Source organism: Sphingomonas sp., from assembly GCF_035910975.1.
Classification (GTDB): domain Bacteria; phylum Pseudomonadota; class Alphaproteobacteria; order Sphingomonadales; family Sphingomonadaceae; genus Sphingomonas.
Genome location: NZ_JAMHWM010000039.1, coordinates 1 through 54,734 on the forward strand (window position 1 = coordinate 1; position 54,734 = coordinate 54,734).

The 54,734-nt window shown below is 68.7% G+C and carries 59 protein-coding genes, 1 tRNA gene and 1 riboswitch (1 of these 61 running past the window's edge); of the genes, 44 read left to right on the top strand and 16 right to left on the bottom strand.

Annotated elements, in window-relative coordinates; translation table 11 throughout:
* The 3 genes from VYI76_RS13275 to VYI76_RS13285 form a co-directional block, all read left to right on the top strand.
* Positions 1-934 (top strand): NAD(P)(+) transhydrogenase (Re/Si-specific) subunit beta (locus VYI76_RS13275; protein ID WP_326525280.1); only part of this gene is annotated, 934 nt, incomplete at its 5' end.
* Between the two features lie 144 nt (positions 935-1,078).
* Complete coding sequence (locus tag VYI76_RS13280; protein WP_326525281.1) at positions 1,079-2,020, top strand: MarR family winged helix-turn-helix transcriptional regulator; 942 nt, start codon at positions 1,079-1,081, stop codon at positions 2,018-2,020.
* Between the two features lie 136 nt (positions 2,021-2,156).
* Positions 2,157-2,232, top strand: a tRNA-Val gene (locus VYI76_RS13285).
* A 3-nt stretch (positions 2,233-2,235) separates the two neighbouring features.
* Here VYI76_RS13285 and VYI76_RS13290 read toward each other — a convergent pair.
* Positions 2,236-2,799 carry a helix-turn-helix domain-containing protein gene (locus VYI76_RS13290; RefSeq protein ID WP_326525282.1) on the bottom strand — a complete coding sequence of 188 codons (564 nt, stop codon included), beginning with the start codon at positions 2,797-2,799 and terminating at the stop codon, positions 2,236-2,238.
* Positions 2,800-2,891: 92 nt separating this feature from the next.
* Between VYI76_RS13290 and VYI76_RS13295 the strand changes: the two genes are divergently transcribed.
* Positions 2,892-3,368 carry a DUF6456 domain-containing protein gene (locus tag VYI76_RS13295; protein WP_326525283.1) on the top strand — a complete coding sequence of 159 codons (477 nt, stop codon included), beginning with the start codon at positions 2,892-2,894 and terminating at the stop codon, positions 3,366-3,368.
* Here VYI76_RS13295 and VYI76_RS13300 read toward each other — a convergent pair.
* Positions 3,353-5,839 (bottom strand): DUF2339 domain-containing protein, encoded by a 2,487-nt coding sequence (locus VYI76_RS13300; RefSeq protein WP_326525284.1) that lies wholly within the window; start codon positions 5,837-5,839, stop codon positions 3,353-3,355. The two genes, VYI76_RS13295 and VYI76_RS13300, sit on opposite strands and share 16 nt — an antisense overlap.
* Positions 5,840-5,986: 147 nt before the next feature.
* Between VYI76_RS13300 and VYI76_RS13305 the strand changes: the two genes are divergently transcribed.
* The 5 genes from VYI76_RS13305 (at position 5,987) to VYI76_RS13325 (ending at position 10,756) form a co-directional block, all read left to right on the top strand.
* Positions 5,987-6,586, top strand: coding sequence for a glutathione S-transferase family protein (locus tag VYI76_RS13305; RefSeq protein WP_443018962.1), 600 nt, complete (start codon positions 5,987-5,989; stop codon positions 6,584-6,586).
* The gene (dapF, locus tag VYI76_RS13310) at positions 6,586-7,530 is read left to right on the top strand and encodes a diaminopimelate epimerase (protein ID WP_326525716.1); all 945 of its coding nucleotides are present in this window, start codon (positions 6,586-6,588) and stop codon (positions 7,528-7,530) included. The genes VYI76_RS13305 and dapF overlap by 1 nt, the downstream gene beginning before the upstream one ends.
* Before the next feature lie 55 nt (positions 7,531-7,585).
* Positions 7,586-9,166 (top strand): amidohydrolase, encoded by a 1,581-nt coding sequence (locus VYI76_RS13315; RefSeq protein ID WP_326525286.1) that lies wholly within the window; start codon positions 7,586-7,588, stop codon positions 9,164-9,166.
* Positions 9,167-9,351: 185 nt separating this feature from the next.
* On the top strand, positions 9,352-9,498 hold the full coding sequence (locus VYI76_RS13320; protein WP_326525287.1) for a hypothetical protein: 147 nt from the start codon (positions 9,352-9,354) through the stop codon (positions 9,496-9,498).
* 73 nt (positions 9,499-9,571) lie between these two features.
* Complete coding sequence (locus tag VYI76_RS13325; protein ID WP_326525288.1) at positions 9,572-10,756, top strand: DNA cytosine methyltransferase; 1,185 nt, start codon at positions 9,572-9,574, stop codon at positions 10,754-10,756.
* Here VYI76_RS13325 and VYI76_RS13330 read toward each other — a convergent pair.
* Complete coding sequence (locus tag VYI76_RS13330) at positions 10,698-11,399, bottom strand: hypothetical protein (protein ID WP_326525289.1); 702 nt, start codon at positions 11,397-11,399, stop codon at positions 10,698-10,700. The genes VYI76_RS13325 and VYI76_RS13330 overlap by 59 nt on opposite strands.
* Before the next feature lie 382 nt (positions 11,400-11,781).
* On the opposite strand from VYI76_RS13330, the gene VYI76_RS13335 reads away from it, so the two are divergent.
* The 21 genes from VYI76_RS13335 (at position 11,782) to VYI76_RS13435 (ending at position 28,161) form a co-directional block, all read left to right on the top strand.
* Positions 11,782-12,357: a hypothetical protein gene (locus tag VYI76_RS13335; RefSeq protein ID WP_326525290.1), complete on the top strand. Its 576-nt coding sequence runs from the start codon at positions 11,782-11,784 to the stop codon at positions 12,355-12,357.
* Positions 12,354-13,688, top strand: coding sequence for a DNA-packaging protein (locus tag VYI76_RS13340; RefSeq protein WP_443018963.1), 1,335 nt, complete (start codon positions 12,354-12,356; stop codon positions 13,686-13,688). Before VYI76_RS13335 ends, VYI76_RS13340 begins: the two co-directional genes overlap by 4 nt.
* Before the next feature lie 48 nt (positions 13,689-13,736).
* Positions 13,737-14,852 (top strand): phage portal protein, encoded by a 1,116-nt coding sequence (locus VYI76_RS13345; RefSeq protein ID WP_326525291.1) that lies wholly within the window; start codon positions 13,737-13,739, stop codon positions 14,850-14,852.
* Entirely contained in the window at positions 14,849-15,148 is a 300-nt protein-coding gene (locus tag VYI76_RS13350) for a DUF6127 family protein (protein ID WP_443018964.1), read from the top strand. Before VYI76_RS13345 ends, VYI76_RS13350 begins: the two co-directional genes overlap by 4 nt.
* Positions 15,148-15,516, top strand: a complete 369-nt coding sequence (locus tag VYI76_RS13355) for an HK97 family phage prohead protease (RefSeq protein WP_326525719.1) — start codon at positions 15,148-15,150, stop codon at positions 15,514-15,516. The genes VYI76_RS13350 and VYI76_RS13355 overlap by 1 nt, the downstream gene beginning before the upstream one ends.
* 173 nt (positions 15,517-15,689) lie before the next feature.
* Positions 15,690-16,721 carry a phage major capsid protein gene (locus VYI76_RS13360; protein WP_326525292.1) on the top strand — a complete coding sequence of 344 codons (1,032 nt, stop codon included), beginning with the start codon at positions 15,690-15,692 and terminating at the stop codon, positions 16,719-16,721.
* A 218-nt stretch (positions 16,722-16,939) separates the two neighbouring features.
* The gene (locus tag VYI76_RS13365; RefSeq protein WP_326525293.1) at positions 16,940-17,206 is read left to right on the top strand and encodes a spike base protein, RCAP_Rcc01079 family; all 267 of its coding nucleotides are present in this window, start codon (positions 16,940-16,942) and stop codon (positions 17,204-17,206) included.
* A 1-nt stretch (position 17,207) separates the two neighbouring features.
* A complete protein-coding gene (locus tag VYI76_RS13370) occupies positions 17,208-18,131 on the top strand; it encodes a phage head spike fiber domain-containing protein (RefSeq protein ID WP_326525294.1) in 924 nt (307 codons plus the stop codon).
* 25 nt (positions 18,132-18,156) lie between these two features.
* Positions 18,157-18,663, top strand: a complete 507-nt coding sequence (locus VYI76_RS13375; protein ID WP_326525295.1) for a head-tail connector protein — start codon at positions 18,157-18,159, stop codon at positions 18,661-18,663.
* Complete coding sequence (locus tag VYI76_RS13380) at positions 18,660-18,863, top strand: hypothetical protein (RefSeq protein WP_326525296.1); 204 nt, start codon at positions 18,660-18,662, stop codon at positions 18,861-18,863. Before VYI76_RS13375 ends, VYI76_RS13380 begins: the two co-directional genes overlap by 4 nt.
* On the top strand, positions 18,860-19,267 hold the full coding sequence (gene gp17 / locus VYI76_RS13385; protein ID WP_326525297.1) for a tail completion protein gp17: 408 nt from the start codon (positions 18,860-18,862) through the stop codon (positions 19,265-19,267). Before VYI76_RS13380 ends, gp17 begins: the two co-directional genes overlap by 4 nt.
* A gap of 30 nt (positions 19,268-19,297) precedes the next feature.
* On the top strand, positions 19,298-19,705 hold the full coding sequence (locus tag VYI76_RS13390) for a phage major tail protein, TP901-1 family (protein WP_326525298.1): 408 nt from the start codon (positions 19,298-19,300) through the stop codon (positions 19,703-19,705).
* Positions 19,702-20,016 (top strand): gene transfer agent family protein, encoded by a 315-nt coding sequence (locus VYI76_RS13395; RefSeq protein WP_326525299.1) that lies wholly within the window; start codon positions 19,702-19,704, stop codon positions 20,014-20,016. The genes VYI76_RS13390 and VYI76_RS13395 overlap by 4 nt, the downstream gene beginning before the upstream one ends.
* A complete protein-coding gene (locus VYI76_RS13400) occupies positions 20,013-20,207 on the top strand; it encodes a phage tail assembly chaperone (RefSeq protein WP_326525300.1) in 195 nt (64 codons plus the stop codon). Before VYI76_RS13395 ends, VYI76_RS13400 begins: the two co-directional genes overlap by 4 nt.
* Entirely contained in the window at positions 20,200-20,775 is a 576-nt protein-coding gene (locus VYI76_RS13405; protein ID WP_326525301.1) for a tail tape measure protein, read from the top strand. Before VYI76_RS13400 ends, VYI76_RS13405 begins: the two co-directional genes overlap by 8 nt.
* A complete protein-coding gene (locus VYI76_RS13410) occupies positions 20,775-23,054 on the top strand; it encodes a DUF2460 domain-containing protein (protein ID WP_326525302.1) in 2,280 nt (759 codons plus the stop codon). The genes VYI76_RS13405 and VYI76_RS13410 overlap by 1 nt, the downstream gene beginning before the upstream one ends.
* Positions 23,051-23,860, top strand: a complete 810-nt coding sequence (locus tag VYI76_RS13415) for a DUF2163 domain-containing protein (protein ID WP_326525303.1) — start codon at positions 23,051-23,053, stop codon at positions 23,858-23,860. Before VYI76_RS13410 ends, VYI76_RS13415 begins: the two co-directional genes overlap by 4 nt.
* Entirely contained in the window at positions 23,857-24,237 is a 381-nt protein-coding gene (locus VYI76_RS13420; RefSeq protein ID WP_326525304.1) for a peptidoglycan endopeptidase, read from the top strand. Before VYI76_RS13415 ends, VYI76_RS13420 begins: the two co-directional genes overlap by 4 nt.
* Position 24,238: 1 nt before the next feature.
* The gene (locus tag VYI76_RS13425) at positions 24,239-26,383 is read left to right on the top strand and encodes a phage tail protein (protein ID WP_326525305.1); all 2,145 of its coding nucleotides are present in this window, start codon (positions 24,239-24,241) and stop codon (positions 26,381-26,383) included.
* Between the two features lie 13 nt (positions 26,384-26,396).
* A complete protein-coding gene (locus VYI76_RS13430) occupies positions 26,397-26,900 on the top strand; it encodes a DUF2793 domain-containing protein (RefSeq protein ID WP_326525306.1) in 504 nt (167 codons plus the stop codon).
* Between the two features lie 109 nt (positions 26,901-27,009).
* On the top strand, positions 27,010-28,161 hold the full coding sequence (locus VYI76_RS13435) for an OmpA family protein (RefSeq protein WP_326525307.1): 1,152 nt from the start codon (positions 27,010-27,012) through the stop codon (positions 28,159-28,161).
* 294 nt (positions 28,162-28,455) lie between these two features.
* Here VYI76_RS13435 and ygfZ read toward each other — a convergent pair whose 3' ends face one another.
* Positions 28,456-29,193: a CAF17-like 4Fe-4S cluster assembly/insertion protein YgfZ gene (gene ygfZ / locus VYI76_RS13440; RefSeq protein WP_326525308.1), complete on the bottom strand. Its 738-nt coding sequence runs from the start codon at positions 29,191-29,193 to the stop codon at positions 28,456-28,458.
* Between the two features lie 49 nt (positions 29,194-29,242).
* On the opposite strand from ygfZ, the gene pyrC reads away from it, so the two are divergent.
* Positions 29,243-30,298, top strand: a complete 1,056-nt coding sequence (gene pyrC, locus VYI76_RS13445) for a dihydroorotase (RefSeq protein ID WP_326525309.1) — start codon at positions 29,243-29,245, stop codon at positions 30,296-30,298.
* A gap of 61 nt (positions 30,299-30,359) precedes the next feature.
* Here pyrC and VYI76_RS13450 read toward each other — a convergent pair whose 3' ends face one another.
* From VYI76_RS13450 to VYI76_RS13465, 4 genes are all read right to left on the bottom strand, one after another.
* Complete coding sequence (locus VYI76_RS13450; RefSeq protein ID WP_326525310.1) at positions 30,360-31,046, bottom strand: phytanoyl-CoA dioxygenase family protein; 687 nt, start codon at positions 31,044-31,046, stop codon at positions 30,360-30,362.
* Between the two features lie 91 nt (positions 31,047-31,137).
* On the bottom strand, positions 31,138-32,517 hold the full coding sequence (locus VYI76_RS13455; protein WP_326525311.1) for a UdgX family uracil-DNA binding protein: 1,380 nt from the start codon (positions 32,515-32,517) through the stop codon (positions 31,138-31,140).
* A 10-nt stretch (positions 32,518-32,527) separates the two neighbouring features.
* A complete protein-coding gene (locus VYI76_RS13460) occupies positions 32,528-33,013 on the bottom strand; it encodes a hemerythrin domain-containing protein (protein WP_326525312.1) in 486 nt (161 codons plus the stop codon).
* Between the two features lie 93 nt (positions 33,014-33,106).
* Positions 33,107-34,582, bottom strand: a complete 1,476-nt coding sequence (locus tag VYI76_RS13465) for a M23 family metallopeptidase (protein ID WP_326525313.1) — start codon at positions 34,580-34,582, stop codon at positions 33,107-33,109.
* Positions 34,583-34,802: 220 nt separating this feature from the next.
* Here VYI76_RS13465 and VYI76_RS13470 point away from each other — a divergent pair, with 220 nt between their 5' ends.
* From VYI76_RS13470 to VYI76_RS13495, 6 genes are all read left to right on the top strand, one after another.
* Positions 34,803-37,280, top strand: coding sequence for a helicase-related protein (locus VYI76_RS13470; RefSeq protein WP_326525314.1), 2,478 nt, complete (start codon positions 34,803-34,805; stop codon positions 37,278-37,280).
* Entirely contained in the window at positions 37,273-37,578 is a 306-nt protein-coding gene (locus VYI76_RS13475; protein WP_326525315.1) for an RNA-binding S4 domain-containing protein, read from the top strand. Before VYI76_RS13470 ends, VYI76_RS13475 begins: the two co-directional genes overlap by 8 nt.
* 52 nt (positions 37,579-37,630) lie before the next feature.
* Positions 37,631-37,972, top strand: a complete 342-nt coding sequence (gene fdxA, locus VYI76_RS13480) for a ferredoxin FdxA (RefSeq protein ID WP_326525316.1) — start codon at positions 37,631-37,633, stop codon at positions 37,970-37,972.
* 218 nt (positions 37,973-38,190) lie between these two features.
* Positions 38,191-38,724: a CarD family transcriptional regulator gene (locus VYI76_RS13485; RefSeq protein ID WP_326525317.1), complete on the top strand. Its 534-nt coding sequence runs from the start codon at positions 38,191-38,193 to the stop codon at positions 38,722-38,724.
* A 112-nt stretch (positions 38,725-38,836) separates the two neighbouring features.
* The gene (locus VYI76_RS13490) at positions 38,837-39,565 is read left to right on the top strand and encodes a head GIN domain-containing protein (RefSeq protein WP_326525318.1); all 729 of its coding nucleotides are present in this window, start codon (positions 38,837-38,839) and stop codon (positions 39,563-39,565) included.
* Positions 39,566-39,614: 49 nt separating this feature from the next.
* Positions 39,615-40,310: a head GIN domain-containing protein gene (locus VYI76_RS13495; RefSeq protein ID WP_326525319.1), complete on the top strand. Its 696-nt coding sequence runs from the start codon at positions 39,615-39,617 to the stop codon at positions 40,308-40,310.
* Positions 40,311-40,337: 27 nt separating this feature from the next.
* On the opposite strand, the gene VYI76_RS13500 is transcribed toward VYI76_RS13495, so the two are convergent.
* The 3 genes from VYI76_RS13500 to thiC all read right to left on the bottom strand — a co-directional run bounded on the left by VYI76_RS13500 (position 40,338) and on the right by thiC (position 43,741).
* Entirely contained in the window at positions 40,338-40,799 is a 462-nt protein-coding gene (locus VYI76_RS13500) for a hypothetical protein (RefSeq protein ID WP_326525320.1), read from the bottom strand.
* A gap of 227 nt (positions 40,800-41,026) precedes the next feature.
* Positions 41,027-41,587: a hypothetical protein gene (locus VYI76_RS13505; protein ID WP_326525321.1), complete on the bottom strand. Its 561-nt coding sequence runs from the start codon at positions 41,585-41,587 to the stop codon at positions 41,027-41,029.
* Between the two features lie 258 nt (positions 41,588-41,845).
* Complete coding sequence (thiC, locus tag VYI76_RS13510) at positions 41,846-43,741, bottom strand: phosphomethylpyrimidine synthase ThiC (protein WP_326525322.1); 1,896 nt, start codon at positions 43,739-43,741, stop codon at positions 41,846-41,848.
* Positions 43,742-43,778: 37 nt separating this feature from the next.
* A riboswitch (TPP riboswitch) is annotated at positions 43,779-43,887 on the bottom strand.
* Between the two features lie 39 nt (positions 43,888-43,926).
* Here thiC and VYI76_RS13515 point away from each other — a divergent pair.
* Genes VYI76_RS13515 through VYI76_RS13530 form a run of 4 tightly spaced genes read left to right on the top strand, consistent with a single transcriptional unit; the run spans position 43,927 to position 45,950 of the window.
* Positions 43,927-44,712, top strand: coding sequence for a sterol desaturase family protein (locus VYI76_RS13515; RefSeq protein WP_326525323.1), 786 nt, complete (start codon positions 43,927-43,929; stop codon positions 44,710-44,712).
* Positions 44,678-45,067 (top strand): DUF2141 domain-containing protein, encoded by a 390-nt coding sequence (locus VYI76_RS13520; RefSeq protein WP_326525324.1) that lies wholly within the window; start codon positions 44,678-44,680, stop codon positions 45,065-45,067. The genes VYI76_RS13515 and VYI76_RS13520 overlap by 35 nt, the downstream gene beginning before the upstream one ends.
* Positions 45,064-45,369 (top strand): alkylphosphonate utilization protein, encoded by a 306-nt coding sequence (locus VYI76_RS13525; RefSeq protein WP_326525325.1) that lies wholly within the window; start codon positions 45,064-45,066, stop codon positions 45,367-45,369. Before VYI76_RS13520 ends, VYI76_RS13525 begins: the two co-directional genes overlap by 4 nt.
* A complete protein-coding gene (locus VYI76_RS13530) occupies positions 45,369-45,950 on the top strand; it encodes a hypothetical protein (protein WP_326525326.1) in 582 nt (193 codons plus the stop codon). The genes VYI76_RS13525 and VYI76_RS13530 overlap by 1 nt, the downstream gene beginning before the upstream one ends.
* Position 45,951: 1 nt before the next feature.
* Here the strand turns inward: VYI76_RS13530 and VYI76_RS13535 are convergent, their stop codons facing one another.
* A complete protein-coding gene (locus VYI76_RS13535; protein WP_326525327.1) occupies positions 45,952-46,356 on the bottom strand; it encodes a nuclear transport factor 2 family protein in 405 nt (134 codons plus the stop codon).
* A 153-nt stretch (positions 46,357-46,509) separates the two neighbouring features.
* Here VYI76_RS13535 and VYI76_RS13540 point away from each other — a divergent pair, with 153 nt between their 5' ends.
* The 3 genes from VYI76_RS13540 (at position 46,510) to VYI76_RS13550 (ending at position 50,296) form a co-directional block, all read left to right on the top strand.
* The gene (locus VYI76_RS13540) at positions 46,510-47,796 is read left to right on the top strand and encodes a 3-methyl-2-oxobutanoate dehydrogenase (2-methylpropanoyl-transferring) subunit alpha (protein ID WP_326525328.1); all 1,287 of its coding nucleotides are present in this window, start codon (positions 46,510-46,512) and stop codon (positions 47,794-47,796) included.
* Positions 47,797-47,982: 186 nt separating this feature from the next.
* A complete protein-coding gene (locus tag VYI76_RS13545; protein ID WP_326525720.1) occupies positions 47,983-48,987 on the top strand; it encodes an alpha-ketoacid dehydrogenase subunit beta in 1,005 nt (334 codons plus the stop codon).
* Positions 48,988-48,991: 4 nt separating this feature from the next.
* Positions 48,992-50,296, top strand: coding sequence for a dihydrolipoamide acetyltransferase family protein (locus tag VYI76_RS13550; protein ID WP_326525329.1), 1,305 nt, complete (start codon positions 48,992-48,994; stop codon positions 50,294-50,296).
* A 12-nt stretch (positions 50,297-50,308) separates the two neighbouring features.
* Here VYI76_RS13550 and VYI76_RS13555 read toward each other — a convergent pair whose 3' ends face one another.
* From VYI76_RS13555 to VYI76_RS13570, 4 genes are all read right to left on the bottom strand, one after another.
* Entirely contained in the window at positions 50,309-52,165 is a 1,857-nt protein-coding gene (locus VYI76_RS13555) for an ABC-F family ATP-binding cassette domain-containing protein (RefSeq protein ID WP_326525330.1), read from the bottom strand.
* A gap of 242 nt (positions 52,166-52,407) precedes the next feature.
* Complete coding sequence (locus VYI76_RS13560) at positions 52,408-53,160, bottom strand: isocitrate lyase/PEP mutase family protein (RefSeq protein WP_326525331.1); 753 nt, start codon at positions 53,158-53,160, stop codon at positions 52,408-52,410.
* A gap of 158 nt (positions 53,161-53,318) precedes the next feature.
* A complete protein-coding gene (locus tag VYI76_RS13565) occupies positions 53,319-54,116 on the bottom strand; it encodes a LytR/AlgR family response regulator transcription factor (RefSeq protein ID WP_326525332.1) in 798 nt (265 codons plus the stop codon).
* Positions 54,117-54,177: 61 nt separating this feature from the next.
* Positions 54,178-54,734, bottom strand: partial view of a sensor histidine kinase gene (locus VYI76_RS13570; protein ID WP_326525333.1) — the 3' portion only. 538 nt of this gene lie beyond the right edge of the window; the window shows 557 of its 1,095 coding nt (coding positions 539-1,095); its start codon lies beyond the right edge, outside the window; its stop codon occupies positions 54,178-54,180.

Here is a 54,734-nt window from a genome sequence, read left to right on the forward strand (position 1 = left end):
GCCGATCATGCTGCCGGGGCGGCACGTCATCAATCTGGGCACGCTGGCGGGTATCCTCGGCCTGATCGCCTTCTACACCATCCAGATCGAGGCGCCCGAATGGGTGTTCTGGACGGTACTCGCCCTCTCCTTCCTGATCGGTTTCCTGCTGATCATCCCGATCGGCGGGGCGGACATGCCGGTCGTGGTGTCGATGCTGAACAGCTATTCGGGCTGGGCAGCCGCGGCGATGGGCTTCACGCTGGGCAACACCGCGATGATCATCACCGGCGCGCTGGTGGGAAGCTCGGGCGCGATCCTCAGCTACATCATGTGCCGCGCGATGAACCGCAGCTTCATCAGCGTGATCGCCGGCGGCTTCGGCGCGGAAGCGGCGAGCGGCGGCGGCGAGGCGAAGGAACAGCGGCCGTGGAAGCGCGGCTCGGCCGAGGACGCCGCGTTCCTGATGTCGCAGGCCGAACAGGTCATCATCGTCCCCGGCTATGGCATGGCGGTGGCGCAGGCGCAGCACGTGCTGCGCGAAATGGCCGACAAGCTGAAGGAACATGGCGTCCGCGTGAAATACGCCATCCACCCCGTCGCGGGGCGCATGCCGGGGCACATGAACGTCCTGCTCGCCGAGGCGAACGTCCCCTATGACGAGGTGTTCGAGCTGGAGGATATCAATTCCGAATTCTCGCAGACCGACGTCGCCTTCGTCATCGGCGCGAACGACGTGACCAACCCGGCGGCCAAGACCGACAAGACCTCGCCGATCTACGGCATGCCCATCCTCGACGTGGAGAAGGCCAAGACGGTGCTGTTCGTGAAGCGCAGCATGGGCGGTGTCGGCTATGCCGGCGTCGACAACGACGTCTTCTACATGGACAACACCATGATGCTGCTGGCTGACGCCAAGAAAATGGTCGAGGAAATCGTCAAGTCGCTCGACTGATGCCCGAGATGCCTCCGATCTGAACCTGTTTCTCCGCGCTTATTGCTACCGGTTTCCTTTTCCATCCGTTTCGGATCAAGTGCGACTCGTCCGAAATGGCGGCAATGCGCATGAAACGAGAGAGGAACAGGGGAGGGTCAGGCAATGAACATCGCCACGGCGACAGAGGATATCCACTACGACGACCGACAATCCGCGCTGGTCGTCAGTGACGACAGCGCAGCGGCAAGTGCGGCCCGCACCGCGGCCCGCGATGCCGGCGTCCGCGTGGTCGGAGCGGTCGCGATGGCCGAGGCGGTTGCCTGGCTGGCTGATGCCGCCGGCCCCGACATCATCGTGATCGAGACTGCCGGCGCCGATTTCGAGACCGCCGACCGCGCGCTGGAGACGATCGACGTCATCGCCCGCGAACGCGCGATCGACGTCGTGGTGGCGATGGCCGACGGCGATATCGATCCCGTCGCGGCGCAACTGTTCGGCCCGCACGCGCGGCTGCTCGACCAGCCCGACGTGGCCCAGCGCGTCGCGGCGCTGCGCTGGGCGGGGGGCATGCGCGGCGCGCGCCTGCACGACAGCTCGCGCGACGCGGACGAACGGCTGCGCCGCCTGAACGAGGAGGTGGCGCGCTTCGCGGACACGCTGGCGAGACTGGGCGCCGAGCGCGCGCCGCCGGGCTTTGGCCAGGTCCGCGACGGCGGCACCGGTTTCCGCACCGAGCCCCCTGACGAGCCGGTCGGGGCGACGGACCCGGCCGAGGTCCGCGATGTGATCCGGGCACGGCGAATGCGCGCCGGGTTCTTTGCCGACGACCTGTTCGCCGATCCGGGCTGGGACATGCTGCTCGACCTGTTCGCCGCCGACCTCGAACATCGCCGGGTCTCCGTATCCAGCCTGTGCATCGCCGCGGCGGTGCCGGGCACCACGGCGCTGCGCTGGATCGGATCGATGGTCGAGGCCGGACTGTTCGAGCGATACGCCGATCCGCACGACCGCCGCCGCGCCTTCATCACCTTGTCGGCCGAGGCGCAGGGGGGAATGCAGCGTTACTTCCACGCCGTACGTCGGGCCGGGCTGGCGCCGGCGTGAGCGGTTGCGGGCGAGGCCGGCTTGACAAGCAGGCACGTCGCGGCAAAGCCGCGTCGTCGGACGGCGCGATCGCGCCGCCGGCCGTGCTCGGCGCGGTGCGCCCCGGCTCCGCTGGGTCGTCTCCTCGCCCGCGCATGGGCGCTTAGCTCAGTTGGTAGAGCATCTCGTTTACACCGAGAGGGTCGGCGGTTCGAGCCCGTCAGCGCCCACCATCGCTAAAGTTTCCGTACCAGCGTGGCGGCGGCGGCGATCCAGGCCGGATCGGTGACGACCTGCTGCCGCCCCCCGGCGCCGAGTGGAAGCAGGTGGAGCCGGTCACCTTCGCGGCCGATCAGCCGGCCGAACATGAACCGTCCAGCCGGGCGCGGGACCAGCACGTCGCGATTGAGCGCGCGCGCGAAGTCAGCAGGGGCGAGGCGCTCGCACCAGATCTCGTCCCCGGCGCGATAATCGCCGATCCCGCCCGACACGGTCACCGCGATCATCGCGCCGTCGGGGCGCGGAGCCACCACCGTCTGCGCCCGGCGCGGTGCGGCAGCCCCGCCCGCGTCGAGTATCGCGGCGACGGCGACATCGGGCCGGTCGGGCAATGTCACCAGATCTGCGGCATCGACGCCGAGCGCGGAGGCAATGCGGTTCAGCCAGGCGACCGACACAGTCCGGGTGCCGGTTTCCAGACGTCCGATCGTCTGCGCCGTCGTCGGCGGCCGACAGGCGCGGGCGACGTCGTCGAGCGTCATACCCTTTGCGCGGCGGACTTCGCGTATCGCGGTAATCATTCGGCCTCCAGATAACCGTATCGGTTAAATCACTTTCCTACATGGCTGACGTTATGGCAAGTGCGGAGAATCGGAACAAAAGGAGAATATATATGCGCGAGCTTGTCGAGCGGAGCTTCGAGGATGGACGGCTGGTAGCGCGCAAGGCCGCATCCGGCGGGCGGACCGTGACGGTTAACCTGGCCGAATCGCCGCTGTCCTGGCTGCGCGCGCGCGGGCATATCGACGCGCGCCAGTATGAGGCGGGCGAGCGATTGCGGGCGGATTATGAAACCGCCGCACTCGGCCCCCGCGTCACGATGCGATGGGATGCCGCCCCGGCTTCGCGCGGAGCGCGCGGGGCGGATGCGCCATTTGATCCGACGCTTGCGGGGATCGCGGCCAAGCGGCGCTTCGATGCCGCGATCGCCGCCGCGGGGCCGGGGCTGAGCGACGTAATGTGGCGCGTGGTGTGCGCGGGCGAAGGGCTGGCAACCGCGGAAAAGGGGCTGGGCTGGCCGGCGCGGGCGGGCAAGCTGGTGCTTGGCCTGGCGCTCGACCGGCTCGCCGATCACTACGGGCTGGGCTGAACGGGTGCCGGGGGGCGGGCGATCAGGCGGTTGTAGGCCCAGCCGATGCCGATCAGCGCGATACCCAGGCCGAGGAACGACAGGATACGGAGCACCCCGCCGAGCGCCGCCACATCGACCAGGAAGACCTTGACCGTGACGAGCGTCAGCAGCGCCAGCGCTGCGACGCGCAGATCGCGGTGGCCGCCGACCAGCCCGCGCCACAGCCAGACGGTGGCGAGCAGCAGGAAGGCGGCCGAATAGCCCCAGGTCTCGCCGCTTTCGAGGTTTCCGGTGAGCATGGTTCCCTGCGCGAACTGACGGACGCCACCGGCCACCGCGACGACGACGAGCAGGAACGCGAACCGCCGCCAGCGCCTCTCCGGCAGGCCGTACCAGACCGCCAGCGCGAGCAGCGCGGGGAGCAGGACCGCGAGGTTGAGGATCGGAATGCTGCCGACGGCCTGGGGGATGACGACGGGGTTGAGGATCAACAGGTCCAACCAGACGAACCGAATGGCGGCAAGCGCGAGCAGCGCCTGACCGGTGCGGAGGAAGCGGCCGTGGCGGATGAGGCCCCAGCCCGCGCCGGCAAATGCCACGGTGATGGCGGCGCGTTCGGCGAGTCCAAGGCTGACGAAGGCCGGGTCGGCAGCGATGCGCAGCACCTGCTTGGCGAGTGTATAGGCGACCAGTACGCCGGCGATCGCGAGCGCGATCGTCACGGGACGGCGGGCTCCGCCATAGGCGCCGGGCAGAGCGAGCAGCGCCGCGGCGGCGAGGACGGGAGCGGCGACCATGCGCACCATGTCGGCAAGCGGGGGCAGCAGCGGCCATATGAGGCGGGTGCCGGCCAGCGATCCCAGCCCGGCGCTGATCCATGCGGCAAAGACCTCGGCGGCTAGCAGCGCGATCGCGATCAGGATGAGGGCGGGCAGGCGCAGGACATCGCGGTCGGCGATCAGGCGCCCCCAGAAGGCCATGGCGACGAGCACCGGAACCAGCGCGACCGGTGCCCAGGACCAGCCGGCGAGTGTCGCGAGGCCGGTCGCGGCGAGCAGGGTCGCCGCTGCCGATCCGCCGACCAGCGCGGGGTCTCGGGCGTCTGCTACATCGCGGTGGCGCCAGGCAAGCAGCAGGGCGGCAGCCGCTGCCGCGAGTTCGAACATGGTCCAGAGCGCGGCGGGAAGAAGGTCGTCGGCGAACAAGTGTGCCGCCAGCAGCGGCCCGGCGAGGCCGACCAGCGCGATGAACGGCCACAGCGTTGCCCGGCGCGAGAAGGCGATGCCGTTGCCCGCGAAAAGTAGCGAGGCGATGGCGGCGGCGACCGGCGTCGCGCTGCGTTCGGGTGCGACCAGGCCCGCGGCGACCAGCACGGTGACGAGGCAGGCGGCGGCGAGCGCCGCCGGCAGCAGCGCGCGATCACGCCATCCGAGCACCAGCGCGGTGGCGGCGAGGACGAGGTGGAAGATCCAGGCGATCGCGCCGAAATCAAGCGTCGGCGCGATGACCAGCAACTGGACCAGGCCGGCGATCATCGGCGCGGCGCGCAGCCAGCCGGCACCCACGCCCGTACGCGGCAGTGCCAGCGTCGCACCGATCGCCAACGCGACGACGAATGCCCCGACCGCGGCGGTATCGCGCCCGTCGAGCAACAGGATCAGGAGGTTCGCCCAGCCAAATCCGGCGACAACCGCCGCGAGTGCCAGCCACACCCAGCCGCGATGCGCCGCCAGGGCGAACAGCGCGGCGATGAACAGCGCGAGATAGGCGAGCAGCGGCCCGATCCCGGCAGCGTCGAAGCCGGCGACCATCGGTGCGGCGAACCCGCCGATCAGCGCCATGATCGCCGTCGGCGGGCCGTGGCGCAGCGCGAGAAACAGCGCTCCGGCCGTGATCACGATCATCAGCACGAAGCCGGCAAACGGGCCGACCAGATGATATTGCGCGGCGGCGACGTACAGCGTGCCATAGGCGCTGGCGGTGCCGGCACCGGCCAGCACCTGGCCGACGCGGGGATCGTCGCGGGTGGCGGGAAGCCGTCGCGCGATTTCGCTGGCGGCGATGAGCGCGACCGAGAACAGAGCGGCGAGCGCGACGCGCACACCAGGCCCGAGCAGTCCACTCTCGATCGAGTAGCGCACCAGGAAGAAGGCGGCGATGACGAGTGCGGCGCCGCCGACCCAGATCGGCAACTGGCCGCCTATCAGCGATTCTAGGTTGCGGGGGGGCGGGGCCGGTTCGGGGCTTGTCGGTTCTTCGGCCTCCACCGGTGGCGGGGCGGTGCGGGCGATCCTTGCCGGGGCGCGTACCACGGCCGCCGCCGCGCGGGGCGCGGGTTCGACCGGTTGTGGCGGTGCCGTTTCGGGGAGCGGATCGACCTGCGGCGGCCCACGCAGTGCAGCGACCTCCGTCTCCAGCCGGGCAATGCGGCGATAGCCGACCACGAAGGCGACCAGCGTCGCGATCCAGAGAAGCGCTGCGAACTCCACGCCGCAGTGATAGGTCGGACGGGGCCGAAGGGGAAACAGCTTCGCGTTGCAGTTTGCAACTTATATCGCTATTGCTCGGCGGAAACTGATCGGAGGATTGCGATGATCGTCTACGGCTCCACCTTGTCGCCTTTTGTTCGCAAGGTGATGGCTTTCCTCGCCGAGAAGGGCCTGGAGGCCGAACTCAAGCCGGCCGGCCTGGGGCGCGGCGGGCCGGATTTCGATGCGGCGAGCCCGTTCCGCAAGATGCCGGCATTCTCGGACGACGACTTCACCCTGTGCGATTCGAGCGCGATCGTCGCCTATCTGGAGGCGAAGCATCCCGATCCGAACCTGATCCCGGCAGAGCCGCGCGCGCGCGGCCGGACGATCTGGTTCGACGAATTCGCCGACACGATCGTGATGGCGGCGGGCGGAAAGATATTCTTCAACCGCTTCGTCGCGCCCAGGGTTCTGAAGCTGGGTGGAGATGAGGAGATCGCCGCGGCGGCCGAGCGCGACGAACTGCCGCCGCTGCTGGAGTATATCGAGCGTGTGATCCCGGCGTCGGGGTTTCTGGTCGAGGACCGGCTGACGCTGGCCGATATCGCGGTGGCCAGCCCGTTCGTGAATTTTCGGCATGTCGGCGTCGCGATCGACGGGGTACGGTTTCCCAAGACGCTCGCCTATGTGGAGGCGATCCTGGCTCGCCCGAGCTTCGCGGCGATGGTTGCGGCGGAGGAGCGGTTCGTTAAAGCGGCGGGGTGATGTGGATCGCCTTCACCAAATGCCATGGCAGCGGGAATGATTTCCCGCTGATCGACGCGCGCGGCCTGGATATCTCGAAGGGCGACTGGCCGGGGATCGCCCGCGCGCTCGCCGATCGCGCCGGGCCGGTGGGCGGCGACGGCATCCTGTTGCTTTGCAAAGGAACAAATGGCGCGGATTTCGGATTCAGGATGCTGAATTCGGATGGCAGCGAGGCGGAAACGTGCCTGAACGGCCTGCGCTGTGTCGGGCGGGCGGGGTTCGAGGCGCTGGGGATCGAGCGGGCCGAGGTTTCGCTGATCGGGTCGCGTGCGACCGTCGCGCATGTCGGTGACATCATGCCGGGGGTATATGGTGTCGAGACGCGTGCGGGGCCGGCATCGACCGACCCGGCGGACGTCGGCATCCGCGTCGCCGCGCCGGTGATCGACGCGGCGGTGGCCGGCCTGCCGAGTGACCGGCGCTTTACGGCCGTCGCGATGCCGAACCCGCATCTGATCGCGTTCGTCGAGCGGGTCGACGATGACGAGCTGTCGACGCTGGGTGCGTGGTGCGAGGCGCGACCCGGCCTGCTCGTCGATCGCGCCAACGTGTCTTTCGTCGAGGTGCGCGACGGCGACCTGTTCGTGCGGACGTGCGAGCGCGGAGTGGGGCTGACCAACGCCTGTGGCAGCGCGATGGCGGCGTCGGTATTCGCCGCGGGGCTGACCGGGCGGGTATCGTTCGGGGCATGGGCGACGGTGCTCAATCCCGGCGGCCGGGTCCGCGCGCGGGCGGACGCTCCGGCGGATGGCGGGATCGTGACGATCCAAGGCAATGCGACGTTCGAATGGGACGGCAGCGTCGAGGTCGATCCCGACCGCGGCACCGCCGGTAACCTGATCGTGACGCGGCGCCGCGACGACGAGGTCGCCGCCTGGGAGGCGCTGGTCGCCGCGATCTGACGTTGCCTTGTGCCCGGCGTCCGCGCATCATCGGCGCGAAAAGGGGAGCATCCGTATGATCCGATACCTACCGGCCTTCGCAATCGTGGCGGCGATCGTCGCTCCGGCCCACGCGCAGACCCCCGCCGCAAAGGCCGAGGTGGCCAAGGGCGTCGAGGCGCGGGCGAAGCTGGGGCAGGTGGTGAACGACACGCTGTTCAGCTTTGCCGAGCTGGGCTTCCAGGAGGTGGAGACCGCGCGCTACCTGACAGCTCTGCTCGAGAAGGAAGGCTTCAGCGTCGAGCGCAATGTCGCCGGGCTGCCGACCGGCTGGACCGCGCGGTGGACGAACGGCAGCGGCGGGCCGGTGATCGCGTTGGGCAGCGATATCGACGGCATTCCCAAGGCAAGCCAGACCCCCGGCATCCCATGGCGTCAGCCGATGGTGGAGGGTGGGCCCGGCCATGGGGAGGGGCACAATAGTGGTTTGGGGCTGCAGATCGTCGCGGCGCTGGCGGTGAAGGACTGGATGGTCCGCACCAAGACGCCGGGCACGCTGGTGATCTGGCCGGGCGTCGCCGAGGAACAGCTGGGCGGCAAGGCCTATTTCGTGCGCGAAGGCGTGTTCAAGGATGTCGATGCGGCGATCTTCACCCATGTCGCCAACCAGTTGGCGACGAGCTGGGGCCAGCCTTCGGGGACCGGAATGGTCAGCGTCGAATATCAGTTCAAGGGGGAGAGCGCACATTCGGCGGGGGCGCCGTGGCGCGGCAAGTCGGCACTGGACGGCGTGATCGCCATGGCGAGCGGCTGGGAAATGCGCCGCGAGCACCTGCGCCCCGAACAGAGATCGCACTATGTCATCAGCGACGGCGGCGATCAGCCCAACGTCGTCCCGTCGGAAGCGGCGATCTGGTTCTACGTGCGGGAGCAGGGGTTCGATTCGATCGCGGCCATGCTGAAGACCGCCGACGAGACGGCGGAGGGCGCCGCGAAGATGACGGGCACCACCGTCACCCGGCGCATCCTGGGATCGGCGTCGATCCAGCATTTCAACAAGCCGATGGCGGAAGCCGCGCAGGCCAATATCGTCGCGGTGGGCCTGCCCAAATGGGATGCCGACGACCAGGCGTTCGCCCGCGCGGTTCAGGCGAACGTCGGCGCGACCGTCAAGGACGGGCTGGAAACCAAGCTCGCCGCGTTCGGCCCGCCACCCGCCGAACCCAGGTCGGGCGGGTCGGACGACATCGGCGACGTCAGCTGGACGGTGCCGACGATCACCATCCGCTATCCCTCCAATATTCCAGGACTTCCCGGGCACAACTGGCGGAACGCGATCGCGATGGCGACGCCGATCGCGCACAAGGGCGTGCAGGCCGGCGCCAAGGCGGTGGCGATGACGGTGGTCGACCTGCTGACGAAGCCGAAGCTGCTGGCCGACGCCAAGGCCTATTTCGCGACCGTCCAGACCAAGGACCAGAAGTACGTCCCCGTGCTGGCAAAGGACGACGCGCCGGCGACGTGGATGAACGCCGACATCATGGCGCGGTACAAGCCCGAGCTGGCGAAACGATATTATGATTCGGAGCGGTACGGGACGTATCTGGAGCAGCTGGGGGTGAAGTGGCCGACGGTGGGGACGGGGCCGGAGAAGTAAGGCGGCGGGCGGTTCCCTGCTCCCGGTCACGGCGGTTGATGACGCGCCCATTGGGAACGACAAGTCCCGCCCCGGCGAAACCAAATGGATGCGTAACAAGGTGGGCAAGACCACTACGGTCAGCCTCTTGGTGAGCGGCGCGGATATGGGCGCCAAGCCGTCCTAGCGGACGATGATGAGGACGAATGTCGGATAGGGTGGCTACCCAACTCGACAAGTTCAAGCAGGCCGCGCGCGACCTTGAGACCGACGACGACCCCAAGCTGTTCGCAGAGAGGCTAGGGAAACTGGTGAAGCACAAGCCATCTAGGGTCGATCCGGACTCAAATTGACGTTGACAGGCTGGGCGTGGGTGCGCGATTTCTGGGGTCGAGTTTTCCCGATTTGCGCGTGGGAGTTGCAAAATTGTACAGGCAGCACGCAGGGCGCGGCACGGACTCTCCGTGGTATCAGGGTTGGGAAATTACCGAGCGTAAGCGAGCCATCTTCCGCGCCACCACGATCGCCGCGCAGGAGGCAAAGCGGGCAGCGTTGCGCGGTGAAGGGGCTGCGGCGGCGCATCCGATATACACCCCCCGGCTGAACCCGGTCGATCTCATGCCACAATACGCCCGTAACGGCCTGACCGCTTTGTCACTGTTCAGCGGTGGCGGCGGCATGGACATTGGCTTTGACCGGGCTGGCTTCGGGCACGTCGCCAATTACGAAATCATGCAGGGCGCGGCAGACGTCCTGAAAGCTGCCCATCCAGACTGGACCGTCTTTGGCGGCGAAGCCGGGGATGTGCGGCGCGTCAACTGGAAGCCGTTCAGGGACAAAATCGACGTTCTGCACGGGGGGCCGCCCTGTCAGCCGTTCAGCAATGCCGGTCGTCAAAACGGCGCGCAGGACGTGCGCGACATGATCCCTGAATTTGTCAGGGCCGTTAAGGGGATTCGTCCACGCGCTTTCGTTTGCGAGAACGTGAGCGGCCTCGCATCCAAACGGTTTGAGGATTACGTTGAGGCTACGATTCTGAGCCCGTTGCGCCGTAGTTATGTCATCCACCAGTTCATCCTCGACGCCGCCGACTACGGCGTTCCCCAGACGCGTCGCCGGGTCTTTTTCGTCGGTTTCAAAAACAAGGAGGACGGGAAGCGCTTCGAAGCGCCAGCACCAACCCATCGGCAGGAGCGATCATCGGAGTTCGCACACAATCTACCCCCGACCATGGGGGTGCGCGAAGCGTTGGGCTTGCCGCATAGTGGCGTTGATGGACTATCCCCTACTTTGCGCAGCGGGTTGACCGGGCCGCGCCATACTACGAGTGTGCTCAGCTCCGTGTCCGCTTTAAAGCTTTGGAACAAACTGGGCGTATGGCCCAACGGCGTCGCTGCGGATCGCGCCGCTGCAAGCGCCTATGTCGCCAGGGACGGTCACTACCGGCTGTCACTTCCGGACTGCCTGGTTCTTCAGGGCTTTCCGGGCGATTGGCCGGTGAAGCCGCCGGTCTATTTCGCTCTGGGTCTTATCGGCAATTCGGTGGCGCCGCCTATGGCTTATCAGTTGGCCCGGTCGGTGGCAGCGGCTTTGCAGCGCGATACTCCCTGACGAGTTGTCTTAGCTCAGAAGCATAATCCTGATCGATCTTGGGCCAAGGGGCGAGAAAGGCATCAGGAATGTGGGGATTGTTTAAGGTGGAGCCGCGCTCGATGATGTAGCGCGCGCGATCTTGGAAGATCTCCAACATATTCTCGGGACTATAGTTGTCACCATCATCCATAGCTGCCGTATACTCGGCCGCGGTCATCTGGTTTTTATGAAGCTTCTTCGCATCCGCCATCGTGTATGCGGCCTTTTTTCCTATTATCTCATACATTATTTCAAGTGTAATGTGCCCGGGCACGTGTTTCGCAAGTTCGAAATCCGCTTTGATGTAGTTCCATTTTTCTTCGATCCACGGTCGCATGGCGTCGGGTGAGCCGTAGCGACAGTAGAGCAACCTCCCGCCTTCGAAGTAGGCCATGATCCAATGCTTGTTCCGCCATTTCGCAATGTGATCTGGGCCCAGATCGCGAACGGTGCTGATGCCACCGCGCTTCGTGGTCACTGACTTCAGCTCGAACTCATATTCGTGGCCGTCGAGCTTGAGCAGGGCGTCCGTACCGTGCCGCACTCGGTCAGGGGCTTGGATCAAATTGAACAGATCGATCAGGCGATTTTCACGCGCATCATCTTGAGCAACGCCAACCACAGAACTCTCCCCTGTTCTCGCGTCGGCGAGCCAAACAGGTAAGCAAGTATGGTGGGCCCCGCAGCCGAGTCAAATTTCCACCACGAGAGCTGGGTTTGTAAAGGACATAATCGCCTAAAAGGTGCCAGATCGGTTAAATCAGCTTGACATCGTCACGCTGATCTGGCACATAACGGGAACGCTGAAGAATTGCGAGTCGGGGCGGGCGGTCATTCGGGAGGGTGATCGCGGCATGGCGAGGCCGTGCCGTTGGTCGGAGGCCAAGCCTTCGCCGGCCGACCCCGGCCGTGACGCGCGATGGGGGCTGTCGCGCGGCCTTCGGCGGATTGCGAGTCGGGAGGGGCGCCCGGCTCGTGGCGGACGGGCCGGGCATCCTTGCCGGATGCGCCGGTCCGTCCGCGTCTTGCGGGGGATGACGATGGGTGACGAGGTGATCCGGGCGAGCGGCGGGCGGGTGTTGCAGAAGCGCGACGGTCGGCTGGCGACCGAGTGGACGGACGAGCAGCGGCAAATGTTCTTCGGAACGCTGGCGCAAAGCTGTCACGCCGCGCGCGCGGCCGAGACGGCGGGGATTTCGCTCGCCCAGGCATATTACAAGCGGCGGACCGATGCGGTGTTCGCCGAGGAATGGCGGATCGCGCTGGAGAACGGCTACGAGCGGCTGGAAGAGGAACTGCTGCGCCTGGCGATCGAGGGGCTGGAAGGGGCCCGCGAGCGGGTCGCGGTGGCGGCCGCCGCGGTCGAGGCGCACCGGCCCGGCGCGGGCATGCCGCGCAAGATAGACGGATCCGCGGACGTGCAGCTGGCGCTGGCGCTGCTCAACCGGCACCGCGCGAGCGTGCAGGGCGGCGGCAAGCCATCGAAGACGGCGCGCCGCTGGACGCCGGAGGAGACAGATGCCTTCCTGCGCAAGCAGCTCGACGCGCTCGCCGCACGGCTCAAGCCGGTGAAGGCGTGAGCGGGCGCCGTGGACGCCGACCGGTCGACACACTGGGGGAATTCGCCAGACTGCCGGCCTTCCACCGCGATCGCATCCTGACCGCGATGCCAATCGCGGCGCGCCGCGAGCTGGCGGTGCGGTGGCGGCGTTGGGCCCATGATGGGCAATATGAGCCGGAAGGGGACTGGCGGGTGTGGCTGATCCGCGCGGGGCGCGGGTTCGGCAAGACGCGCGCGGGAGCCGAATGGGTGCATATGGTCGCGCGCGCCCATCCCGGCGCGCGGATCGCGCTGGTCAGCGGCACGGCGGACGACGTGCGGCGGGTGATGGTGGAGGGGGCGAGCGGGCTGCTGGCGGTGGCGCGCGACGACGAGGCGCTGAAATGGTCGGCGTCGACGGGCGAGCTGCGCTTTCCCGAGGGCGTGGTGGCGACGGTATATTCGGCGGCGGCGCCCGAAGGGCTGCGCGGGCCCGAGCATCATTTCGCCTGGTGCGACGAACTGGGCAAATGGGGTGCCGGCGGCGGCGGCGGCGAGGCGGCGTGGGACAATCTGATGATGGGCATGCGGCTGGGCGAGCGCCCCCGCGTGCTGGTGACGACGACACCGCGCAGCCATGGGCTGATGCGGCGGGTGATCGCGCTGCCCGGCCTGGCCGAGACGAGCGGGCGGACGCGCGACAACCCGCATCTGCCGACGAGCTTCGTCGAGGCGGTGACGGCGGACTATGCCGGCACCCGGCTGGGGCGGCAGGAGCTGGACGGCGAACTGATAGAGGAGGTGGCGGGTGCGCTGTGGACCCGCGCCGGGATCGAGGCGTGCCGGGTGAAGCGGCGGCCGGCGCTGGTGCGCGTGGTGGTGGCGGTCGATCCGCCGGCGAGCGCGGGGGGCGATGCGTGCGGTATCGTCGCGGTCGGGCTGGGGGCGGATGGGCTGGGCTATGTCATCGCCGACGCGAGCGTCGCCGGCCTGTCGCCCGAAGGCTGGGCGCGCGCGGTGGCGCGGTGCTTCGCCCGCGTGAAGGCCGACCGGGTGGTGGCCGAGAAGAACCAGGGCGGCGACATGGTGATGAGCGTGCTGAAGGCGGCGAACGCCGGCCTGCCGGTGACATTGGTCCACGCCAGCCGGGGCAAGGCGGTGCGCGCCGAGCCGGTGGCGGCGCTCTACGAAGCGGGACGCGTGCGGCACGTCGGCGCGTTCCCCGCTCTGGAGGACGAGATGTGCGGCATCGTCGCGGGCGGCGGCTATGAAGGGCCGGGGCGATCGCCGGACCGGGCGGATGCGCTGGTGTGGGGGCTGACCGAGCTGATGCTGCGCGGGCGCAAGAGCGCGCGGGTGCGGACGGTTTAGGCGCGCTCCCCTCCCTGGAAGGGAGGGACGTTTCTTGGGGAGATCGACATGGGTTTGTTCGGACGCAAGTCCGGGCGCGAGGTTTCGCGTCCGGCGTTGGCGCGTGGGGGAAGCATCGCGGCGCTGGGGGACTGGCCGAGCGGGTACGAGGCGCAGGTGCGCGCCGGATACGCCGGCAATCCGGTAGCGCAGCGCGCGGTGCGGCTGATCGCGCAAGGGGTGGGCGAAGTGCCGGTCGAGGCGTCGGACCCGGCGGTCGCCGCGCTGATCGGCGCGCGGCCGGGCGGCAATGCGCTGATGGAGGTGCTGGCGGTGCAGTTGCTGCTGCACGGCAACGCCTATGTGCAGGTGCTGGGCGACGGGCGCGGCGGGGTGGCCGAGCTGTTTCCGCTGCGCCCCGAGCGGGTGAGCGTCGAGGCGGACGCGGGCGGATGGCCGGCGGCCTATCGATACCGGGTGGGCGAGCGGGTCGCGCGGCTGATCGCGGACGACACCCGGCCCGAGGTGATCCACATGCGGACCGTCCATCCGCTCGACGACCACTATGGGCTGGGCTGCCTGGGCGCGGCGGCGGGGGCGATCGCGATCCACAATGCGGCGACGAAGTGGAACAAGGCGCTGCTCGACAACGCCGCGCGGCCGAGCGGGGCGCTGGTGTATGATCCCGGCGACGGATCGGCGCTGTCGGGCGAGCAGTTCCAGCGGCTGCGCGCCGAAATGGAGGCGGGGTTCGCCGGCGCGGCCAATGCCGGGCGCCCGATGCTGCTGGAGGGCGGGCTCAAGTGGCAGGCGATGAGCCTGTCGCCGGCCGATATGGATTTCGTCGGGCTGAAAGCGGCGGCGGCGCGCGAGATCGCCCTGGCGTTCGGCGTGCCCGCGATGATGCTGGGGCTGCCGGGCGACGCCGCCTATGCCAATTACCGGGAGGCCAACAAGGCGCTGTGGCGGCTGGCGATCCTGCCGATGGCGGGGACGGTGCTGAAGGGCCTGGCGCACGGGTTGCGCGGGTGGTTCCCGGACGCGACCATCGACATCGATCTGGACCGTATTTCGGTGCTGCACGACGAGCGCGAGCGGCTGTGGCGCAGCGTCACGGCGGCCGATTTCCTGAGCGTCGCGGAAAAGCGCGAGATGCTGGGCTTCGCGCGCGAGGTGGAAGCGTGAACGCCGCGGTGCTGGCGCAGCTGATGGCGCAGGGAAACAGCGACGGCGCCGACTTGGCGACGCTGCGCGCGATGGTGGAGGAAGCGGGCGACCTGGGCGCTGGCCGGGCGCTGATCCGGCTGGGGCTGGCCGACGATGCGGCACACGGCGACCTGGCCGAGTTGCGCGAGCTGCTGAGGGCATGGCGCGATGCCAAGCGATCGGCGGTGCGATCGGCGCTGGGCTGGGTGGTGCGGATGGTGCTGGCGCTGGTGCTGGTGGGGATCGCGGTGAAGACCGGGTTCGCGCTCAAGTGATCCGCTTCGCAGGCTATGCGGCGGTGTTCGACGCGCCCGACCGAGGCGGCGACGTCGTGCGCCGTGGCGCCTTTGCCGGGGCCGGGCCGGTGCCGCTGCTGTGGCAGCATCGCGGCCGCCCGGTCGGCGCGATCGAGAACATCGGCGAGGATTCGCGTGGGCTTCGAATCGTCGGGCGGATCGATGCCCCCGACCTCGCGGTGCTGGTCGCCGGTGGCGCGATCGAGGGGCTGAGCTTTGGATATCGGACGCTGGAGGTGCGGCACGGGGTGCGGCGCGAACTGCGGCGCGTGGCGCTGGTCGAGGTGAGCCTGGTCGCGCAGCCGATGCAGCCGCTGGCGCGCGTGCATGCGGTGGAGCCGTGCTGAGCTCGCGAGCAGTGGAAGCGGGTCGCGAGCGCGGCACGGCCGGCCGGCGGGTGGCGTAGCCGGCCCGTCCGACGACGTGGCTGCGCCACGTCGCCCCTCCACCACTCGCCCCGGCGAGCGGTCGCCCTCCCCGAGCAAGCTCGGGGAGGACTTTTCACACGAAGGAGAAAGACATGATCGAAGCGAGTTTTGCGGCCGTGGAAGGCCAGGGCGTGCCGGCGGCACGGCCGCTGCTGTCGGGCGCGAGCCGGGCGTCCGGCGGGTTCGAGAGCTTCGTGCGATCGGGCAGCATCGTCGAGATGAAGGCGCTGGCGGGGACCAGCGATGCGGCCGGCGGATATGCCGTGCCGCGCGAGATCGACGCGATCATCGACGCGACGCTGGCCAGCATCTCGCCGATCCGTGCGATCGCCAATGTGGTGACGGTGGGGAGCGCGGGATATCGCAAGCTGGTGACGAGCGGCGGCACGCCGTCGGGCTGGTCGAGCGAGACCGGCGCGCGAACCGAGACCGCGACGCCGACGTTCAACGAGATCGCTCCGCCAATGGGCGAGCTGTTCGCCAATCCGGCCGCCAGCCAGGCGATGCTGGACGACGTGGGCTTCGATGTCGAGGAATGGCTGGCCGGCGAGATCGCGACCGAGTTCGCGCGGGCCGAGGGCGCGGCGTTCGTCAGCGGCAACGGCACCAACCGGCCCAAGGGCTTCCTGCAGCAGGCGACCGCGGCGACCGGCGACGGCGCGCGGGCCTGGGGCACGATCCAGCACGTCGCGAGCGGCGCTTCGGGGACGTTTTCGGCAAACCCGGAGGAGAAGCTGATCGACCTGGTGCAGAGCCTGCGGGCGCCATACCGGCAGGGCGCAAGCTTCGTGATGAATTCGGCGACGCTGGCGCGCATCCGCAAGTTCAAGACGAGCGACGGCCAGTTCCTGTGGACGCCCGGGCTGACGGCCGGGCAGCCGGCGACGTTGCTGGGCTATTCGGTGGTCGAGGCGGAGGACATGCCCGACATCGCCGCGAACAGCCTGTCGATCGCGTTCGGCAATTTCCGCGCGGGATATCTGATCGCCGAGAGGAGCGAGACCCAGATCCTGCGCGACCCGTACAGCAACAAGCCGTTCGTCCACTTCTACGCGACCAAGCGCGTCGGCGGGTGCGTGAGCAACAGCGAGGCGATCAAGGTGATGAAGTTCGCCGCCAGCTGAGCCCGGGTTTGCGCAGGCAAACCCGGGACTCGGCAAGGCCGGGCAGCGGGGCCGGCACGGCCAGCTCCGTCTGACAGCCTTGCCGGCGACCACAAGGCGCGGGCGACGAGCGCCCGCGCCCGACCACGCGGCTGTGCCGCGTCGGCCTTTCCACCGCTCTGCGAGCGGTCCCCCTTCCCCCCGGCATGCCGGGGGAGGATTTTCTTCCGGAGCATCCAATGGCAGACCAGTTCCTATCCTTCGCGGACCAGCCGTCCGCGCCGGCGACGCGGTGCGTGGCGGTGACGCCGCACGACAGCAACGCGCTGACCGACATTCCCAAGGCTTTGTATGTCGGCACCGGCGGCAGCATCACGATGCGCGGCACCGGCGATGGCGGCGACCGCATATGGGCGGGCATCGCCAGCGGCAGCGTGATCCCGTTCCGCGCCAGCCATATCCGTGCGACGGGTACGACCGCGTCGAACATCCTGGCGCTGTACTGACATGGCGGCGTTCGGCTTCGGCCCCACGCTGGGGCTGCGGTGGCGGGGCGGACGGCGGGGGTTCGACTTCACCGGCGGCATGCTGTCCGCCGGAGCGACCCTGGCGCGATCGTCGGACGCGACATTCGTCGACGCCGCCGGCCGCGTGGCGATCGCGGCGAGCGACGTGGCGCGCTTCGATCATGATCCGGTGTCCGGCGGGCTGCGCGGCCTGCTGATCGAGGGCGCGGCAAGCAATGCCGTCGCACGCAGCACGAGGATCGACAGCGCCCCCTGGTCGGCAGGCGGTGTCGCGCTGGCCGGTGCGCTGGCGCCCGATGGCAGCGACGATGCCGTGATGATGACGGATGCAGGCGCCGACTACGGGCTGGTCGGCCAGGATGTCGTGCGCGACGGTCCGCTGACGGTGTCCGTCCATGTCGCCAAGGACGGGGTGGCCCCGGCCACGCGGTTCGTGATGCTGCGGCTGACGCCGGGCGGCGACCTGAGGATCGATACCGCGACTGGAGCGGTGGCGGGATCCGAGGTGACGGGATCGATCGACTTCGGCGATTTCTGGCGATGCTGGATGACCGTCCCGGTCGGCTGCCTGACGCTGAACATCTTTCCGGCGGTGGGCCAGGGCCTGTTGACCGACGGCTATTCCGACGCGGTGACGGGATCGGCGACGCTGTGGGGGGTGCAGGTGGAGGCCGGCACGGCGCCAAGCTCGCTGATCGTCACGGGCGACGGCCCCGGCACCCGTTCCGCCGACGTGCTGACGCTCGACTGGGGCAGCCGGGGCCTGGCCGATGGCGCGGCGGCGATCCGATACGGGTTCGACGACGGATCGAGCGTGGTGGCCGACATCACGATCGCGGGGGGCGTGGCAGCGGTGCCGACCGACCTGCCGCGCCGTCACCTGGCGTGGGCCGAACCGGCATGACGGGCAATCTACGAGGAGGCGGAAAATGACGCGGGAGGAGGCAAAGGCCTATCTGCGGCTGGAAACGGTGCATGAGGATGCGCTGATCGACCAGCTGGTCGCGAGCGCGCGCAGCCTGTGCGAGGCGTTCCTGGGCCGGACGCTGATCCGCCGCGAGGTGGTGGAGACGCTGGCGGCGAGCGGCGCGTGGGAGCGGCTGGGCGCCGGGCCGGTGGCGGCGGTGACCGGCGTCGCGGCGGTGGGGCCGGACGGGAGCGCAAGTGCGCTGCCGGTGGACGCCTATGCCGTCGATATCGATCCGGCCGGCGACGGCTGGGTACGGGCGCGGGGCGGCGGGCGTATCAGCGTGACCTATGTCGCCGGACTGGCGGAGGACGAGGGCGATGTGCCCGCGGCAATCGCGCAGGGGGTGGTGCGGCTGGTCGCGCACCTGCACGCGCACCGCGACGATGCGGCGGAACCGCCGGCGGCGATCGCGGCGCTGTGGCGGCCGTTCCGGCGCATCCGGCTGGGGCTGGAGACGCGGGCGTGAAGGGGCGGCTGGAAGCGCGGGCGTCCGCGATCGGCAGGGCCGCCGTGGGCCGATGGCGCGCGCGGATCGCGGCGCGGCTGGGCATCGTGCCGGGCGTGACCGTGACGGAGAGCGGCGAAGGCGTTGTGATTACGGGACGGCGGTTGCGGCGCCGGTGGCTGGCCGATGCGCGGCTGCGCTGGATCGGGGGCTGGCTGTGAGCGGCGCGGCGAGCGTGCTGCGCGCGGCGGTGGCGACGGCGCTGCGCGAGGACGCGGCACTTCTCGCGCGGCTGAACGGCGTGTTCGAGGGGCCGGCGGTGCGGGCGAGCACGCCCTATGCCGAGGTGGCCGAGGCGCTGGCGATCGATTGGGGCACCAAGGATCGCGTCGGTCGGGAAGTGCGGATCGCGGTGCTGATCCGGCATGCCGCCGAGACGAGCGGGGAACTGGTCGAACTGGCGGAGGCGGCCGAAGCGGCGGTGCTCGCCGTTCCCCGCGACCTGCCCGGCTGGGCGCTGGTCAACATGGTGTTCGTGCGCAGCCGGATCGCGGGCGAAGGGCCGGGGCGGTGGATTGCGAGCGTGGAGTTTCGCGGGCGGATGCTGGCTGCGGGCGGAGCCTGAGGTCGGGCGTAGTTCTGAAGGAGACATGGCATGGGTGCGGAAAAGGGCAGTGCGTTTCTGTTGAAGGTGGGTGACGGCGGATCGCCGCCGGCATTCGCGACGGTGGCGGGGATGCGTACGACGCAGCTTTCCATCAACGGCGAGATGGTCGCGATCACCAGCAAGGGTTCGGGTGGGTGGCGCGAGCTGCTGGGCGGCGCGGGCGTACGATCGGTCAGTGTGTCGGGCGCCGGCGTATTCACCGGCAGCGCGGCTGAAGTTCGCGTGAAAGCGTCGGCGTTGTCGGGGGTGCTCGACGATTACCGGTTGAGCTTCGAAGGGGGCGAGACGCTGACCGGGCGGTTCCTGGTGACGCGGCTGGACTATGCCGGGGATTTCAACGGCGAGCGCAGCTACACGTTGAGCCTGGAGAGTTCCGGCGCGGTGCTGTCCGCATGAGCGATGTGGCCAATTTCGCGCGGGGGGAGGCAACGCTCCGCGTGGCTGGCGAGGTGCTGGTGCTGCGGCCGAGCTTCGCCGCGCTGGTGGCGGCGGAGCAGGAGCTGGGCCCGCTGTTCGCGCTGGTCGAGCGCGCCGCCGAGGGGCGGCTGGCGCTGGGCGAGATGGTCGCGTTGTTCTGGCACTGTCTGAAGGAGCCGCCCGCCGGGCTGACGCGGGCGCGGTTCGGCGAGGGCGTGGCCGATGCCGGGCTGGCGGCGGCGACGCCCGCGCTGCGCGTGCTGATCGGGCAGATATTGAGCGGGCGATGACTTGGTTCGCCGAGGCCGCCGCGCGGCTGGCCGGGCAGGCTGGGGTCGCGTTCGGCTGGGTGCCCGAGACGTTCTGGCGCGCGACGCCGGCCGAGCTGGGCGCGCTGGTGCGCGCGGCTGAGGGCGAGGCGCCCGAGGCGCTGGCCGGCGCGGAACTGACGCGGTTGATGGAGGCATATCCCGATGGATGAGGAAATCGAGCGGCTGGTGATCGGCGTGCGCGCCGACACGCAGGGCTTCGCCCGCGACGTGGCGGCGATGCGCGGCGAACTGGACGGGCCGCTGGCGGCGGGTGCGGAGCGCGCCGGGCGGGCGATCGAGGCGGGGCTGCTGCGCGCGGTGCGGACTGGCAAGCTGGGGTTCGATGACCTCAGGCGCATGGCGGTGTCGGTGCTGGCCGAGATCGCCCAGGCGGCGGTGCGATCGGGCATCGGCGCGATCGGCATGGGCGGCGGGCGCGGCGGCGGACATGGCGGACTGCTGACCGCGATCGCCGGGCTGATCGGCGGATCGGCGGCGCGCGCGACCGGAGGACCGGTCGCTCCGGGCGTCGCCTATATGGTCGGCGAGCGCGGACCCGAACTGTTCGTGCCGACCGCGAGCGGGCGGGTCGAGGCGGGGCGTGCGGCCGGCCCGGCGCGCGAGGTGCGGGTGGCGATCACCGTCAATGCCGGGCCGGGCGAGGCGCCGGCCGCGCTGGCGCGATCGGGCCGGCAGGTGGCGCGCGCGGTGCGCCGGGCGCTGGAAGGAATCGACTGATGGCGCACTGGCTGGCCGAACGCCGCCCGGACGATGGGATCGCGGCGCATATCCACCGCTTCGATCCGCGTTTCTGGACCGTCAATTTCCCGCGACCGATGGTGGCGAGCGTGGTGACGACCGGCGCGGCGGCGCTGCGCGTCGACGCGGTCTTCTATCGCCGAGACGACCTGGCGGGGCTGATCTGGGAGAGCGAGGACCGGCACGACCACCCGCTGCTGACCTATCAGACGGCGCGCGACTATCGCGGGTGCCGGCTGTCGTTCCGCTGGCGATCGGGCGGGGTGCGGCCGCTGGACGCGACGCACGGGCCGGTGCTGACGATCGAGGGGCGCGACGCGGAAGGGACCCTGCGGGCCTGGTACGTCCGGCTGTGGAACTATGCCGTCGGCACGCCCGAGGACGCGAGGATCGCGATCGACTTCGCCGATGTGGTCGGTGGCTACCTTCTGCCTGGCGAGGCCGACCCGGTGTTCGCCGGCGACGTGGACCGCATGTTCTTCTCGCTGGTGCCGCCCGACTATGACGAGACCACCGCGTCGCTCGAAGTTCCCGCGGAAGGCTGGGTCGAACTAAGCGACATCCGCTGCGACGGCCCCGACGCGGTGCTGGCGCTGGGCGAGACGATCGTGCCGGCGCATGGGCTGGAGATCGCGAGCGGTTACGACGACAGCTATCACCTGACGCCCGAGCGACTGCTGCGCAATGCGCTGCGGCTGGGGTATCGCGGGGCGATCAACCACTATGTCGGCATGAGCCATTATTTCCGGCTCGAGCCCTGGGGCGAGGGGGCGCACATGGTCTCGCTCGACGGCGGCGCGCTGAACGTCGCGGCGGCGGCGTGGCACCGTGACTTCGCCGCGCGGGCGGAGGCGCTGGGATATGAGCTGATCTGGTCGCTGTCGTACGAACTGTTCGCGGCGCATTGCCCCGAAGACTGGCAGCAGCGGGCGTGGGACGGTGCTGCCGGACGGACGGGCTGGGAGCCGCCGTCGGCGCTGCTGTCACCGGCCAAAGGCGGCGCGATGGCGTATCTGCGGGCGGTGGCGCTGGCGTTCGTCGGGATCGCGCAAGGTGCCGGGCTGGCGGTGCGCTTCCAGGTCGGCGAGCCATGGTGGTGGACGATGCCGGACGGGCGGCCGTGCCTGTACGACGATGCCGCGCGGGCGGCGTTCGGCGGCGAACCGGTGGAGATACCGGACATGCGCGGGGCGCTGGATGCGGCGCAGACGGAGCTGCTGGATCAGGCCGGCGTCGTGCTGGCGGCATCGACCGCCGCGCTGACGGGCGCGGTGAAGGCGGCGGCGCCGGGGGCGGAGACGCTGCTGCTCGCCTATCTGCCGACGATCCTCGACCCGCTGGCGCCCGAGGCGAAGCGCGCGAACCTGCCGGTCGGCTGGGCGCGCCCGGCCTTCGACGTGCTGCAACTGGAGGATTACGACTGGTGCGCGGCGGGCAATCCGGCGGCGACCGCGCGGGGCGTGGCGGCGGCGGAGGCGCGGCTGGGCTATCCCGTCGGGGACCAGCATTACCTGGCCGGTTTCGTGCTGAACGCGGAGGACCGGCATCAATGGGCGGCGATCGACGCGGCGGCGGTGGCGGCGCGGGCGCGCGGCGTGGCGCGGACGTTCGTCTGGGCGCTGCCGCAGGTGATGCGCGACGGGTTCGTCCATTTCGACGGGGAGGATGCGGTGACGGGGTTCGACGACGTGAGCTTTCCGCTGGCGCTGGGGCGCGAGGCGGAGGTGGCGCCCGAACATGCGACGGCGATCGTCGCGGGCGCGGGCGGGCACGAAGCGCGCAATGCTGCGTGGATGCAGGCGCGCACGCGCTACGATGTGGGACCGGGGGTGCGGAGCGAGCAGGACATCGCGGCGCTGCTGGAATTCTTTCGGGCCCGCATCGGGCCGGCGCGAGGGTTCCGGCTGCGCGACCCGTTCGACGCGCGTGGGGAGGACGAGGTGCTGGGCACCGGCGACGGCGCCACGATGCGGTTCGCGCTGGTGCGCCGCTACGGCGATGTCGCGCGGCGGATCACGCGGCCGGTGGCGGGCAGCGTGACGGTGCGTGTGGCGGGCGTGGCGACGACAGGCTTCACGCTGGAGCCCGGCGGTCATGTCGCGTTCGACGCGCCGCCGCCGGAGGGCGCCGGGGTCACCGCGAGCTTCGACTTCGATGTGGCTGTCCGCTTCGCCGAGGACCGGCTGACCGTGAGCCGCGCGACCTTTCGGGCAGGCGAGGCGGTGTCGGTGCCGCTGATCGAGGTGCGCGAGGGATGAGCTGGCTGGAGGAGGACGTAACCACGCTGGCGATCTGCTGGCGGGTCGAACGGCGCGACGGGGTGGGGCTGGGGCTGACCGCGCATGACCGCGACCTGGTGATCGAAGGCAATGTCTATCGCGCCGCGCCGGGCATGACGCCGTCCGCGATCCGCCGGGGTGACGCGAGCGCGGCGGACACGATGGACGTGACGGGCGCGCTGACCAGCGGAGCGATTACAGAGGCGGACCTGGTCGCCGGGCGATGGGACGGCGCGCGGGTGGCGGTGTTCGCGGTGGACTGGACCGATACCGCGAACCGGGTGCCGCTGGGCGGGGGGACGATCGGCGCGGTCGAGACCGCGAACGGTGGCTTCACCGCCGAACTGCGGGGGCCGGGCGCGGCGCTCGACGCGGCCGGATGCGAGACGACGTCGGCCGAATGCCGTGCCGACCTGGGCGACCCGCGCTGCCGCGTGGCGATGGCCGGGCGGTGCCGGATCGTCCGGGTGACGGCGGCGGACGAGGAGGTGCTGACCGTCGATAGCGCCGAGCCGGTGGCGAACGGCTGGGGCGGCGGGCGGCTGCGCTGGCTCGACGGCGCCAATTCCGGGATGGAAGAGGTGATCGCGGCGTCGAGCGGCACCGAGGTGATGCTGGCGGCGATACCGCGCTTCGCGGTGGCGGCGGACGACCGCGCGGAACTGGTCGAGGGATGCGACAAGAGCATCGCGACCTGCGCCGCGCGCTTCGCCAACGCGGCCAATTTCCGGGGCGAGCCCTATCTGCCCGGCATCGACCTGCTGACCCGGTATGGTGCGTCGTGAGCGCGGGCGAGGCGGCGGCGGCGCGGGCGCTGGACGCGGTGGGCACGCGGTTTCGCCTGCATGGCCGCGACGGGGACGGGCTCGATTGCGTGGGCCTGGCGGGGCGGGCCTGGGGCGTCGCGGTGCCGACAGGCTATGCGCTGCGCGGCGGCGAGGTGGCGACGATCGCGAGGGTGGCGCGGGCGGCGGGGCTGCGCGCGGGCGCGGGTGACAGGATCGGCGACCTGATCGTGCTGGCGACCGGGCCGGGCCAGCTGCACCTGGCGATCCGGACGGCGCGCGGTGTCGTCCATGCCGATGCCGCGCTGCGCCGCGTCGTAGAGCGGCCGGGCATGCCGCCGTGGCCCGAACTCGGCCGCTGGCGGGGGGAGGATTGAGATGGCGACACTGATCCTGACCGCGGTCGGCACCGCCTTGGGCGGGCCGATCGGCGGGGCGCTGGGCGCGCTGGCCGGGCAGGCGATCGACGCGACCTGGCTGCGGCCGAAGGGGCGGCAAGGGCCGCGCCTGATCGAGCTGGCGGTGCAGACATCGTCCTATGGCGCCCCGATTCCCAGGTTGTTCGGGACGATGCGCGTGGCGGGGACGGTCATCTGGTCGACCGACCTGATCGAGCATGCGACGACCGAAGGTGGCGGAAAGGGGCGCGGATCGACCACCACCTACAGCTACAGCGCATCGTTCGCGGTGCTGCTGTCGGCGCGTGCAGTGCAGTCGGTCGGGCGGATCTGGGCCGACGGCAAGCTGCTGCGCGGCGGGGCGGGCGATTTCAAGACGGCGACGCGGTTCCGGCTGTACACCGGCGGCGAGGAGCAGGCGATTGATCCGCTGATCGCGTCGGCGGAAGGCATCGACCTGACCCCGGCGTGCCGTGGCCAGGCCTACGCCGTATTCGAGGATATGCCGCTGGCCGAGTTCGGCAATCGCATCCCCTCTCTGACCTTCGAGGTGGTGGCCGATCCCGCGCCGGTGCGCTGCGGCACGATCGTGGAGGCAGTGGCAGGCGACGCCGTCGATGCGGGCGAGCCGGGCCAGATGGTGACGGGCTATTCGGCCTATGGCGCGACGGTGCGCGATATCGTGAGCGGGCTGTGCGAGGTGAGCGGGGCGTGGTTCGCCACTTCCGGTGGAGCGATGACCTTGCGTGCGGGCGATGGCGCGGCGGTGGAGGTGGCGGACACCGGGGCGGGCGGGCATGGGCGGGGCGTGCGGGCGGTGGCCCCGGCCGATACCGCCCCGCGCGCGGTGACGGTCAGCCATCATGATCCCGCCCGCGATTTTCAGGCCGGGCTGCAGCGCGCGCGCCGGGCCGGGTCGGGGTTGCGCGAACTGCGTATCGACTTGCCGATGGTGCTAGAGGCCGATGCCGCCAAGACGATGGCGGAGGCCGTATTGCGCCGGGCGGACATCGCCCGCGAACGGCGAACGATCGCGATCGACTGGCGGGCGATCGGAATCGCGCCCGGCGACCGGGTGACGATCGCGGGCGAGGCGGGGCAGTGGCGGATCGCCGACTGGTCGCTGGAGGCAATGGTGCTGACATTGGGCCTGGCGCGGATCGCGCGGGCGCCGCTGCCCGTCGGCGCGACGCCGGGGCGGGTCGTCGGGGCACCGGATGCTCCGGTGGGGGCGACTATGGTCCACGCGTTCGAGATTCCACCGCCGCCGGGCCAGCTGCTGTCGGCGCCGCGACTTGTCGTTGCCGCCGCCGGCGAGGGAGCGGGGTGGCGCGGGGCCGAAGTGCAGGTGAGGCTGGACGGCGGCGGCGCATGGATGGCGGCCGGCACAGCCCGTCGGGGGGCCACGCTGGGCCGCGTCGCCGAGCCGCTCGCCGCAGCGCCATCGACGTTGATCGACCGCCACAATGTGCTGGACGTGACGTTGGCCAATGCGGCGATGTCGCTGGCCGATGCCGACGCTGCGGCGCTCGATCGCGGCGTCAATCTGGCGGTGGTCGGAGAGGAACTGCTGCAATTCGCCCGCGCGGTGCGGACCGGACCGACGCAGTGGCGGCTGAGCGGGTTGTGGCGCGGGCGGCGCGGCACCGAATGGGCGGCAGGATCGGGCACGGCCGGCGCGCGCTTCTGCCTGGTCGATCCGGCCGCGATGCTGACGATGGACCTGCCGGCGGCGGCGATCGGCGCGAGCGTATCGGTGATGGCATCGGGCGCGGGGGACGGCGATACGCCGGCGATGGCCGACGCGCTGTTGACCGGCGCATCGGTGGCCCCGCCGTCGCCGGTGCACCTTGGGACCGAGGCGCGCGACGACGGGTCGCTTGCGGTGCGCTGGACACGGCGGAGCCGGGCGGGGTGGCACTGGATCGACGGCATCGACGCGGCACTCGCCGAAGAGCGCGAACTCTATTCCGTCGGCCGGGATGGCGACGTCGGGCCGCCGCTGGCGGTGACGGCGATACCGGAGGCGGAGTTGCCGGCGGGAAGCTGGGAAGGTGTGACGGCGATCAGCGTCCGGCAGGCCGGCGCGCATGCGCCATCGAGGCCCGGCCAATGCAATCTGTGAGGAGACAACCACGATGAGCGAAACCACCGCACGCCTCGGCCTGCCCCTGATCTTTCCGGGACAGGCCCAGAAGGAGATGACGCATAACGAGGCGCTGGCCCGACTCGACGCCATGGTGCAGGCCCGGGTGATCGCGATCGGACAGGAGACGCCGCCCCCCGAGCCGGCGCCGGGCGACTGCTGGGTGATCGGCGAGACACCGGATGGGGCCTGGAGCGGACAGGCAGGCGCGCTGGCGACTTGGACCCCCGGGGGCTGGCGTTTCGTGACGCCATGGCCGGGGTTTCGCGTCTGGGTGGACGACGACCAGGCCGAGGCGAGCTTCGCGGATGGCGGCTGGCATATCGGGCGGCTGGCCGGTACGCGACTCGTGCTGGACGATGTGGAGATGCTGGGTGCCCCGGCAGGCCCGATCGCCGATCCGGCGGGCGGGGTCACGGTGGACGACGAGGCGCGCGCGGCGATAGCGGCGGTGCTGGTGGCGCTGAGGCATCACAATCTGGTCGAAACACCCTGAAATGTGACGTTCCGGCAACAGTCCGCAGCTTTTGTTCGCTTGCGCCGAAACCAACCTCGGTCTAGTGAGTTTGCGCTGTCCGTAGTGACAACCATGAAAGGGGATTTCTATGCGGAAGCTTGCCGTCGTTCTGACGCTTGCATCTACCGCGCTTGCGACTCCCGCCCTGGCCCGCGATAATTCGTGGTACGTGGGCGTTGAGGGCGGCGCGCAGATTGTCGAAGACATCGATTTCGACATCACCACCGCGGCCGGTGTCCGCACCGCCAACGCCGGCACCGCCGACCACCGCTACGGCTTCGATGCCGGCGGCATCATTGGCTATGATTTCGGCATGTTCCGCGCCGAGGCCGAAGTGGCCTACAAGCAGGCGGGCGTCGATGCGTGGCGCTCGTCGCTGACGACGCCGGCCTATGCGGCGAACAACACGCTCTACAACGTGGCTAGCGGCCTGTATAACTATGCCGGCGGCAAGACTTCGGCGCTGAGCTTCATGGTCAACGCGCTGCTCGACTTCGGTGACGACGACGGCGTTCAGGGCTTCCTGGGCGGTGGTGCCGGTGTGGCCCGCGTCAAGGCGGACGGCTATGCGCTCAACACGCGCGGCGCGTTCCTCGACGATTCGGACACGGTCTTCGCGTGGCAGGCCCTCGCGGGCATCCGCGCCCCGCTCGGCGACCACCTCGAGGCGTCGCTGAAGTATCGCTTCTTCAATGCGGACGACGTCCGCCTGGTTGATGTGTCGGGTCGCACGTTCGACGGTCGCTACCGTTCGCACAGCATCCTGGGCGGTCTGATCTACAACTTCGGCGCGCCGGAAGCTCCCACGCCTCCTCCGCCGCCGCCTCCCCCGCCGCCGGTAACGCCGCCGCCGCCGCCTCCGCCGCCCCCGCCGGTGACGCAGGTGCCGTGCACCCCGGGGCCGTACATCGTGTTCTTCGAGTGGGATCGCTCGGACATCACGCCGGAAGCAGCCGGGATTCTGGACAACGCCGTGTCGGCTTACGGCGCGTGCGGCCAGGCGCAGGTAATGCTGGCGGGCCACGCCGACCGTTCGGGTTCGGCGAGCTACAACGTCGGCCTGTCGCAGCGTCGCGCGGACTCGGTCCGTTCGTACCTGACCTCGCGTGGCATCGGCGACGGCGTGATCTCGTCGGAAGCGTTCGGCGAAAGCCGTCCGCGTGTCGACACCGCCGACGGCGTTCGCGAACTGCAGAACCGCCGCGTGGAAATCACCTACGGGCCTGGCTCGGGGATGTAATCCACCGGTTCGGCTCTGCCGGACGAAAGATCGGGGAGGTCGGAGCAATCCGGCCTCCCTTTTCTTTTGTGCCCAGGCGGGGCGACGAAAGGATAGTTGGGGAAATGTGCGAAGGCGTTCGGAGAAGAAGGCGTGTTTCGTGCGGAACTCGCGTTGCCCGCTGCGCCCTGTCGCGCCGGCGACACTTTCAAACCCCCGGTTCGCAATATGGCAGGCTCGCGATCGCGCTGCCCCGCTGGGGTGGGTGACGCGGGCTCCGCAGCCTCCCTGCGCCCTATCCGAAATGGCCCTTCTTCAGCCTTCCAGCGCGGTGGCCAGCCATGCTGGTCGCAATGCATCGCCAAGCGCCTCGATACGGCGGAGTTCGACCATCAGCGCGAGATCGGGATAGCGCGTGCGGGTGCGGTCGCCGCCGTCGCCCAATGGAGCGACGACCAGGCGGCGGTTCACCTTGGCGCGGTGATGCATCCGCGCGGTGTTCTCCTGGCCGACGTAGCAGCCTTTCGCAAAGCTGACCCCGTTCAGTTCGCGCGCGTTGCATTCGAGCCAGAGCGTCGCGTCGCGGCCGAGTTCGCCCACACCCTCCGTCACCCCGAGCGAGAGTCTGTGCGCGCGCCAGCTATCTGACGCGTCGCCCTCCGTCGCGTGCGCGAGCCAGCGGTGACCGAGCGCAGCCAGGCGTGGGTCGGCGGGGCGATCCGTGCCCGCGTCGCCCGACCAGTGGACGGCGAAATCGACGGGCGCGATGTCGATCGCGCGGCGCAGGCGATAGAGCGACAGGCGACGAGCGAGCGTATCCGCCTCGCTCACCTCGCAATCCATCAGGATCGCGCCATCGCCGCCATCCCACAGGATGAAATCGAACAACGCCTTGCCCTGCGGCGTCAGCAGCCCGGACCAGCGCGGCGTACCGGGCGCCACGCTCGCCAGATCCTGCGTGACCAGCCCCTGGAGGAAGCCGCGAACGTCGTCGCCTGAAACCTTCAGGACCGTCCGGTCACGAAGCGTAGTGCTTGGGGTGGTGCTCGCCATGATGCACAGGTAAGCGCGGCGGCGACGATGTGAAGCCCGGAGTTGCCCCGTGACCGACCGCCTGACGATCCGCCGCCCGGACGACTGGCATCTGCACCTGCGCGACGGCGCGATGCTGAGGGCGGTCGCACCGCCGACCGCGCGCCAGTTCGCGCGGGCGATCGTGATGCCGAACCTGTCGCCGCCGGTGACTGACGTCGCGACGGCGGAGGCCTATCGCGCGCGCATCCTGGCCGCGCTGCCGGCGGGGAGCGACTTCACGCCGCTGATGACCTGCTACCTGACCGACGCGACCGATCCGGCGGAGGTACGGCGCGGGTTCGAGGGCGGTGTGTTCACCGCGTGCAAACTCTATCCCGCGCATGCGACGACCAATTCGGCGCACGGCGTGACGAGCATCGCGCACATCGCGCCGGTGCTGGAGGCGATGCAGGCGATCGGCATGCCCCTGCTGGTCCACGGCGAGGTGACCGACGCCGACGTCGATATCTTCGATCGCGAGGCGGTGTTCATCGAACGGGTGCTGAAGGCGCTGCTCGCCGACTTCCCCGCGCTCAAGGTGGTGCTGGAGCATATCACCACCAGCGAGGCGGCCGATTTCGTGCTGGCGCATCCCGATCGGATCGGCGCGACGGTGACGCCGCAGCATCTGGTCATCAATCGCAACGCGATCTTCGCCGGCGGCCTGCGTCCGCACGCTTACTGCCTGCCGGTCGCCAAGCGCGAGGCGCACCGGGTCGCGGTGCGTCGGGCGAGCACGTCGGGCGCGTCGAACATCTTCCTCGGCACAGACAGCGCGCCGCATTTGGTGGGCGCGAAGGAGTCGTCGTGCGGATGCGCGGGCATCTTCTCCGCGCTGACCGCGCTCGAACTCTATGCCCAGGTGTTCGACGAGGACGGCGCGCTCGACCGGTTCGAGGCGTTCGCCAGCGAGAACGGGCCGCGCTTCTACGGGCTGCCGCTCAACGAGGGGACGGTGACGCTCGAACGCATCGGACTGGACGTGCCCGAGCGGCTGATGGTCGAGGCGTCGGAGGTGGTGCCGTTCCGCGCGGGCGAGCGGCTGGCGTGGCGGATGGTGGACGGGGAACCGGTTGCGGGATGACGGTGGCCGTCGCTGCAATAGCCGCGTTCAGTCTGGCCGATACCGCGCCTGCGATCCGACATCAGACCCCAAGCCACTCCAACCCGCCTGGAAGCTCTTCCGCCGCATAGTCGACTTGAAGAACGCGACGGCGGGCCGGCGTCGTCGCAGCCTCTGATGCGTGAAGTATCGGGGTCGAATAGAGCCAAATATCACCGGCCCTCGCAAGGCAGGTCTTCACGCCCCGCCGCCCAACAACTTCGTTGATGTCGCCCACCAAGATGCGCCCGTCAGCATGTGAACCGGGAGCAACCAAAAGCGGCGCGTTCGTCGGAGGGACATCGTCCATGTGAACCCGCAGGGTGGCCATACGGGTTAGGAGATCGAAAGGCGGCGCAACGTGCTGCATGCCGCCTTTAGTGGTCCACGGCCCGAAGCCATCGACGTTAATCCGTTTTTTCACGCAGATCGTGCGGTCCTGATGCCACGCAAGCGACCAGTTCGTTTGGACTGTCTTGTCGAACAGGATTGCTCTTACCGGGCGACTTCCAGGCCCGAGCACCTTCGCCGCGATAAAGCCGATCGGGCCTGTGGGGTCTAGAAACGGCCTCAGTTTTTCGAGCCCGGTAATACGAATACCGGCGTGATCCTCCGGCAAGTGATCCAGCGCCCTAAACAGATCAGATAAGCTGACGGTAACCGCGTCGCGATACCGCTGCGCCCCATCTTGCCGGAACGTGAGCAAGGCGCTGTCGTCGGCGTATCGCATCCGGCTAACTAGGCGAGGAAATGGCTGGTTTCCAGCATTCCATCCGCAACGCCGCCGGATGGCTAACCACCCGTTTCGCGACGCTCCACCGCTATCCCAGCATTGCCGCAGCGGCTTTCAGATCGTCGACGAAGCGGGCGTATTCTTCCTCGGCGCGGTCCTTTTCCGGAATGCGCAGCAGGTAGCTGGGGTGAACGGTGATCCACGCCGTGCCGCCGCCATCCAGCGTGATGGGCCGTCCGCGTTCCCGGCCGACCGTCACGACCTTGCCGAGCAGCGAGCGCGCGGCGGTGGCGCCCAGCGCCACGGTGACATCGGGGCGGATGATCGCGCGTTCCTGTTCGATCCACCAGCGGCAGGCGGTGACCTCGCCGGCGTCGGGTTTTGCGTGGATGCGGCGCTTGCCGCGCGGCTCGAACTTGAAGTGCTTGACCGCGTTGGTGACGTAGACGCCCGTGCGGTCGATGCCGGCATCGGCGATCGCGCGGTCGAAGACCTGGCCTGCGGGGCCGACGAAGGGGCGGCCGGCGAGATCCTCCAGATCGCCGGGCTGTTCGCCGACGAACATCATTCGCGCATCGACCGGCCCTTCGCCGAACACCGTCTGGCTGGCATGGCGGAACAGGTCGCAGCGGGTGCAGCCCATCGCCTCGTCACGCAGCGCCGCCCAGGCGGCGTCCGAATTGCCGCCGGGCGCGGCGCGGGCCTTGTCGATCATCGCCACCTCACGCGCCTGCGCGCCGGCCACGAGTTCGCCGATCAACGCGGTTTCGGGCATGTTCTTCCAGTATTTGCGCGGCATCTCCTTCAGCATCGCGCCGGTCTTCAGGCGCGCCGGGTTGAAGATCGAGGCGTAATAGGTCTTCCACACCGCCTCGATCGGATCGCCCTCGGGAGCATCGGCTTTCGTCGCGCCCGGCCCTTCGGCGAGCGTCGCGCCGTCCCAGTGGAGCGACAGTTCAAGCGTCAGGATCGACCAGCGCATCGTGGTGAAGCGGTTGACGAAGAAGCGGGCGTTCTCGCGGACAATGTGGTGTTCGGGTTCAAACCAGGCGACGTAGCTTTCGCCACCGTCGTCGGCGATCTCGCGGAAACGCAGGAAGGCCCGCATCTTGTGGACGTCGCGGCGGACGGCCTTGGCCATTTCATCGAGACGTCGCAGGTGAGGATCGGCGCGGTCGTCGATCAGTCGCGGCTCGGCGAGGATGCGCAGCAGCGCGGCGTAGAGCAGCGAGAACCGCTGCGGATCGGCGTGGAGAACCACCGACCGCGCCAGATCGACGAAGGCGCGGGGCACGTGAAAGGCCGGCGCGTCGCTTTCAAGCAAGGCTTCATCACCGAACAGGTCTATCGGCCGCTCACCGACCTGCCAGACGACCTGATCGGCGGGGACGCCGGCGGCGGCGAGGTTGCGCGCGGCGTCGCGCCAGCCGTCGAAATCGTCTTCGGTGGCGAGGGTGGCGACCCTCACGCGTGGTGCCTCATTCGCGGTCGTCGCTGCCGGGCGGGCTGGCTTCCGCGCGTTCGAGTTCCCTGGGCTTCCGCGCCTCGAACACCTTTGCGAGCCTGGCTTCCTCGCGCTTCGACAGCCCGTCGTCGGCGGCGGGAAACATCTCTTCCTCCTCTTCGTCGATATGATGTTCGTAGCGGTGGCGCATCTCCTTGAACTTGGCGAGCCAGGCGGAGGACGACATGTCGATGTCGGCGAGTTCGCCCAGGAAATCGGTGATCTCCTTGTGCTCGCTGACCGAATGGACGGCATCCTCGCGCAGATTGGGTTTGGCGAGCATTGTCGCGTAGAGCGATTCCTCCTCGGCGGCGGCGTGGGCGGCGACCTCAGTGCGGAATTCGTCGAACAGCGCGCGGCGTTCGTCGCTGTCGCCGCTGGTTTCGCCGAGCTTTTCGAGCAAGGCGCGGTGGCGATCGTGATCGGCCTTCAGGTCTTCGAAGATGCGGGCGTGGGCCATGGGGGAAACTCCTTCGCGCGCCCAACCGGTGGCGCGTGCGAGGGTTTCACTTGCGAATCGATTGCAATCGAGCCGTTCGCAGCCGGGCAGCGATCAGTCGGCGGTCGGCACCGCCATCAGCCGCGCGAACTTGGTGCGGAACGCCGCGAGCGCGCCGCCCGACAGCTGCTGCACGCTTTCGAACGTCACCTTGCCGGGATTGATCGGCACGCCGTTCTTCCACAGCTCGTAATGGAGGTGCGGACCGGTCGACATGCCGGTCGAGCCGACATAGCCGATCACCTGCCCCTTGCTGACGCGCGCGCCGCTCGCCACCGCGATGCGGCTCATGTGGCCGAAGCCGGTCGCCATGCCGCCACCGTGCGACAGCTTCACGAACTTGCCATAGCCGCCGGCCCAGCCCGCCATCTGTACCACGCCGTCCATCGGCGCACGGATCGGCGCGCCGGACGGGGCGGCGATATCCAGCCCCTTGTGCATGCGGGCATAGCCGAGCACCGGGTGGCGGCGCATGCCGAAGCTGCTGGTCAGGCGTCCGGCGACCGGCATCATCGCGCCAGACGAGGATTTGGCGCCGACGCCCTTGGCGTCGAACCACTGATCCTTGCCGTCCTTCTCGAAGCGCATGAGCTGGAGCTTGGTCGGCCCGCTGAGCCCGGCATATTGCAGCTGGCCGAGCTGGACCTCGCCGGTCGCGGCGCGGGCGCGCTCGACGATCATGTCGAACTGGGTGTCGGCGCCGATGCGGCTGACCGGCATGCGGCTGGCGATAGAGCGGAGGAACGATTCGACAGCCTTGGCCGGCACCCCTGCGGCACGCGCCGAGCGATAGAGGCTGGAACCGACGCGGCCCTGAATGCGCAGTGGCGTGTGGTCGATCGCGATCGGCACCGCGGTGAGCGCGAAATCGCCGCCTGTGCGGGCGACCTGCATGCTGAGATCGAACCTGGCGCGGAATTCGAGCGCGTCGAGCGGGCGGGCGTCGGCCTTGTTCTCGCGACGGCCGAGCGTCAGTGCCAGCTGGGTGCCGGGCTTCAGGTCGGCGAGCGGCATATGCGCTGCGACCAGTTCGGCGATGCGCCTCGCTTCGCCGTCGCCGACGCCGGCGCGCTCCAGCGCGGCAGCCATCCCCGGCCCCGATCCAAGCGTTGCGCTAAGGTCGAGGGAGGGGCGCTCGGGCGTGTCGGTCAGCGGCACGACCTGCGCGGTCGGCGCCATCCGTCGGCCCGAGGTGGCGCCGAGCGCGAGCGCCGAGATGGCGTGGCTGCGCGCCTCGTCCCAGTCGGCGCCGGTCAGCACCTCGGGCGCGGGCGCGACAATCGGCGGGAGGACGGGCGGACGCAGAGCGATGGTGATCGCGATCAAGCCGGCGCAGGTCGCCGCCCCGCGCCACCATTCCGCGCTGCCGATGTTCTGGCCGAGATCGGGGACGAGATCGATGTCGGTAAGGCGATCGCGCAGCCGCACGAGCAGGCCGGCAGGAACGGGCGCTGCGGGAATCGCGCGCCCGAACGACAGCGCCGCAGCGCCGCCGGCATTTTCCAGTCCGTGATCGTTGCGCAGGAACAAAGCCGCGCTACCCCCCGAAATACACAGCAAAGCCTGCCCAAAGCCCCAGGCCCGGACGCCAGCGTTGTGCAGGGCAATTCCTAAAGTCAAATTAACCCGGACTTTGCCGTGGCTTGCTTGCGACGAGGCGTTGCCGTTTGCCGACGAAAACCGGAGCTGCACGAAAATCCTGCGCCATGCCATTGCATCGCGGGCGCGGGCGGTCGATCTTGGGCCGGCGATGAGCAGTTTCGCGCGTTCCGCGGTCACCGCCGTTCTCGGCCCCACCAACACCGGCAAGACGCATCTCGCCGTCGAGCGGATGTGCGGCCATTCGAGCGGGATGATCGGCTTCCCCCTGCGCCTGCTGGCGCGCGAGGTCTATGATCGCGTCGTCCGGATGAAGGGCGAGAAGCAGGTGGCGCTCATCACCGGCGAGGAACGGATCGTCCCGCCGCAGGCGCGCTATTTCCTGTGCACGGCGGAGAGCATGCCGCTGGAGCGGGAGGTCGGTTTCGTCGCGCTCGACGAGGCGCAACTGGGCGCCGATCCCGAACGCGGCCACGTCTTCACCGACCGCCTGCTGCGCGCGCGGGGGCGGGACGAGACGATGATCCTGGGCTCCGCCACGCTGCGCCCGCTGGTCCGCGCGCTGGTGCCCGAGGCGGAGGTGATCGAGCGGCCGCGCTTCTCGACGCTGAGCTATGCCGGCGCCAGGAAGCTTTCGCGCCTGCCCAAACGATCGGTGATCGTCGCGTTCAGTGCCGAGGAAGTCTATGCCGTGGCCGAGGCCGTCCGCCGGCTGCGCGGCGGGGCGGCGGTTGTGATGGGCGCGCTCAGCCCCCGCACGCGCAACGCCCAGGTCGCGATGTTCCAGGCCGGAGAGGTCGACTATCTCGTCGCCACCGACGCGATCGGCATGGGGCTGAACATGGACGTGGCGCATGTCGCCTTCGCGTCGCTGACCAAGTTCGACGGCCGCCGTACCCGCCGGCTGACGGTGGCGGAGATGGCGCAGATCGCCGGGCGCGCGGGACGCCACCAGCGCGACGGCACCTTCGGCGCGCTGGCCGAGGACGGCCCCGGCGCCTTCACGGCCGAAGAGGTGTTCGCGATCGAGGAGCATCGCTTCCCCGACCTCGACTTCCTCTACTGGCGCGACGGTGTGCCCGACACGTCCAGCGTCGGCGCGCTGATCGAAGGGCTGGAGGCGAAGCCCGGAGAGATATTGCTGCGCGCGGCACCCGAGGCGATAGACCTGGCAGTGCTGAAGCGGCTGGCGTCGGAACCCTGGGTGATGGATCGTACGCGCCATCCGGCCCAGGTCGCCAAGCTGTGGGCGGCGTGTGGCCTGCCGGATTTCCGCAAGCTGGGCGTCGAGCCGCACAGCCGCTTCGTCGCGCGCGTGTTCCAGCATCTGACCGAGGGGACGGGGCATATCCCCTTCGCCTGGTTCGCGAGCGAGATCGCGCGGCTCGACACCGTCGCGGGCGATGTCGAGACGATCGCCGGGCGGATCGCCGCGGCGCGCAGCTGGGCCTATATCGCGCATCGCGCCGACTGGCTGGCCGATCCGGGCGAGGCGCAGGCGCGCGCGCGGGCACTGGAGGAAAAGCTGAGCGACGCGCTGCACGATCGGCTGACCCAGCGGTTCGTCGACAAGCGCACCACCGCGCTGCTCCGTACGATCGGCGCCGACGGACGTCACCTGCCGGTGGAGATCGACCCGGCCGGCGACGTGCTGGTGGAGGATCATGTGATCGGCCGGCTCGACGGGTTCCGCTTCACGGTCGCGGCCGATGCGCGCGCGGCGGACAAGCGGTTGCTGCTCTCGGCGGCGGAAAAGCGTCTGGCGGGCGAACTCGCCCGGCGCGGGCGCGCTCTTGCCGACGCGCCCGATGACGATCTTGAGCTGGAGGCGGGTGTGTTGTTCTGGCGGCGCGCGCCGGTAGCGCGGCTGGGGGCGGGCCCGCAGATCACGCGGCCGGCGCTGACGCTCGACCGGGCGCTCGACTGCCTCGACAAGGCGGCGCGCGAGGGCGTGGCGCAGCGGCTGCAGCGCTTCATCGGCGATCGCACACGGCGGCTGACGCCGGTGCTCGCCCGGCTCGATGCGTTGGCGAGCGACAGCGCGGCGCCTGCCGAACTGCGTGCCGTCGCGATCGCGCTGGGCGACGCCGGGGGGCTCGCCGATCGCGCGACGATCGCGGAGGTCGAGCGGCTCTTGCCGCCCGCGCGGCGCTATCTGCGCAACCAGGGCGTCACCCTCGGCACGCTCGACCTGTTCGCACCCGCGCTGATGAAGCCTTCCGCCGCGGCGTGGCGGCAAGTGCTTCTCGCGGCGCGCGGGCGGTATGTCCTGTTGCCGCCGGATGGCGCGACCGTGGTTGCCGGCGCCGCCCCACTGGCGGGCTTTCGCCGGATCGCCGGGCAGCAGGTGCGGATCGACCTGGTCGAGCGGATCGCCCGCGCGGCGCATGATGCACGCGCCGGCCGCAAGCCCTTCGCGCCGGACCCGGCGCTCGCCACTTCGATCGGCCTCGCGCCCGATACCCTCGCGAAGCTGATGGCGCGGCTGGGCTTCCGCCCGGCAAAGGGCGAGCCGCCGCAGTGGATCTGGCAGGGGCGGCCCCGGATGGTCTCACCGAAGAAGCCCGAGCCGCCGCGCCGCGACAATGCCTTCGCGGTGCTGGCGGGACTGGGATCGCCGCATGGCTGACGCGGCGCCGACCATGCGGCTCGACAAGTTCCTGTGGTTCGTCCGCCTGGCAAAGACGCGCGGCTTCGCGCAGGAGGTGGCGGAGGCGCGGCACCTGCGGATCGACGGGCGGGTGATCGAGAAGGCGGCGACTGCGGTGCGGGTCGGCGACACGCTGACCTTCCCGCTGCACGGCCGCATCCGCGTGATCCGCATCGACGTGTTGCCCGTCCGGCGCGGCCCGGCGCCCGAAGCCCGGGCCTGCTACAGCGATCTCTCCCCGGTTGAGAACGTCTCGCAGCAAGGCGCGAGCGATTGACGCGCCCGAAAACCGCCAATAGCGGAAGGCACGTCACAGGGAGCCGTTTGCCATGACCTACGTCGTCACCGATGCCTGCATCCGCTGCAAGTATATGGACTGCGTGGAAGTCTGTCCGGTCGATTGCTTCTACGAGGGCGAGAACATGCTCGTCATCAACCCCAGCGAGTGCATCGACTGCGGCGTGTGCGAGCCTGAATGCCCGGCCGAGGCGATTCTGCCCGATACCGAGAACGGGCTGGAGAAGTGGCTGGAACTCAACACCACCTTCTCCGCGCAATGGCCCAACGTCACGCGCAAGGGCGACCAGACCCCCGCCGACGCCGACGAGCACAAGGGCGAAGACGGCAAGTTCGACAAATATTTCTCGCCAGAGCCTGGCGCCGGCGACTGATCGGTCCCGCATCGGCACGAATGGCCGCGTACGGCCCGCAGGTTGCACTGCAACACTGGTAATTTTGTTACGAGCGTGTTAAAGGACTCGGGACGCGGGCGACTCTCGCCCGATGATCCGGAGACGTTCGAACGCTGTCCCGAACCCGGCGCGCCCTGATTCTCATCGGCGGCGCGCCTGTCGTTTTCGGGCCGGACACAATGAAAGGTTTGCCCCACATGGCTGCAAAGGCGCTGTCCTTCGTCGTCGGCGATTATGTCGTTTATCCAAAGCACGGTGTGGGCCGTGTCATCGAATTGCAGAAACAGGAAATCGCGGGCACCAGCCTGGAGCTGTACGTGCTGCGTTTCGAAAAGGAGCGGATGACGCTCCGCGTGCCGACCAACAAGGCCGAGAGCGTCGGGATGCGCAAGCTTTCCAGCGACAAGACGCTGCGCGAGGCGCTCGACACGCTCAAGGGCAAGCCCAAGGTGAAGCGCACCATGTGGTCGCGCCGTGCCCAGGAATATGAAGCGAAGATCAACTCGGGCGACCTGGTGTCGATCGCGGAAGTGGTGCGCGACCTGTTCCGTCCCGACGACCAGCCCGAGCAGAGCTATTCGGAGCGCCAGATCTTCGAGGCCGCCGCCAGCCGGCTGGCGCGCGAACTTGCCGCGATGGAAGAGGTCGAGGAGCCCAAGGCGCTCGAAAAGATCCTCGACATCCTGAAGAAGGCCGCACCCGCGCACATCAAGGACAAGGTTCCGGCCTGATCCCCGCCTGCGCGGCGACGATGCGAAAGGGCGGTCCTGCGGGGCCGCCCTTTTCGTTTGCGCGGCCTTCGCATGTGTATTATGTAAACAATACACAATCGGGAGACGGATCATGCGGTTTCTGGCAATCCTGGCGGCATTGCCGCTGGCGGCGTGCGGATCTGTGGCGATCGGCAGCGACAAGGGCGACAGGGTGGAGCCGAGCGGCGCCGGCGGCAGCCGTACATATCAGGTGACGGATTTCACCGGTGTCGAACTGGCCGGCGCTGACGACGTCGACGTCAAGGTCGGAAGTGCGTTTTCCGTCCGTGCCGAGGGGCCGGCGGAGGAACTGGACAAGCTGGAGATCCGCAGGGACGGTGACACGCTGCGCGTCGGGCGCAAGCGTGACGGCGGCTGGCTGAAATCGTCCAAGCCGGTCAAAATCCACGTCACCATGCCAGCGATCCGCGAGGCGAGCCTGGCGGGATCGGGCGACATGACGGTTGATACCGTCCAGGGCGGCGACTTCGAGGGTGACCTGGCTGGATCGGGCAATCTGCGGGTCGGGCGGCTGCAGGCTGGGAAGGTCAGCTTCGACCTGGCCGGATCGGGCAACATCGTCGCCGGTGCGGGACAGGCGGAGCGGCTGGAGGTCGACATCGCCGGATCGGGCAATGTCGAGGCGCGCGGCGTGAAGGCGCGTGGCGCCGACATCTCGATCGCCGGATCGGGCAATGTCGCGGCCGAGGTCGATGGCGACGCCAAGGTGACGATCATGGGATCGGGCGACGTGACACTGGGTGGCAAGGCACGCTGCACGACCAGCAAGATGGGATCGGGCAGCGTCCGCTGCGGCTGAGCCGCGGCCGGCGCTTGCGCAAGCTTCCGCACGGTGCGAGCGTGGCGTGATGATGGTCCGCGCCGCGCTCGTCCTGCTCCCCCTCCTGTCGCTCGCCGCGCCCGCGCGCGCCGACGAGCGGCGCATCCTGCTCTCCGCCTTCGACCGCATCCGCGTCGACGGGCCGTTCGAGGTGACGGTGACGACCGGCAAGGGCGCCGGCGCGACCGCGATCGGCGATACGCGCGCGCTCGACGGAGTGAGCGTGCGGTTGCAGGGATCGACGCTGATCGTCGGGCCGAGCGTGAACGGCTGGGGCGGATACCCCGGCACCGCCCGGACGCGCCCGCGCGTCGTCGTGACGGTGCCCGCACTGCGTGCCGCCGCGGTGGTCGGCGGCGGGCGGCTGAGCGTCGACCGGATGGCGGGCCAGCGCGTCGAACTCAACCTGACCGGCGCCGGCACGCTCGACGTGGCTCGCGCCGAGGCCGACCGGGTCGACGGCACGCTGATTGGCACCGGCCGCATGACGCTGGCCGGCAAGGCGATGCGCGCGACCTTCCAGTCCAACGGCGCCGGCGGCATTGACGCCGCCGGGCTCGATGCGCGCGACCTGACCGTCAACTGGCAGAGCGCGGGCGACGGCAGCTTCACCGCGCGCGAGACGGCGGAGGTCATGGCGATGGGCCAGGGCGCGATCACCGTCGCCGGCGGCCCGGCCTGTACCGTCAAGGGCAGCGGGCCGGTGACGTGCGGGCGGAAATAGGGGCGCCCGCACGCTCCACCTTGCCGCCTATTTCGTGTGTTCGTGGACGATCTCGCGGCTGCGGCTGTCGATACCGTCGTTGAACTCCTTCATCAGCGCCTCCGCCTTGTCGGCGTTGCCCAGTTGCCTGCCCAGTTCGGTCATCAACTTCACGTCGTCGGGCGACATCGACCATTCGAGATCGGCGAGCCCGCCGGTCAGCGGCGTGACGGCGATCGTCCGCAAGGTGCCGGTTTCGGTATAGATGACCGGATATGGAACGCCGGCGGCCTTGGCCGCGGGAATGAAGTTCTTCGATATGATCGTCCAGGTCCGCGCGCCGGGTTTCGACGTCATCGTCTCGATCATGAAATAGCGGACGTCGGCGACCGTTTCCGCCTTGAGCGGCATGGCTGCGGGCGCGGGCGCCGGGGCCGACTGAGCCGGGGCTACGGCCGGAATGCACGAAGCAAACAGGGCGCCGGCAAGCGCCGCGATACGACGATCCATGGATTTTCTCCCAGTAGAGAAACGTGGTTACGGCGCGCCGTTAAGTATTCGACGCGGTTTACAGCGCCGAGTCCAACGGAAATGTCACAGCCTGTCGTCCATGTGCGCTTTTGTACGGAATCCGACTAACGCATAGTAGCGCGTAAGATCGCAGTCTTCGATATTCATGGTTGCCGACGCCTTCGCGGGTCGCGATCGTTATGGAATTGATCACACTGTATTCCGTGTCAGTTCGTCACTTTCGGTGGGCAGTTTGTTTCGCGACAGAGTTGCACGACTACCGAACACAATTCGTTGATGCATTCCATGAAGGCGTCAGCACGATGGCGGTATACGTCGAGGTCTGATGCCTCAGAGGCGCCGGCCAATGCGCGCTCAATAACCGCGCGGCGGGTTACCAACGCCATATTTGCTTCGCTACTCCATCGGTAGAATGACTCCAACGCTCCGGGCAGATACGCCTCCAGCGAGAAGCGAATATCGTCAATCTCCTGCCGCAATCCCGCGGGAAATATCGGAGTGAACGCTTTATAGATGCCGGGATCGTTCTTACCTTCGAGAAGGGCGAGATCTGCCAAGATTACGCGATGAGCGGCCAAACGGGTATTGTGTAGGGTCGCAAAGGCCGTTTCGCTTCGCTCTCTGACAAAGCGGCGGAATTCCTGACGATCTTCATACTGCCACAGGGCGCGATCATCTCGCCTCTTGAGAAGACTTGTAACGAAGACACCGGCCAGTGCCGAGCCGGCGGTTAGAATACAGGTTAGGATCGGTACAGCCTGGATCATGCTGCGGCTATCTGCGCTTCAGCTTCCATAAACGACCGATCACGGTAAACGTCATACCCGTGCAAGTCTGGGGCGCTATCTATGCATAGAGGCGGGTTCGGTACATAGACGTAAATGAACCGTTTCGGTGCTAAAGCGAGGGCGCGGTCGGTCTACGGGGCAGGGATCGCAGGCTTGGTTCTGAGCAAGCCGCACTGATGGTTTTGGCGGGGGCCAGTGGAACCCAGCGTCTCATCGCGGCTCTCCCTTTTCATTCAATCAGTCATGCTCGCGCCCGCCCGCGCCAACATAAAGCTCACGTCCGGTGGCGTTATACAGCGCGCTCATCTCTGCCATGCCCTTGAGCGCCGCCGCCTTGCTGGCCTCCGCTGTTTCCGTGGCGCTCGGGCCGGCGGCTAGGAATCCCTCCGCGCCCTGATTCTGCTGCGCCGCAAAGTCCCGCACTTCCTGCGTTATCTTCATCGAGCAGAATTTCGGGCCGCACATCGAGCAGAAATGCGCGGTCTTCGCGCCTTCGGCCGGGAGCGTCTGGTCGTGGTATTGTTCGGCCGTTTCGGGATCGAGCGACAGGTTGAACTGGTCGCGCCAGCGGAATTCGAAGCGGGCGCGGCTCAGTGCATCGTCGCGCATTTTGGCGGCGGGATGTCCCTTGGCCAGATCGGCGGCGTGGGCGGCGAGCTTGTAGGTGACGACGCCGACCTTCACGTCGTCGCGGTCGGGCAGGCCGAGATGCTCCTTGGGCGTGACGTAGCAGAGCATCGCGGTGCCGTACCAGCCGATCATCGCGGCGCCGATGCCGCTGGTGATGTGGTCGTAGCCCGGCGCGATGTCGGTGGTGAGCGGCCCGAGTGTGTAGAAGGGCGCCTCGCCGCAGACCTCGAGCTGCTTGTCCATATTCTCCTTGATCTTGTGCATCGGCACGTGGCCGGGGCCTTCGATCATCACCTGCACGTCCTGCGCCCAGGCGCGGTGGGTGAGTTCGCCCAGGGTGTAGAGCTCGGCGAACTGCGCCTCGTCATTGGCGTCGGCGATCGATCCGGGGCGCAGGCCGTCGCCCAGCGAATAGGCGATGTCGTACGCCTTCATGATCTCGGTGATCTCGTCGAAGCGTTCGTAGAGGAAGCTCTCCTTGTGGTGGCTGAGGCACCATTTCGCCATGATCGATCCGCCGCGCGACACGATGCCGGTCACGCGCTTGGCGGTGAGCGGCACGTAGGGCAGGCGGACGCCGGCGTGGATGGTGAAATAGTCGACGCCCTGTTCGGCCTGTTCGATCAGCGTGTCGCGGAAGATCTCCCACGTCAGTTCCTCGGCGATGCCGCCGACCTTTTCCAGCGCCTGATAGATGGGGACGGTGCCGATCGGCACGGGCGAGTTGCGGATGATCCATTCGCGGGTGTCGTGGATGTTGCGGCCGGTGGACAGGTCCATCACCGTGTCGGCGCCCCAGCGGATCGACCAGACGAGCTTGTCGACCTCGCTCGCGACGTCGGATGCGACCGCGCTGTTGCCGATGTTGGCGTTGATCTTGACCAGGAAGTTGCGGCCGATCGCCATCGGCTCGGTTTCGGGGTGGTTGATGTTGTTGGGGATGATCGCGCGGCCGCGCGCGACCTCGTCGCGGACGAATTCGGGGGTGACGTAATCGGGGATGGCGGCGCCGAAGCTTTCGCCGTCCCGGGCATATTCGCGCAGCATCTCGCGGCCGAGGTTCTCGCGGGTGGCGACATATTCCATCTCGGGGGTGATGATGCCGCGGCGGGCATAGTGCATCTGGCTGACGTTGGCGCCGGCGCGCGCGCGCAGCGGGCGGCGGTTGGGGTTGGGGAATTGCTGGACGCCGCCGGAGCGATCCGGCCCCTTCAGCCCATTGTCCTCTGGCCGCACCTCGCGTGCGTCATAGGTCTCGACGTCGCCGCGCGCCTCGATCCACGGGCGGCGGAGCCGGGGGAGGCCGGCCATGATGTCGATGCGGGCGTCCGGGTCGCTGTAGGGGCCGGAGGTGTCGTAGACGTTGAGCGGCGGCTCTCCGGAGGATGGTTCGAGGTCGATCGCGCGCATCGCGACGCCGAGCGGGCCGACGTGGATCTTGCGCGAGCCGCGGATCGGGCCGGTCGTGACCTTGAGTTCGGTGCGGGCGGGAACGTCTGCCATTGTCACTCTCCATTCGGGGAGAGGGAACGGGGACCGGGGGGACGCCGCTTCCACTCCCTACGCCGGTGTCAACCGGATCAGGTTCGGCGGGTCGCGATCTCGTGATCGCCTCTCAAGCGCCGCATAGCGCTCCCCCGGGGATACAGCGCTTGTAGAGGGTAGAGCGGAGCCGGTAAAGCGGCGCGATGTCCGCGCTCACCGCCGCCCTGATATCCGCGATCGCGATGACGGGAATCGTCGCGGTGCGATACCTGCTGGCGAGCGGCGGGTTCGCGCTCGCCACGCGGCTGACGCGGCCGGGGCTTTACGTCGGGCTCGACGCGCAGATCCGGCGCGAGATCGGGTGGAGCCTGGCTTCCGCCGCGATCTATGGCATCCCCGCCGGCGTGGTCGCGTGGGGATGGCGGGAGCAGGGGTGGACGCTGATCTACACCGACTGGGACGCCTGGCCGATCTGGTATCTGCCGGTGTCGGTGCTGCTGTACCTGATCGTGCAGGACGCCTGGTTCTACTGGACGCACCGCTGGATGCACCGGCCGGCGGTGTTCCGCCGCGTCCACGCCGTCCACCATGCCAGCCGCCCGCCGACCGCCTGGGCGGCGATGGCGTTCCACCCCTATGAGGCGGTGACGCTGGCTGTGGTAATTCCGCTACTGGTGTTCGTCATTCCGATCCACGCGGCGATGCTGGGTCTGGTCCTGACGATCATGACGGTTATGGGTGTGACCAATCACATGGGGTGGGAAATCTGGCCCAGATTCATGTGGAGGGGGCCATTGGGGGCGTGGCTGATCACCGCGAGCCATCATCAGCGGCATCATGACGCTTACGGGTGCAATTATGGGCTGTATTTCCGCTTCTGGGACCGCATGTGCGGCACCGATCGGGGCACGGGGGATTTTCGCGAAGGCGACGTTCGGCGCGGTCGCGCTGGCGATGCTGGGCGGGGCGGCGCCGGTCGCGCGGCTTGAGCTCGACTTCACCAGCCTGCGATCGGCAAAGGGGCTGATCCAAATCTGCATCACCGCCGACGCGCAGCATTTCCCCGACTGCAAGGGCGATGCCCGCGCGCTGACGCGGTCGATCCCCGCCGGGACCCGCGCGGTGACGTTCGACGCGCTGCCGGTCGGCGGCTATGCCGTGGCGGTGATCCACGACGAGAACGGCAACGGCAAGCTCGACACGATGATGGGGATTCCGCGCGAGGGCTTCGGTTTCTCGCGCAACCCGGCGATCGGTTTCGGCCCGCCCAAATTCGGCGCGGCGCGCTTCGCCCTCGACGGGCAGGGTGGCACCCAGGGCATAAGGATGCGGTATCTGCTATGAGCGACGACGAATATATCTATGACGAGGCGAGCGGCGAGTGGGTGCCCGCATCCGGCGGCGCTGCCGCTGCTGGCGACGCGGGAGATGTCGTCGAGGTCCGCGACGCGGTGGGCAATGTGCTGGCCGACGGCGACCAGGTGACGCTCATCAAGGACCTGACCGTGAAGGGCGCGGGCCAGACGCTGAAGCGCGGCACGCTCATCAAGTCGATCCGCCTGACCGGCGACGCGCAGGAGATCGACTGCAAATATGACGGCATCAAGGGCCTGGTGCTGCGCGCCGAATTCGTGAGGAAACGGTGATGATGAAGCCTGTCGCTCTCCTGTGCGTCGCCGCCGCGCTGGCAGGGTGCGCCACGCCGCGTGCCGCCGCCGACCCGCAGGATGCGTTCTTCACGAACCTTTCGCGGCTGTGCGGCAAGGCGTTCGCCGGGCGGCTCGTCACCACCGACCCCGCCGATGCCGACATGGCGGGCAAGCCGATGACGATGCACGTCCGCGACTGTTCGGCCGACACGATCCGGGTGCCGTTCCATGTCGGCGACGATCGTTCGCGCACCTGGGTGGTGACGCGCACCGCCGCGGGGCTGCGGCTGAAGCACGACCATCGCCATGCGGACGGGTCCAGCGACGTGCTGACGATGTACGGCGGCGACACCGATGCGCCCGGCACCGCGACCGCGCAGGCCTTTCCGGTCGATGCCGAATCGATCGCGCTGTTCCGGCGCGAGAATCGCGCGGTTTCCACCACCAACGTCTGGATCGTCGAGGTCACGCCCGACCGGTTCGACTATGCGTTGACCCGCAAGGACCGCCATTTCCGCGTGTCGTTCGACTTGACCCGTCCGGCGCCCGCGCCGCCGCCGCCGTGGGGTGCCCGATAAGTCAGGCCGTGCCGATCGCCCTGGCGACGTCGAGCGTGTCGATCCGCTGGCGAAAGCCCGCGATCTTGCCGTCGCGCAGCGTCCAGATGTGCACCGCCTGCGGGTTCATCCGAATGCCGGTCGCCTTGTTGACGCCCTCGTAGCGGCCCAGAGCGACCACGGTGTCGTCGCCGTCGATCAGTTCGTCCATTCGGACAGCGAACCCGTCCCATTCGCCGATGCAGCGCGCGAACACGCCCGCCGCCACCGCATCGGGCCCGCGATAGCGATTGCCGTCGGCGTAGGGGAAGTTCTCCGCCTCGAGCCATTCGATGTCGGCGTGCATCGCTCCCAGTACGCCGGCCACATCGCCGCGCCCGAACGCATCGTACAGTCTGCGCACTACCGCCACGTTGCCGCTCGCCATGTCATCCTCTCCCTCTGACCGCGTTCAGACAGCGGCAGTGGTTGGCGGAGTCACGAAAGCGCAGGGCGGATGTTGCGATCGCTTGAAATTTTATTACAATGGGCGGAAAGCGAGTCCCGCGCGTTGGCCGGCGTGACCCGCGAAGGAGAGCGCATGTCCGACGCCGCCCGTCGATCCAACCTGCCGCCATTGTCGCTGCACGTGCCGGAACCGCGCTTCCGCCCCGGCGACGCGGTGGATTTCGCCGATGTGTCGGTGCCGCCGGTCGCCGCCGCGCGCCGGCCCGATACCGCCGCCGCCGCGGATGGCTTCCACGAACTGGCCTTCGGGCTGGTGCGGGTGCTCGACTTCGACGGATCGGCGGGCGGCCAGTGGGACCCGCGGCTGACGCCGGACCTGAAGCGCAAGATATTGCGCGACATGGCGCTGACTCGCGCGTTCGACGAACGGATGTTCCGCGCGCAGCGGCAGGGCAAGACCAGCTTCTACATGAAATCGCTGGGCGAGGAGGCGGTGTCGGTTGGCGCGGCGGCGGCGCTGGCCAGCGACGACATGTGTTTCCCGTCGTACCGCCAGCAGGGTATCCTGGTCTCGCGCGGGCATTCGCTCGTCGAGATGATGAACCAGATCTATTCGAACCGGGGCGACAAGTTGGCCGGCAAGCAGCTGCCGATCATGTATTCGGAGCGCGACAAGGGCTTCTTCTCGATCTCCGGCAACCTGACGACGCAATATCCGCAGGCGGTCGGCTGGGCGATGGCAAGTGCGGCAAAGGGTGACACGCGGATCGCGGCTACGTGGTGCGGCGAGGGATCGACCGCCGAGGGCGATTTCCACTCCGCCTGCACCTTCGCCAGCGTGTACCGCGCGCCCGTCATCTTCAACGTCGTCAACAACCAGTGGGCGATTTCCAGCTTTTCGGGCTTTGCCGGGGCCGAGGCGACGACCTTCGCCGCGCGGGCGATCGGTTACGGCATCGCGGGGTTGCGCGTCGACGGCAACGACGCGCTGGCGGTCTATGCCGCCACCGCCTGGGCGGCGGAGCGGGCGCGGACCAACCAGGGCCCGACGCTGATCGAGCATTTCACCTATCGCGCGGAAGGCCATTCGACATCCGACGACCCGACCCAGTATCGCTCCGCCGGGGAGCCGAACGCCTGGCCGCTGGGCGACCCGATCGTGCGGCTGCGCGACCATTTGATCGCGATCGGCGAGTGGGACGAGGCGCGGCACGAGGCGATGGACCGCGAGGTCGCCGACCAGGTCAAGGCCGCGCAGAAGGATGCCGAGAAGAACGGTATCCTCGGCCACGGTCTGCACCAGCCGCTCGATAGCCTGTTCGACGGGGTGTTCGAGGAAATGCCGTGGCACCTGAAGGAGCAGCGGGCGCAGATGCTGGCCGAGGAAGAAGCGAGCGGACGGCCATGGGCGCGGAAGTGATCCTGTTTCCCTCTCCCATCGGGAGAGGGAGGGGCCCGCTCGGCGCAGCCGGGTGGGAGGGTGAGGGCAGTCGGCCGTCACCCAGCCCTGCCCTCACCCTTCCGCAGCTTTGCTGCTCCCTCCCTCTCCCAACGGGAGAGGGACATGAGTGATGCCATGACCGACGACCAGTCGACCACCACCCGCATGAACATGATCCAGGCGATTAACGACGCCATGGACGTGATGATGGCGCGCGACCCGGACGTGATCGTGATGGGCGAGGACGTCGGCTATTTCGGCGGGGTGTTCCGCGCGACCGCGGGCCTGCAGAAGAAATATGGCAAGACCCGCGTGTTCGACACGCCGATCACCGAATGCGGGATCATCGGCGTCGCGGTGGGGATGGGGGCGTACGGCCTGCGCCCCGTGCCCGAAATCCAGTTCGCCGATTACATCTATCCCGCGCTCGACCAGCTGGTGAGCGAGGCGGCGCGGCTGCGCTATCGTTCGGCCGGCGAATTCACCGCGCCGATCACCGTGCGCAGCCCGTTCGGCGGCGGCATCTTCGGCGGGCAGACGCATTCGCAGTCGCCGGAGGGAATCTTCACCCATGTCTCGGGCCTGAAGACCGTCATCCCATCGACCCCGTACGACGCCAAGGGCCTGCTGATCGCGGCGATCGAGGACAATGACCCGACGATCTTCTTCGAACCCAAGCGCATCTACAACGGGCCGTTCAACGGCCATTGGGACAAGCCGGCGTCGAACTGGTCGGGGCATCCCGGCGGCGAGGTGCCGACGGGATATTACAAGATCCCGCTGGGCAAGGCGAATGTGGTGCGCGCTGGGCAAGACCTGACCGTGCTGGCCTATGGCACGATGGTCCACGTCACGCTCGGCTGCGTCGAGGAGGCGGGGATCGACGCCGAGGTGATCGACCTGCGCACGCTCGTCCCGCTCGATATCGAGACGATCGAGGCGTCGGTGCGGAAGACCGGCCGCTGCATGATCGTCCACGAGGCGACGCGCACCGGCGGGTTCGGTGCGGAGCTTTCCGCGCTGGTGCAGGAACGCTGCTTCCACCACCTCGAGGCGCCGATCGAGCGCGTCACGGGCTTCGACACGCCGTACCCCCACAGCCTGGAATGGGCCTATTTCCCCGGTCCTGTCCGCATCGGGCAGGCGCTCCAGAAGATCATGAAGGACTAAGGCGATGGCTCGCTTCGAATTCCGCCTGCCCGATATCGGCGAGGGCATCGCCGAGGCCGAGATCGTCGCCTGGCATGTGAAGGTCGGCGACCGGGTCGAGGAGGACCAGGGACTGGCCGACATGATGACCGACAAGGCGACGGTCGAAATGGAATCGCCGGTGTCGGGCGTGGTGGTGTCGCTGGCCGGCGAGGTCGGCGATCAGGTGCCGATCGGATCGACGCTGGTGGTGATCGAGGTCGAGGGCGACGACGCCGCGCCGGTGCCGGTCAGCAAGGCCGTCGAGGAGCAGGTCGAGGCGGAGACGCCGGGCGTGGAGGAGGTGAAGGAGGAAAAGCCCTCTCCCCTTCAGGGGAGAGGGTTGGGAGAGGGGAAGGCACCCCAGAGTGCGCCGCCTGCCGCACCGCCCCTCTCCCCGGCCCTCTCCCCTGAAGGGGAGAGGGAGAAGAGGCACGTCCTGGCCTCCCCCGCCGTCCGCGCGCGCGCGGCGGACCTCGGCGTCGACCTGGCTTCGGTGAAGCATGACGGCGCGCATGTGCGCCACGCCGATCTCGACGCATATCTGCGCTATTCGGGCGGCCAGGGCTATCACGCCCCCCACGCATCCCGCGCGCGCGAGGACGAGGCCGTGAAGGTCATCGGGATGCGCCGCCGGATCGCCGAGAACATGGCCGCGTCGAAGCGGGCGATCCCGCACTTCACCTATGTCGACGAGATCGACGTGACCGCGCTGGAAGACATGCGCGGCGACCTGAATGCCAATCGCGGCGACCGCCCGAAGCTGACGATGCTGCCGTTCGTGATCGTCGCGATCTGTCGCACGCTGCCCGACTTCCCGATGCTCAACGCGCGGTACGATGACGAGGCGGGCGTGGTGACGCGCCACGGCCGCGTCCACTTGGGGATGGCGACACAGACCGACGCCGGCCTGATGGTGCCGGTGATCCGCGACGCGCAGGACAAGAACGTCTGGCAGCTGGCGACCGAGATCACCCGGCTGGCGGACGCGGCGCGCACCGGCAAGGCCAGGTCGGACGAGCTGTCGGGATCGACGCTGACCGTCACCTCGCTCGGGCCGCTGGGCGGCATCGCGACGACGCCGGTCATCAACCGCCCCGAAGTGGCGATCATCGGACCCAACAAGATCGTCGAGCGCCCGGTGTTCCGGGGCGACGACATCGTGCGCGCGAAGCTGATGAACCTGTCGATCAGTTGCGATCACCGCGTCGTCGACGGCTGGGACGCGGCGAGCTATGTCCAGGCGGTGAAGAAATTGCTGGAGACGCCGGTCCTGCTGTTCGCGGACTGATCCGGAGTCGGATCAGGCCGCTTCCTCCAGCGCCTCGCTCGCTTTCATCCAGCGCGCCTCGGCGGCGTCGATGCGGTCGGTCAGATCGGCGCGGCGCTTCATCAGCTCGGTCATCGTCAGCCTGGCGAGCACGGGCGTCGCCGTCGTCGGATCGAACATCGCGCGGTCGATGGCGGTGCGTTCGTCGGTGAGCTTCGCCAGCTCGCTCTCGGCGGTGCGGGCGGCGTCGCGCAGCGCCTTTTCCGCCTCGCGCGCGGCGGCGGCGGCGGCCTTGTCCTTCTTCTTCGGCTTTTCCGCCCTAGGCGTGTCGGCGCCCGACAGGATCATCGCGATATAATCGTCGAGGCTGCCGTCGAATTCGCGCGCCGCGCCGTCGGCCACCAGCACCAGCCGGTCGGCGGTCAGCTCGACCATGTGACGGTCGTGGCTTACCAGGATGACCGCGCCCGAATAATCGTTGAGCGCCTGCACCAGCGCCTCGCGCGCGTCGACGTCCAGGTGGTTGGTCGGTTCGTCGAGGATCAGCAGGTGCGGCGCGTCGCGGGTGATGATCGCCAGCGCGAGGCGCGCGCGCTCGCCGCCGGACAGCTTGCCTACCTTGGTCGTCGCCTTGTCGCCCGAGAAGCCGAAGCGGCCGAGCTGGGCGCGGACGGCCGCCGGGGTCGCGCCCTTCATCGTCCGCGTCATATGTTCGAGCGGCGTGTCGTCGGTGTCGAGTTCCTCGACCTGATACTGGGTGAAGTATCCGACGTTCATCTTGCCGCTGGCGTTCATCGCGCCGGCCATGGGGGCAAGCTGCGCCGCGAGCAGGCGGGCGAGCGTCGTCTTGCCGTTGCCGTTGCGGCCGAGCAGCGCGATGCGATCGTCGGGGTCGATCCGCAGGTTCAGCCGCTTCAGGATCGGGGTGTCGCCATAGCCGACCTCCGCCATGTCGAGCGTGATGAGCGGCGGGCGAAGTTCGCTGGGGTTGGGGAAGCCGAACGACAATGTCGGGTCGTTCGCCAGCTCGGCGATCGGCTGCATCTTCGCCAGCAGTTTGATCCGGCTCTGCGCCTGTTTCGCGGTGGAGGCGCGGGCGGAGTTGCGCGCGACATAATCCTGCAGCTTGGCGCGCTGCGCATCCTGATTGGCTTTTGCCGCCGCCAGTTGCGCCATGCGTTCGGCGCGCTGCTTCTCGAACGCATCATAGCCGCCGGCGTAGAGCGTGACCTTGCCGTTCTGGAGATGCAGGATGTGATCGACGACGTTGTTCAGGAAGTCGCGCTCGTGGCTGACGACGACGATCGTCGCGCGGTAATCGCGCAGGAAATCCTCCAGCCACATGACGGCTTCGAGATCGAGGTGGTTGCTGGGCTCGTCGAGCAGCAGCAGGTCGGGCTGGGAAAAGAGGAGGGCGGCGAGCGCCACGCGCATCTTCCATCCGCCGGAAAAACTGTCGAGCGGGCGGTTCTGCGCATCCTCGTCGAAGCCGAGGCCGAGCAGGATGCGGCTGGCGCGCGCGGGTGCGGTATAGGCGTCGATCGCGATCAGCCGTTCATAGGCGTCGCCCAGCGTGTCGGGATCGACATCGGTTTCGACCAGCGCCATCAGCGCGGCGCGCTCGGTATCCGCCTCCAGCACCGTGTCAAACGGCGTCTTGTCGCCCGAGGGCGCTTCCTGCGCGATATAGCCGATGCGGGCGCCGCGCGGCATGTCGGCCGAGCCACCGTCGGGCTCCAGCTGGCCGGCGATCACGCGCACCAGCGTCGACTTGCCCGCGCCGTTGCGCCCGATCAGCCCGACGCGGCTGCCCGGCGGCAGCGCCGCGGTCGCGCCGTCAAGGATCGTGCGGCCGCCGAGGCGCACGGTGATGCCGTTGAGGTTGAGCATGGGCGCGCCGTTAGCAGATGCAGCAGAGAAGAAGAAGGCGTTGGTTCAGAGAAGGCGCGAAGGCGCGAAGAAAATACGGGGTTCGCGCAGAGGCGCAAAGAGCGCCGAGATCCAGGTCGCGCACGGCAGCGCGCTGGTATCGATCGCTTGAGATATTTGGCTGCTGGCGCAGCCGCGCAAGTCACCTCGGCGCCCTTCGCGCCTCCGCGCGCAACGCTTCTTCGCGCCTTTTCTGAACAAACCTACTTCTTAAGCGCCGCCCGCGCCGCGTCCTCCAGCTCCTTCATCGCCAGCCGCCACGGGTTGGGGCCGTGGCTGATCCGCGCGACGCCCGCCTCGCCGAAGGCGCGGGCTGACGGGGCGCCGGGAAAGGCCATGACGTTGAGCGGCAGCGGCACCGCGCGGGCGATCCGCTCGACCAGTTTCAGGTCGATCAGTCCCGGCACGAACAGGCCGCTGGCGCCGGCGTCGGCATAGGCGAGCCCGCGCTCGATCGCCGCGTCGGCGAGGTGGCGATCGTGACTGGGCGCGGCGGCCTGGAGGAACAGGTCGGTGCGGGCGTTGAGGAAGAAGCCGGCGGGCACCGCGCCGCGCGCCGTCGCGACGCGCCTGGCCGACTGGTCGAGCGGGTGCAGCCCGGCACCGTCGATCATCCCGTCCTCGAAATTGGCGCCGACCGCGCCGGTTTCGGCCAGCGCGGCGAAGTGATCGGCGAGCAGGCCGGGATCGACCGCATAGCCGCCCTCGAAATCGATCGTCACCGGCAGGTCGACCGCCGTCACCATCCGCCGTGCGTTGGCGAGCGCGAGGCCGAGCGGCAGTCCCTCGCCATCGGGGGCTCCATGCGCGGCGGCGACCGACCAGCTGCCGGTCGCGATTGCCTGCGCGCCGGCGCGCGCGACCGCCTGCGCGCTGCCCGCGTCCCAGGCGTTGAACAGGATCAGTGGATCGCCGGGGCAGTGGAGGCCGGCGAATGCGGCGAAAAGGTCGGTCATCTAAGCCTCCGCTCATCCCGAGCTTGTCGAGGGTGAGACGGCATGGGGCATCGGTCAATACGCTAACCCGCGCCACGCCGTCAGACGGAGCGGCTGCGCCGCACCGCTGCCCGCCGTGGCGAATCCTGGGATTGCTTGAGCAATCCCAGGCCGCCCGCCTAGTGCACGAACCGTGCGACGACATCCCGATACGACCGCGATACCTTCACCTGTCCGCCCGAATCGAGCATCAGGAAACATTCGCCATTGGTGTGCGGCTTAACCTCGCGCACCAGGTCGAGGTTGACGATAGTCGAGCGATGGACGCGCTGGAAACGGCGCGGGTCGAGGCGCTTTTCCAGATCCTTCATCGTCTGGCGCAGGATCAGCGTGTTGTCGCCGGTCTTGATGCACATGTAATCGCCGGCCGCCTCGACCACTTCGATCGTATCGACGTCGACGCGGAAGATCTTGCCGCGATCCTTGATGTTGATGAGCTTTTCGAACCGGTTCGACGCCATCTCACCGCCGCCGTCCATCGAATCGATCGAATCGGGCGCGACCTCGGCCAGCACCTCCTTCAGCTTCTCGACTTCCTCGACGCCGCGCTTTTCGCTCAGGCGCTGGCGTACGCGGTCGAGCGTGTCGCCCAGCCGTGCCTCGTCGACCGGCTTCATCAGGTAATCGACCGCCTGCGCCTCGAACGCCTTCAGCGCGTGATCGCTATAGGCGGTGACGAACACGAACAGCGGCGGTTCGACCTCCATCAGGCCCTGGATCACCGAAAAGCCGTCGAAGCCGGGCATCTGGATGTCGAGGAAGACGAGGTCGGGCTTGTGCGTCTTGATCGCGCTGATCGCCTCGCGTCCGTTGCCGCACTTCTCGATGATCTCGACGTCCTCATGCTCCGCCAGGCGCAGCTCGAGGCCCTGGATCGCCAGGGGTTCATCGTCGACTAGGATGGTTCGGATGGTCATGGTCGTCTTTCCATTGGTCGAAATCGTCAGTGCCCCCCTGATCTTTTCCCCGTTAGAAATTCTATGCGGTCTGTCGCGCCGGTTCCTCCAGCTGATATGGTATCTCGATCTCGACGCAGAACCCCCTGGCCTCGCGCGCGCGGGTGTCGAAACGATGCGCGGGGCCGTATGCCTGCGCCAACCTCTCGCGGATATTGGCAAGCCCGACCCCGGTTGAAAGGGTCGGACGGCGGATTGTTCCTTGCAAGCCGGGTCCGGTGTCCGACACGGTGATCTGCACCCTCTCGCCGACGAGCCGTGCCGAAATCGCGATGTCGGCGCCTTCCTCCTGCGGGGTGACGGCATATTTGATCGCGTTTTCGACCAGCGGTTGCAGCAGCAGCGACGGCAGCCGCGCCTTTTCGACGCGCGGATCGATCTCGAATTCGGTGCGCAGGCGGCTTTCGAAGCGCATCTTCTCGATCTCGAGGTAGAGTTTCAGCGTCTCCACCTCCTGCAGCACCGTGACATGCGCGGTGGGTTCGTTGGCGAGCGTGTAGCGCAGGAACGCCGCGAGCCGGCTGAGCATCGCGTTGGCGCGCTGCGTCTGCTTGAGGAGGACGAGCGTCGAGATCGAAT

Bases quoted from the DNA above. Each gene is read 5' to 3' on its own strand.
- VYI76_RS13495 (WP_326525319.1), top strand. From the start codon at position 39,615: ATGATGGTCCGCGCCGCGCTCGTCCTGCTCCCCCTCCTGTCGCTCGCC.
- VYI76_RS13470 (WP_326525314.1), top strand. From the start codon at position 34,803: ATGAGCAGTTTCGCGCGTTCCGCGGTCACCGCCGTTCTCGGCCCCACC.
- VYI76_RS13345 (WP_326525291.1), top strand. From the start codon at position 13,737: ATGGGTTTGTTCGGACGCAAGTCCGGGCGCGAGGTTTCGCGTCCGGCG.
- VYI76_RS13555 (WP_326525330.1), bottom strand. From the start codon at position 52,165: ATGCTCAACCTCAACGGCATCACCGTGCGCCTCGGCGGCCGCACGATC.
- VYI76_RS13405 (WP_326525301.1), top strand. From the start codon at position 20,200: ATGGATGAGGAAATCGAGCGGCTGGTGATCGGCGTGCGCGCCGACACG.
- VYI76_RS13410 (WP_326525302.1), top strand. From the start codon at position 20,775: ATGGCGCACTGGCTGGCCGAACGCCGCCCGGACGATGGGATCGCGGCG.
- VYI76_RS13370 (WP_326525294.1), top strand. From the start codon at position 17,208: ATGGCGGCGTTCGGCTTCGGCCCCACGCTGGGGCTGCGGTGGCGGGGC.
- VYI76_RS13475 (WP_326525315.1), top strand. From the start codon at position 37,273: ATGGCTGACGCGGCGCCGACCATGCGGCTCGACAAGTTCCTGTGGTTC.
- thiC (WP_326525322.1), bottom strand. From the start codon at position 43,741: ATGGCAGACGTTCCCGCCCGCACCGAACTCAAGGTCACGACCGGCCCG.
- VYI76_RS13295 (WP_326525283.1), top strand. From the start codon at position 2,892: ATGCGCGAGCTTGTCGAGCGGAGCTTCGAGGATGGACGGCTGGTAGCG.
- VYI76_RS13430 (WP_326525306.1), top strand. From the start codon at position 26,397: ATGAGCGAAACCACCGCACGCCTCGGCCTGCCCCTGATCTTTCCGGGA.
- fdxA (WP_326525316.1), top strand. From the start codon at position 37,631: ATGACCTACGTCGTCACCGATGCCTGCATCCGCTGCAAGTATATGGAC.
- ygfZ (WP_326525308.1), bottom strand. From the start codon at position 29,193: ATGGCGAGCACCACCCCAAGCACTACGCTTCGTGACCGGACGGTCCTG.
- VYI76_RS13565 (WP_326525332.1), bottom strand. From the start codon at position 54,116: ATGACCATCCGAACCATCCTAGTCGACGATGAACCCCTGGCGATCCAG.
- VYI76_RS13305 (WP_443018962.1), top strand. From the start codon at position 5,987: ATGGCTTTCCTCGCCGAGAAGGGCCTGGAGGCCGAACTCAAGCCGGCC.
- VYI76_RS13315 (WP_326525286.1), top strand. From the start codon at position 7,586: ATGATCCGATACCTACCGGCCTTCGCAATCGTGGCGGCGATCGTCGCT.
- VYI76_RS13500 (WP_326525320.1), bottom strand. From the start codon at position 40,799: ATGGATCGTCGTATCGCGGCGCTTGCCGGCGCCCTGTTTGCTTCGTGC.
- VYI76_RS13520 (WP_326525324.1), top strand. From the start codon at position 44,678: ATGCTGGGCGGGGCGGCGCCGGTCGCGCGGCTTGAGCTCGACTTCACC.
- VYI76_RS13335 (WP_326525290.1), top strand. From the start codon at position 11,782: ATGCGCCGGTCCGTCCGCGTCTTGCGGGGGATGACGATGGGTGACGAG.
- VYI76_RS13395 (WP_326525299.1), top strand. From the start codon at position 19,702: ATGAGCGATGTGGCCAATTTCGCGCGGGGGGAGGCAACGCTCCGCGTG.
- VYI76_RS13435 (WP_326525307.1), top strand. From the start codon at position 27,010: ATGCGGAAGCTTGCCGTCGTTCTGACGCTTGCATCTACCGCGCTTGCG.
- VYI76_RS13400 (WP_326525300.1), top strand. From the start codon at position 20,013: ATGACTTGGTTCGCCGAGGCCGCCGCGCGGCTGGCCGGGCAGGCTGGG.
- VYI76_RS13290 (WP_326525282.1), bottom strand. From the start codon at position 2,799: ATGATTACCGCGATACGCGAAGTCCGCCGCGCAAAGGGTATGACGCTC.
- VYI76_RS13280 (WP_326525281.1), top strand. From the start codon at position 1,079: ATGAACATCGCCACGGCGACAGAGGATATCCACTACGACGACCGACAA.
- VYI76_RS13320 (WP_326525287.1), top strand. From the start codon at position 9,352: ATGTCGGATAGGGTGGCTACCCAACTCGACAAGTTCAAGCAGGCCGCG.
- VYI76_RS13505 (WP_326525321.1), bottom strand. From the start codon at position 41,587: ATGATCCAGGCTGTACCGATCCTAACCTGTATTCTAACCGCCGGCTCG.
- VYI76_RS13365 (WP_326525293.1), top strand. From the start codon at position 16,940: ATGGCAGACCAGTTCCTATCCTTCGCGGACCAGCCGTCCGCGCCGGCG.
- VYI76_RS13415 (WP_326525303.1), top strand. From the start codon at position 23,051: ATGAGCTGGCTGGAGGAGGACGTAACCACGCTGGCGATCTGCTGGCGG.
- VYI76_RS13450 (WP_326525310.1), bottom strand. From the start codon at position 31,046: ATGCGATACGCCGACGACAGCGCCTTGCTCACGTTCCGGCAAGATGGG.
- VYI76_RS13460 (WP_326525312.1), bottom strand. From the start codon at position 33,013: ATGGCCCACGCCCGCATCTTCGAAGACCTGAAGGCCGATCACGATCGC.
- VYI76_RS13425 (WP_326525305.1), top strand. From the start codon at position 24,239: ATGGCGACACTGATCCTGACCGCGGTCGGCACCGCCTTGGGCGGGCCG.
- VYI76_RS13515 (WP_326525323.1), top strand. From the start codon at position 43,927: ATGTCCGCGCTCACCGCCGCCCTGATATCCGCGATCGCGATGACGGGA.
- VYI76_RS13375 (WP_326525295.1), top strand. From the start codon at position 18,157: ATGACGCGGGAGGAGGCAAAGGCCTATCTGCGGCTGGAAACGGTGCAT.
- VYI76_RS13540 (WP_326525328.1), top strand. From the start codon at position 46,510: ATGTCCGACGCCGCCCGTCGATCCAACCTGCCGCCATTGTCGCTGCAC.
- VYI76_RS13490 (WP_326525318.1), top strand. From the start codon at position 38,837: ATGCGGTTTCTGGCAATCCTGGCGGCATTGCCGCTGGCGGCGTGCGGA.
- VYI76_RS13560 (WP_326525331.1), bottom strand. From the start codon at position 53,160: ATGACCGACCTTTTCGCCGCATTCGCCGGCCTCCACTGCCCCGGCGAT.
- VYI76_RS13530 (WP_326525326.1), top strand. From the start codon at position 45,369: ATGATGAAGCCTGTCGCTCTCCTGTGCGTCGCCGCCGCGCTGGCAGGG.
- VYI76_RS13545 (WP_326525720.1), top strand. From the start codon at position 47,983: ATGAACATGATCCAGGCGATTAACGACGCCATGGACGTGATGATGGCG.
- VYI76_RS13390 (WP_326525298.1), top strand. From the start codon at position 19,298: ATGGGTGCGGAAAAGGGCAGTGCGTTTCTGTTGAAGGTGGGTGACGGC.
- VYI76_RS13525 (WP_326525325.1), top strand. From the start codon at position 45,064: ATGAGCGACGACGAATATATCTATGACGAGGCGAGCGGCGAGTGGGTG.
- dapF (WP_326525716.1), top strand. From the start codon at position 6,586: ATGTGGATCGCCTTCACCAAATGCCATGGCAGCGGGAATGATTTCCCG.
- VYI76_RS13535 (WP_326525327.1), bottom strand. From the start codon at position 46,356: ATGGCGAGCGGCAACGTGGCGGTAGTGCGCAGACTGTACGATGCGTTC.
- VYI76_RS13550 (WP_326525329.1), top strand. From the start codon at position 48,992: ATGGCTCGCTTCGAATTCCGCCTGCCCGATATCGGCGAGGGCATCGCC.
- VYI76_RS13485 (WP_326525317.1), top strand. From the start codon at position 38,191: ATGGCTGCAAAGGCGCTGTCCTTCGTCGTCGGCGATTATGTCGTTTAT.
- VYI76_RS13360 (WP_326525292.1), top strand. From the start codon at position 15,690: ATGATCGAAGCGAGTTTTGCGGCCGTGGAAGGCCAGGGCGTGCCGGCG.